Annotated in this window: 53 protein-coding genes and 2 tRNA genes (1 of these 55 cut by a window edge); 25 read left to right on the top strand and 30 right to left on the bottom strand. The window is 65.1% G+C overall.

Features of this window, described 5'->3' with window-relative positions:
- The first annotated feature begins 49 nt into the window (after positions 1-49).
- The 3 genes from ACUYV6_RS05610 to cysE all read left to right on the top strand — a co-directional run bounded on the left by ACUYV6_RS05610 (position 50) and on the right by cysE (position 3,190).
- Positions 50-1,432 carry an MFS transporter gene (locus tag ACUYV6_RS05610; RefSeq protein ID WP_449277672.1) on the top strand — a complete coding sequence of 461 codons (1,383 nt, stop codon included), beginning with the start codon at positions 50-52 and terminating at the stop codon, positions 1,430-1,432.
- A 123-nt stretch (positions 1,433-1,555) separates the two neighbouring features.
- Positions 1,556-2,491, top strand: coding sequence for a cysteine synthase A (gene cysK / locus ACUYV6_RS05605; protein ID WP_449277671.1), 936 nt, complete (start codon positions 1,556-1,558; stop codon positions 2,489-2,491).
- A gap of 120 nt (positions 2,492-2,611) precedes the next feature.
- Positions 2,612-3,190: a serine O-acetyltransferase gene (gene cysE / locus ACUYV6_RS05600; protein WP_449277670.1), complete on the top strand. Its 579-nt coding sequence runs from the start codon at positions 2,612-2,614 to the stop codon at positions 3,188-3,190.
- Between the two features lie 40 nt (positions 3,191-3,230).
- Here the strand turns inward: cysE and ACUYV6_RS05595 are convergent, their stop codons facing one another.
- The 10 genes from ACUYV6_RS05595 to ACUYV6_RS05550 form a co-directional block, all read right to left on the bottom strand.
- Positions 3,231-4,640: an MFS transporter gene (locus tag ACUYV6_RS05595; protein WP_449277669.1), complete on the bottom strand. Its 1,410-nt coding sequence runs from the start codon at positions 4,638-4,640 to the stop codon at positions 3,231-3,233.
- A gap of 51 nt (positions 4,641-4,691) precedes the next feature.
- Positions 4,692-5,765: a peptide chain release factor 1 gene (gene prfA / locus ACUYV6_RS05590; RefSeq protein WP_449277668.1), complete on the bottom strand. Its 1,074-nt coding sequence runs from the start codon at positions 5,763-5,765 to the stop codon at positions 4,692-4,694.
- Positions 5,765-7,966: a transcription termination factor Rho gene (gene rho / locus ACUYV6_RS05585; protein ID WP_449277667.1), complete on the bottom strand. Its 2,202-nt coding sequence runs from the start codon at positions 7,964-7,966 to the stop codon at positions 5,765-5,767. Before rho ends, prfA begins: the two co-directional genes overlap by 1 nt.
- Before the next feature lie 213 nt (positions 7,967-8,179).
- Positions 8,180-9,124 (bottom strand): homoserine kinase, encoded by a 945-nt coding sequence (thrB, locus tag ACUYV6_RS05580; protein ID WP_449277666.1) that lies wholly within the window; start codon positions 9,122-9,124, stop codon positions 8,180-8,182.
- A complete protein-coding gene (locus ACUYV6_RS05575; RefSeq protein WP_449277665.1) occupies positions 9,121-10,431 on the bottom strand; it encodes a homoserine dehydrogenase in 1,311 nt (436 codons plus the stop codon). Before ACUYV6_RS05575 ends, thrB begins: the two co-directional genes overlap by 4 nt.
- A 34-nt stretch (positions 10,432-10,465) precedes the next feature.
- On the bottom strand, positions 10,466-11,965 hold the full coding sequence (locus tag ACUYV6_RS05570; protein WP_449277664.1) for a diaminopimelate decarboxylase family protein: 1,500 nt from the start codon (positions 11,963-11,965) through the stop codon (positions 10,466-10,468).
- A gap of 214 nt (positions 11,966-12,179) precedes the next feature.
- Entirely contained in the window at positions 12,180-12,980 is an 801-nt protein-coding gene (locus tag ACUYV6_RS05565) for an LmeA family phospholipid-binding protein (RefSeq protein ID WP_449277916.1), read from the bottom strand.
- Between the two features lie 11 nt (positions 12,981-12,991).
- A complete protein-coding gene (gene argS / locus ACUYV6_RS05560; RefSeq protein ID WP_449277663.1) occupies positions 12,992-14,662 on the bottom strand; it encodes an arginine--tRNA ligase in 1,671 nt (556 codons plus the stop codon).
- 74 nt (positions 14,663-14,736) lie between these two features.
- Complete coding sequence (locus ACUYV6_RS05555) at positions 14,737-16,119, bottom strand: APC family permease (protein WP_449277662.1); 1,383 nt, start codon at positions 16,117-16,119, stop codon at positions 14,737-14,739.
- Between the two features lie 51 nt (positions 16,120-16,170).
- On the bottom strand, positions 16,171-17,076 hold the full coding sequence (locus tag ACUYV6_RS05550; protein ID WP_449277661.1) for a proline iminopeptidase-family hydrolase: 906 nt from the start codon (positions 17,074-17,076) through the stop codon (positions 16,171-16,173).
- Between the two features lie 139 nt (positions 17,077-17,215).
- On the opposite strand from ACUYV6_RS05550, the gene ACUYV6_RS05545 reads away from it, so the two are divergent.
- Positions 17,216-18,025: a FadR/GntR family transcriptional regulator gene (locus ACUYV6_RS05545; RefSeq protein ID WP_449277660.1), complete on the top strand. Its 810-nt coding sequence runs from the start codon at positions 17,216-17,218 to the stop codon at positions 18,023-18,025.
- Positions 18,026-18,049: 24 nt separating this feature from the next.
- A tRNA-Arg gene (locus ACUYV6_RS05540) sits at positions 18,050-18,122 on the top strand.
- Positions 18,123-18,296: 174 nt separating this feature from the next.
- Here ACUYV6_RS05540 and ACUYV6_RS05535 read toward each other — a convergent pair.
- Complete coding sequence (locus ACUYV6_RS05535; RefSeq protein ID WP_449277659.1) at positions 18,297-18,566, bottom strand: hypothetical protein; 270 nt, start codon at positions 18,564-18,566, stop codon at positions 18,297-18,299.
- A gap of 12 nt (positions 18,567-18,578) precedes the next feature.
- On the bottom strand, positions 18,579-19,073 hold the full coding sequence (locus ACUYV6_RS05530) for a hypothetical protein (protein ID WP_449277658.1): 495 nt from the start codon (positions 19,071-19,073) through the stop codon (positions 18,579-18,581).
- A 196-nt stretch (positions 19,074-19,269) separates the two neighbouring features.
- Between ACUYV6_RS05530 and ACUYV6_RS05525 the strand changes: the two genes are divergently transcribed.
- Positions 19,270-20,415 carry a sensor histidine kinase gene (locus ACUYV6_RS05525; RefSeq protein WP_449277657.1) on the top strand — a complete coding sequence of 382 codons (1,146 nt, stop codon included), beginning with the start codon at positions 19,270-19,272 and terminating at the stop codon, positions 20,413-20,415.
- Positions 20,412-21,083: a response regulator transcription factor gene (locus tag ACUYV6_RS05520; RefSeq protein ID WP_449277656.1), complete on the top strand. Its 672-nt coding sequence runs from the start codon at positions 20,412-20,414 to the stop codon at positions 21,081-21,083. Before ACUYV6_RS05525 ends, ACUYV6_RS05520 begins: the two co-directional genes overlap by 4 nt.
- 644 nt (positions 21,084-21,727) lie before the next feature.
- On the opposite strand, the gene trmB is transcribed toward ACUYV6_RS05520, so the two are convergent.
- Positions 21,728-22,477, bottom strand: a complete 750-nt coding sequence (gene trmB, locus ACUYV6_RS05515; protein WP_449277655.1) for a tRNA (guanosine(46)-N7)-methyltransferase TrmB — start codon at positions 22,475-22,477, stop codon at positions 21,728-21,730.
- A 262-nt stretch (positions 22,478-22,739) separates the two neighbouring features.
- On the opposite strand from trmB, the gene aroQ reads away from it, so the two are divergent.
- Together aroQ and ACUYV6_RS05505 are read left to right on the top strand one after the other, a co-directional pair.
- Positions 22,740-23,186: a type II 3-dehydroquinate dehydratase gene (aroQ, locus tag ACUYV6_RS05510; RefSeq protein WP_449277654.1), complete on the top strand. Its 447-nt coding sequence runs from the start codon at positions 22,740-22,742 to the stop codon at positions 23,184-23,186.
- 72 nt (positions 23,187-23,258) lie between these two features.
- Positions 23,259-23,567, top strand: a complete 309-nt coding sequence (locus ACUYV6_RS05505; RefSeq protein WP_449277653.1) for an antibiotic biosynthesis monooxygenase family protein — start codon at positions 23,259-23,261, stop codon at positions 23,565-23,567.
- A 21-nt stretch (positions 23,568-23,588) separates the two neighbouring features.
- Here ACUYV6_RS05505 and ACUYV6_RS05500 read toward each other — a convergent pair whose 3' ends face one another.
- Positions 23,589-24,518, bottom strand: a complete 930-nt coding sequence (locus ACUYV6_RS05500) for a CPBP family intramembrane glutamic endopeptidase (RefSeq protein ID WP_449277652.1) — start codon at positions 24,516-24,518, stop codon at positions 23,589-23,591.
- A 102-nt stretch (positions 24,519-24,620) separates the two neighbouring features.
- Here ACUYV6_RS05500 and ACUYV6_RS05495 point away from each other — a divergent pair, with 102 nt between their 5' ends.
- The 3 genes from ACUYV6_RS05495 to dld all read left to right on the top strand — a co-directional run bounded on the left by ACUYV6_RS05495 (position 24,621) and on the right by dld (position 29,949).
- A complete protein-coding gene (locus tag ACUYV6_RS05495) occupies positions 24,621-27,074 on the top strand; it encodes an ATP-binding cassette domain-containing protein (protein ID WP_449277651.1) in 2,454 nt (817 codons plus the stop codon).
- A 22-nt stretch (positions 27,075-27,096) separates the two neighbouring features.
- Positions 27,097-28,023, top strand: a complete 927-nt coding sequence (locus ACUYV6_RS05490; protein WP_449277650.1) for a DMT family transporter — start codon at positions 27,097-27,099, stop codon at positions 28,021-28,023.
- Positions 28,024-28,239: 216 nt separating this feature from the next.
- Entirely contained in the window at positions 28,240-29,949 is a 1,710-nt protein-coding gene (gene dld / locus ACUYV6_RS05485; protein WP_449277649.1) for a D-lactate dehydrogenase, read from the top strand.
- 71 nt (positions 29,950-30,020) lie between these two features.
- Here the strand turns inward: dld and ACUYV6_RS05480 are convergent, their stop codons facing one another.
- Positions 30,021-30,695, bottom strand: coding sequence for a GntR family transcriptional regulator (locus ACUYV6_RS05480; protein ID WP_449277648.1), 675 nt, complete (start codon positions 30,693-30,695; stop codon positions 30,021-30,023).
- A gap of 214 nt (positions 30,696-30,909) precedes the next feature.
- Here ACUYV6_RS05480 and ACUYV6_RS05475 point away from each other — a divergent pair, with 214 nt between their 5' ends.
- The 3 genes from ACUYV6_RS05475 to amaB all read left to right on the top strand — a co-directional run bounded on the left by ACUYV6_RS05475 (position 30,910) and on the right by amaB (position 35,144).
- Positions 30,910-32,103, top strand: a complete 1,194-nt coding sequence (locus ACUYV6_RS05475; RefSeq protein WP_449277647.1) for an NAD(P)/FAD-dependent oxidoreductase — start codon at positions 30,910-30,912, stop codon at positions 32,101-32,103.
- A gap of 36 nt (positions 32,104-32,139) precedes the next feature.
- On the top strand, positions 32,140-33,528 hold the full coding sequence (gene hglS / locus ACUYV6_RS05470) for a 2-oxoadipate dioxygenase/decarboxylase (RefSeq protein WP_449277646.1): 1,389 nt from the start codon (positions 32,140-32,142) through the stop codon (positions 33,526-33,528).
- A gap of 101 nt (positions 33,529-33,629) precedes the next feature.
- Positions 33,630-35,144 (top strand): L-piperidine-6-carboxylate dehydrogenase, encoded by a 1,515-nt coding sequence (amaB, locus tag ACUYV6_RS05465; protein WP_449277645.1) that lies wholly within the window; start codon positions 33,630-33,632, stop codon positions 35,142-35,144.
- A gap of 198 nt (positions 35,145-35,342) precedes the next feature.
- Here amaB and ACUYV6_RS05460 read toward each other — a convergent pair whose 3' ends face one another.
- Positions 35,343-36,476, bottom strand: a complete 1,134-nt coding sequence (locus ACUYV6_RS05460) for an LOG family protein (RefSeq protein WP_449277644.1) — start codon at positions 36,474-36,476, stop codon at positions 35,343-35,345.
- A gap of 87 nt (positions 36,477-36,563) precedes the next feature.
- Between ACUYV6_RS05460 and ACUYV6_RS05455 the strand changes: the two genes are divergently transcribed.
- The gene (locus tag ACUYV6_RS05455) at positions 36,564-37,295 is read left to right on the top strand and encodes a hypothetical protein (protein WP_449277643.1); all 732 of its coding nucleotides are present in this window, start codon (positions 36,564-36,566) and stop codon (positions 37,293-37,295) included.
- On the opposite strand, the gene ACUYV6_RS05450 is transcribed toward ACUYV6_RS05455, so the two are convergent.
- The gene (locus tag ACUYV6_RS05450; protein WP_449277642.1) at positions 37,259-37,741 is read right to left on the bottom strand and encodes an SRPBCC domain-containing protein; all 483 of its coding nucleotides are present in this window, start codon (positions 37,739-37,741) and stop codon (positions 37,259-37,261) included. The genes ACUYV6_RS05455 and ACUYV6_RS05450 overlap by 37 nt on opposite strands.
- 36 nt (positions 37,742-37,777) lie before the next feature.
- Complete coding sequence (gene ispG, locus ACUYV6_RS05445; RefSeq protein ID WP_449277915.1) at positions 37,778-38,908, bottom strand: flavodoxin-dependent (E)-4-hydroxy-3-methylbut-2-enyl-diphosphate synthase; 1,131 nt, start codon at positions 38,906-38,908, stop codon at positions 37,778-37,780.
- 122 nt (positions 38,909-39,030) lie between these two features.
- Between ispG and ACUYV6_RS05440 the strand changes: the two genes are divergently transcribed.
- Complete coding sequence (locus ACUYV6_RS05440; RefSeq protein ID WP_449277641.1) at positions 39,031-39,957, top strand: M15 family metallopeptidase; 927 nt, start codon at positions 39,031-39,033, stop codon at positions 39,955-39,957.
- 18 nt (positions 39,958-39,975) lie between these two features.
- On the opposite strand, the gene ACUYV6_RS05435 is transcribed toward ACUYV6_RS05440, so the two are convergent.
- The 5 genes from ACUYV6_RS05435 to rsmI form a co-directional block, all read right to left on the bottom strand.
- The gene (locus ACUYV6_RS05435; RefSeq protein ID WP_449277640.1) at positions 39,976-41,418 is read right to left on the bottom strand and encodes a M50 family metallopeptidase; all 1,443 of its coding nucleotides are present in this window, start codon (positions 41,416-41,418) and stop codon (positions 39,976-39,978) included.
- 68 nt (positions 41,419-41,486) lie between these two features.
- The gene (dxr, locus tag ACUYV6_RS05430) at positions 41,487-42,575 is read right to left on the bottom strand and encodes a 1-deoxy-D-xylulose-5-phosphate reductoisomerase (protein WP_449277639.1); all 1,089 of its coding nucleotides are present in this window, start codon (positions 42,573-42,575) and stop codon (positions 41,487-41,489) included.
- 71 nt (positions 42,576-42,646) lie between these two features.
- On the bottom strand, positions 42,647-43,624 hold the full coding sequence (locus ACUYV6_RS05425) for an FKBP-type peptidyl-prolyl cis-trans isomerase (protein WP_449277638.1): 978 nt from the start codon (positions 43,622-43,624) through the stop codon (positions 42,647-42,649).
- Between the two features lie 113 nt (positions 43,625-43,737).
- Positions 43,738-44,235: a hypothetical protein gene (locus ACUYV6_RS05420; RefSeq protein WP_449277637.1), complete on the bottom strand. Its 498-nt coding sequence runs from the start codon at positions 44,233-44,235 to the stop codon at positions 43,738-43,740.
- Positions 44,232-45,089, bottom strand: a complete 858-nt coding sequence (gene rsmI, locus ACUYV6_RS05415) for a 16S rRNA (cytidine(1402)-2'-O)-methyltransferase (protein WP_449277636.1) — start codon at positions 45,087-45,089, stop codon at positions 44,232-44,234. The genes ACUYV6_RS05420 and rsmI overlap by 4 nt, the downstream gene beginning before the upstream one ends.
- Positions 45,090-45,154: 65 nt before the next feature.
- Between rsmI and ACUYV6_RS05410 the strand changes: the two genes are divergently transcribed.
- Together ACUYV6_RS05410 and ACUYV6_RS05405 are read left to right on the top strand one after the other, a co-directional pair.
- On the top strand, positions 45,155-46,060 hold the full coding sequence (locus ACUYV6_RS05410; RefSeq protein WP_449277635.1) for a thioredoxin domain-containing protein: 906 nt from the start codon (positions 45,155-45,157) through the stop codon (positions 46,058-46,060).
- Between the two features lie 12 nt (positions 46,061-46,072).
- Positions 46,073-47,371, top strand: coding sequence for an MFS transporter (locus ACUYV6_RS05405; protein ID WP_449277634.1), 1,299 nt, complete (start codon positions 46,073-46,075; stop codon positions 47,369-47,371).
- A gap of 5 nt (positions 47,372-47,376) precedes the next feature.
- Here the strand turns inward: ACUYV6_RS05405 and ACUYV6_RS05400 are convergent, their stop codons facing one another.
- Both ACUYV6_RS05400 and ACUYV6_RS05395 read right to left on the bottom strand, forming a co-directional pair.
- Entirely contained in the window at positions 47,377-48,030 is a 654-nt protein-coding gene (locus ACUYV6_RS05400; RefSeq protein ID WP_449277633.1) for a trimeric intracellular cation channel family protein, read from the bottom strand.
- A gap of 145 nt (positions 48,031-48,175) precedes the next feature.
- Positions 48,176-48,538 (bottom strand): VOC family protein, encoded by a 363-nt coding sequence (locus tag ACUYV6_RS05395; protein ID WP_449277632.1) that lies wholly within the window; start codon positions 48,536-48,538, stop codon positions 48,176-48,178.
- A gap of 132 nt (positions 48,539-48,670) precedes the next feature.
- Here ACUYV6_RS05395 and ACUYV6_RS05390 point away from each other — a divergent pair, with 132 nt between their 5' ends.
- Complete coding sequence (locus ACUYV6_RS05390) at positions 48,671-48,802, top strand: hypothetical protein (RefSeq protein WP_449277631.1); 132 nt, start codon at positions 48,671-48,673, stop codon at positions 48,800-48,802.
- Between the two features lie 107 nt (positions 48,803-48,909).
- On the opposite strand, the gene ACUYV6_RS05385 is transcribed toward ACUYV6_RS05390, so the two are convergent.
- A complete protein-coding gene (locus ACUYV6_RS05385) occupies positions 48,910-49,836 on the bottom strand; it encodes an EamA family transporter (protein ID WP_449277630.1) in 927 nt (308 codons plus the stop codon).
- 79 nt (positions 49,837-49,915) lie between these two features.
- On the opposite strand from ACUYV6_RS05385, the gene ACUYV6_RS05380 reads away from it, so the two are divergent.
- Together ACUYV6_RS05380 and ACUYV6_RS05375 are read left to right on the top strand one after the other, a co-directional pair.
- Complete coding sequence (locus tag ACUYV6_RS05380) at positions 49,916-50,797, top strand: LysR family transcriptional regulator (RefSeq protein ID WP_449277629.1); 882 nt, start codon at positions 49,916-49,918, stop codon at positions 50,795-50,797.
- 208 nt (positions 50,798-51,005) lie between these two features.
- Positions 51,006-51,266, top strand: coding sequence for a hypothetical protein (locus ACUYV6_RS05375; protein ID WP_449277628.1), 261 nt, complete (start codon positions 51,006-51,008; stop codon positions 51,264-51,266).
- Between the two features lie 239 nt (positions 51,267-51,505).
- On the opposite strand, the gene ACUYV6_RS05370 is transcribed toward ACUYV6_RS05375, so the two are convergent.
- Positions 51,506-51,581, bottom strand: a tRNA-Lys gene (locus tag ACUYV6_RS05370).
- Between the two features lie 187 nt (positions 51,582-51,768).
- On the opposite strand from ACUYV6_RS05370, the gene ACUYV6_RS05365 reads away from it, so the two are divergent.
- Positions 51,769-52,398 carry a hypothetical protein gene (locus tag ACUYV6_RS05365; protein ID WP_449277627.1) on the top strand — a complete coding sequence of 210 codons (630 nt, stop codon included), beginning with the start codon at positions 51,769-51,771 and terminating at the stop codon, positions 52,396-52,398.
- A gap of 123 nt (positions 52,399-52,521) precedes the next feature.
- Here ACUYV6_RS05365 and ACUYV6_RS05360 read toward each other — a convergent pair whose 3' ends face one another.
- Complete coding sequence (locus tag ACUYV6_RS05360) at positions 52,522-52,956, bottom strand: fluoride efflux transporter FluC (RefSeq protein ID WP_449277626.1); 435 nt, start codon at positions 52,954-52,956, stop codon at positions 52,522-52,524.
- Positions 52,953-53,438 (bottom strand): fluoride efflux transporter FluC, encoded by a 486-nt coding sequence (locus ACUYV6_RS05355; RefSeq protein ID WP_449277625.1) that lies wholly within the window; start codon positions 53,436-53,438, stop codon positions 52,953-52,955. The genes ACUYV6_RS05360 and ACUYV6_RS05355 overlap by 4 nt, the downstream gene beginning before the upstream one ends.
- Before the next feature lie 131 nt (positions 53,439-53,569).
- On the opposite strand from ACUYV6_RS05355, the gene ACUYV6_RS05350 reads away from it, so the two are divergent.
- Entirely contained in the window at positions 53,570-54,742 is a 1,173-nt protein-coding gene (locus tag ACUYV6_RS05350; protein WP_449277624.1) for a glutathione S-transferase C-terminal domain-containing protein, read from the top strand.
- Between the two features lie 131 nt (positions 54,743-54,873).
- On the opposite strand, the gene ACUYV6_RS05345 is transcribed toward ACUYV6_RS05350, so the two are convergent.
- A complete protein-coding gene (locus ACUYV6_RS05345) occupies positions 54,874-55,713 on the bottom strand; it encodes an SDR family NAD(P)-dependent oxidoreductase (protein WP_449277623.1) in 840 nt (279 codons plus the stop codon).
- A gap of 172 nt (positions 55,714-55,885) precedes the next feature.
- On the opposite strand from ACUYV6_RS05345, the gene ACUYV6_RS05340 reads away from it, so the two are divergent.
- A protein-coding gene (locus ACUYV6_RS05340; RefSeq protein WP_449277622.1) for a sensor histidine kinase crosses the window boundary here: on the top strand, positions 55,886-56,177 show its 5' portion. 983 nt of this gene lie beyond the right edge of the window; only the first 292 of its 1,275 coding nucleotides appear in the window; the start codon lies at positions 55,886-55,888; its stop codon lies beyond the right edge, outside the window.

The raw sequence follows: 56,177 nt of genomic DNA, 5'->3' as shown, positions 1-56,177 counted from the left end.
TCTTCCCGCACAAGCGGTACGGCATCGGTCTGAGCGCGCATAATGGACCATGGGCACTCGGACTGCGGGATCTGCGGCGCGTACTCCGCAGGAGCGGATCTTCCTGCACGTCGTGGCCAACACCGCAGTCGCCGGCCTGACGACGAATTTTCTCTGGTTCGCGGTCGTCTTCTGGGTGTATCTCGAGACCCGCAGCATCTTGGCGACCGGTGTGCTCGGCGGGGCCTACATGATCTTGCTCGCCGCCTCCTCGATGTGGTTCGGCTCCATCGTCGACCGCACACCGAAACGGCGGGTCATGCTGCTCTCTGCTTGGTGCTCGCTCACGGCGTTCGCGGTGGGCATGGTGATCTTTGTTCTGGTGCCGCACGACTGGTTGCTCGCACTCGATGGGCCATGGTTCTGGATCTTCACCCTCATCCTGCTCGCAGGCTGCGTCGTGGAGCTCCTGCGCAGCCTCGCGCTCTCAACCACCGTCACTCTGCTCGTTCCGGTCGAACGACACGCCAACGCCAACGGTCTTGTCGGCACCGTGCAGGGCATCGCGTTCATCGCGACGAGTGTCTTCAGCGGGCTCTCGGTTGGTCTGCTCGGCATGGGCGCCACGATGCTGATCGCCACCGTCTTCACTGCTGTGCCCATCGTCCACCTCCTGCTGCTGCGAATCCCCGAACCCGAAATCGTCGCAGACCCGAACCGCTCTGCCGTGGACTTCCGTGGCGGCATGGCAGCGATACTCGCGGTGCCTGGCCTCTTCGCACTCGTACTCTTCACCACCTTCAATAACCTGTCGAGTGGGGTGTTCATGGCGTTGCTCGATCCCTACGGGCTTGAGATGTTCCGGGTCGAGGTGTGGGGCCTCGTCTTCGGACTCGCCTCAACAGGCTTCATCATCGGCGGTCTCCTCGTCGCGAAATTCGGACTCGGCGACCGGCCATTGCGCACGATGCTGACGTTGGTGGGCTGCCTCGGCCTACTCGGAGCAGTCTTCACACTGCGCGAGCATGCCTGGCTCTTCATCGGTGGCATTTGGGCATTCATGGTCATCATGCCCATCGTGGAGGCCGCAGAGCAGACCACGATCCAACGGGTGGTTCCGTACACCTCACAAGGCCGGGTCTTCGGTCTCGCAATGACCTTCGAAGCGTCGGCAGCGCCCGTCACCTCTCTGCTGATCGCCCCGATCGCCGAGTTCTGGATCGTTCCCTATATGAACTCGCCCGCCGGGCAGCAGCGCTGGGAACCACTGCTCGGCACCGGGTCCACCCGTGGGATCGCGCTGATCTTCGTGGTATCCGGCATCGCGATGATCTTGCTCGCTGTCGGGGCCGCCCTCACCCGCTCATACCGAAAGCTCTCCCGCAGCTTCGCCGAGGCGACGCCTGGTGCACCGCCTTCCGCCAACGGCGAAACCGACCGTTACAATGCATAATCCCGCGTGACCCATCGAATAACTGAACGGTATGCTTGAGTCGGTAGAGCCGCCCCGCGGTTCCCCGCACGCACTTCGGTCGCGTAGCAACGAGACACCACGACAGGCAAGGATGGCGCAAGCATGGCACGCACTTTCGACAACATCACCCAGGCGTTCGGCAACACCCCGCTCGTCCGACTCAATCGAGTAACCGACGGCGCCGAAGCCGAGATCTACGCGAAGCTCGAGTTCTACAACCCCGCAGGCAGCGTCAAGGATCGCATCGGCATCGCGATCATCGATGCCGCGGAAGAATCCGGAGCGCTGCAGCCCGGCGGCACCATTGTCGAAGGCACGAGCGGCAATACCGGCATCGCCCTCGCGTTTGTCGGTGCGGCACGCGGGTACCGCGTGATCCTGACCATGCCCGAGACCATGAGCATTGAGCGCCGCAAGCTGCTCGCCGCGTACGGTGCCGAGATCGTGCTGACCGAGGGCCCCCTCGGCATGAAGGGCGCCGTTGCGAAGGCTGAGGAGATCGCCGAGAGCACCGAGGGCGCCGTGCTCGCACGCCAGTTCGACAACCCGGCCAACGTCGCCGTACACCGCGCCACCACCGGCCCCGAGATCTGGAACGACACCGACGGCGAGATCGACATTCTGGTCTCCGGTATCGGCACCGGTGGCACCATCACTGGTGCCGGCGGATACCTCAAGGAGCAGAACCCCGACGTGAAGATCGTGGCCGTCGAGCCCATCGACTCACCGCTGCTCACCGAGGGCAAGGCCGGCCCGCACAAGATCCAGGGCCTCGGAGCAAACTTCGTGCCCTCGATCCTCGACCGTGAGATCTACGACGAGGTTATCGACGTGGCCCTGCCCGATGCCATCGCCAAGGCACGCGCGCTCGGCACCGACGAAGGCATCCTCGCGGGTATCTCGGGAGGCGCAGCCGTGTGGGCCGCGACCGAAGTCGCAAAGCGTCCCGAGAATGCCGGTAAGAAGATCGCCGTCATCGTCCCCGACTTCGGCGAGCGCTACTTCTCGACCGTGCTCTTCGAAGACCTCAACGTCTAAGCTCGTCAGCAGTCGCGGGGTTCGTGGCGGAGAGCACTCCGCTGCGAACCCCGCATTGCTGCACCCGACCCGCTCCGTCGGTCACCATGACCGGCGCCACCCGACAGAAGCTGGAACACTGTGAGCATCATCTCCCGCATTCGCGAAGACATCGGAGCCGCAAAGGCAGGCGACCCCGCCGCGCGCGGTGCCGTCTCCGTCTTCCTGATCTACTCGGGCCTGCACGCGGTGTGGTGGCACCGTCTGTCGCACCGGCTGTGGAAGCGCGGCATGCGTTTCCTGCCGCGCGCAATCTCACAGCTGCTCCGCTTCTTCACCGGCATCGAAATCCACCCCGGAGCGACAATCGGACGACGCCTCTTCATCGACCACGGCATGGGGGTCGTGATCGGCGAGACCGCGGTCGTCGGCGACGACGTACTGATCTACCACGGCGTGACCCTCGGCGGCACCGGTCACAGCCGAGGCAAGCGCCACCCGACCATCGGTAACCGCGTCGTCATCGGAGCTGGTGCACAGGTGCTCGGTGACATCGAGCTCGGCGACGACAGCGCGGTCGGCTCGAACGCTGTGGTCGTTCGCTCCTGCGAGCCCTGGACGACCCTCACCGGCATTCCTGCCCAGGGGCGCCCGCGGCGCGGCGCTCCGACGTCGCGTGAGGCCGAGCGTCCCGACATGGCCGACTTCTACGTCATCTGACGCTCCGGCGCACGCCCGGCCCATCGGCGCGGGCGCCCGACTACCGGAGCTTACGCCCGTGCTTGCGCATCCACGCCCCAGTGCGGCGACGCTCGATGAGCACCATCCCCGCTCCCAACGCCCAAAACGGGAGCTGCACGGCGAACGCCCATTCGAACGCCTCGAGCGAGTAGTGTTCGGGCGATCCGGCACCCTGCAGGTCGAGGACCAGGCCGATCAGCACGATCACGAGCAGGCCCGAGGTAAACCCGCCGGTGTTCACGAGCCCCGTACCGAAGCCGAGGAAGCTGCGGGGAGCGTGCGAACGCACCACGTCGAACGCGATCATCGAGGCGGGCCCACCCATCGGCACGACAATGACGAGTGCAATGAGTAGCCAGGTAGGCGGCACTCCCGGCCAGAGCAGCACCGCCGTCCACGCGCCGGCCATGACCCCGATGATTCCGAGGAACAGCTCGACTCGTCGCTCGACGAAACGGGAGGTCAGAGGTCCGAGCAGCATGCCGAACGTCATCGAGGAGACGACCATGAGGCTCAGCAGTCCGGCCGCGGCCTGCGGCGACATACCGATACCACCGGTGAGGAACGGGGTCCCCCAGAGCAGCAGAAACGCGTTGGGCGCGAACTGCGCGGAGAAGTGCACCCAGTAGGCGAGGCGTACGCCAGGCATGCTCAGCAGGCGGCGGGCACGGTCCCAGAACGAGGCGCCTGGCACGCGAAACCTGCGATCCGAGCGGTACACGGGCAGCATCTCGGTCGCGGGTGGCCCGACGACGGCATCCACCGGAGGTCTGATCTCGTTCTCAGCCGCGAGCTCGCGCTCCGCGCGCTTCGTCGCAGTGCTCACGAACAACGACTGGAAGATCGTGCGAGCCCTCGGGGAGTCGCGCAGCACGAGCACCGCCAGGATTGCCGCAATCGTCGCGACGGCGGCAACACCGAGGAACCCCCTGGCCCATCCGAAGACGCTTACCGCGGTTGCGAGCGGAATCACGGAGATCAGTTGTCCGGCCTGCCCGATGAGACCGGTGACCTGGCCCATCGTCGGCAGCAGTCGCGCGTCGAACCACTCCGGCAAGATGCGCATCACGCTGATGAACGTGCATGCATCACCGGCGCCGACGAAAATACGGGCGAGGATCGCGAGCTCGACGTTGGAGACCGTCGCCATCGCGATCTGCCCCGCGACCATGAGCAATGCGCCGAGCATGATCACGCGGCTCGGTCCGATTCGATCGAGCAGCACGCCGACCGGAATCTGCAGCGCCGCATACACGATGAGCTGGATCATCGGAAACATCGCGAGCGTGGTGGCGTCGATGCCGAAATGACTCTGTGTGGCGGGGCCGAGTGCAGACAGCGAGGACCGGTTGATGATCGCCACCGCATAGGCGAACACCGCGACTCCCCACACGAGCCAGGCGAGGTAGGGCTTGGCGGCGCGCGTCATGACTTCCATCGTATCGCTATACAACGGAGCCATGACCGCGATCCGAGGAGCTTACTGGCCGAGCGCCTTCAGCCGATCCTCTTCATCCATGCGAATGCACGACTCGATGACCGCATCGAGCGCACCGTTCATGACGTGATCAAGGTTGTAGGCCTTGTAGCCCGTGCGATGGTCGGCGATGCGGTTCTCCGGGAAGTTGTAGGTGCGAATGCGCTCGGAGCGATCCATGGTCCGGATCTGGCTGGAGCGGTGCGCCGACGCCTCCGCTGCGGCTTCCTCGGCCTGCTTCGCGAGCAGTCGAGCGCGCAGCACGCGCATCGCGGCTTCACGGTTCTGCAGCTGCGATTTCTCGTTCTGCATCGCGACGACGATGCCGGTGGGCAGGTGCGTGATGCGCACCGCCGAGTCCGTCGTGTTGACCGACTGTCCCCCGGGGCCAGACGAGCGGTACACATCGATCTTGAGGTCGTTCTGATTGATGTCGACCTCTTCGGGTTCGTCGACCTCGGGATATACGAGCACGCCCGTCGTCGAGGTGTGAATGCGACCCTGCGACTCCGTGACCGGCACGCGCTGCACGCGATGCACGCCGCCCTCGTACTTGAGGTGAGCCCACACGCCTTGCGACGGATCGGAAGCGTTGCTCTTGATCGCGACCTGCACATTCTTGTATCCGCCGAGATCGCTCTCGTCGGCTTCAAGCATCTCGGTCTTCCACCCTTTGGATTCCGCGTAGTGCATATACATGCGCAGCAGGTCAGCGCCGAACAGCGCCGACTCAGCGCCGCCCTCGCCGCCCTTGATCTCAAGGATCGCGTCACGAGCGTCATCGGGGTCACGAGGGATCAGCAGTCGACGAACCTTCTCCTGCGCCTCCGCGAGGCCTTCCTCGAGGCCCGGCACCTCCTCGGCGAAGGCTTCGTCTTCCTTCGCGAGTTCGCGCGCGGCCTCAAGGTCGTCTCCAAGCTGCTTCCACTGCTCGTACGCAACCTTGATCTTGCTCAGCTCGGCGTACCGCCGATTGACCTTCTTGGCCCGGGCAGCGTCGGCGTGCAGCTCAGGATCAGCGAGCTGATCCTGCAGATCAGCGTGCTCGCGCAGCAGCCCTTCGACCTGTTCGAACATCAGAACTTCCCGGAGCTGCGCACCTCGGCAAGCAGCGCCGTGTTCGAGGCAGAGCCGGAGAGACGCTTCGTCAGCACCGCTTCGGCATCCTCATCTCCGAGCTCGCTGCGCAGGCTCCGCACTGCGGCGGCTTCCGCTTCGCCGACAAGCAGCTCCGGACGCACCGCGAAGGTGCCCGTCGGATCGACCTCGGGCTGTCCTCCTTCGCCGATGAGGCGGATGCGGCTGTTCGCAGACGCCTGGATCTCGTTCAGGATCGCCTTGTCGAGCTTCGACCCGCTCTTCTCGAGGGCGGTCGCAATGATCGTCAGCGATCCGCCATTCTCGACATTGCGGGCTGCGGCGAGCAGACGCTTGATCGGCTGCAAGGCGGCAAGGTCAATGCCGGCTTCCGCACCGCGCGAGCTCGGCGTGCGCTGCAGGTGCGCCCGACCCAGCACCGTAATCGAGTCGAGCAGTACGACCACGTCATGCCCCAGCTCGACGAGGCGCTTCGCGCGTTCGACGGAGAGCTCTGCGACGGTCAGGTGATCTTCGGCGGTGCCATCGAAGGTCGAGGCCACGACCTCGCCCTTGATCGTGCGCTGCAGCTCGGTGACCTCTTCGGGTCGCTCGTCCACGAGCACCACCATGAGGTGCGCATCGGGATGGCTCGCGGTGACAGCGCTCGCGATGGTACGCAGCACCGCTGACTTGCCAGTGCCTGGACGCCCCACCACCAGACCTCGCTGGCCCAGGCCGAGAGGAGCAAGCAGATCTACGGCTCGAGCCGCGATCGAGGAGTCGGCATTCTCGAGGAGTACTCGCTGCTGCGGGTACACCGGGGTGGAGTCGGCGAACACCGCTCGGCTCTGGCTCTCCTCAGCGGAGCGACCGTTCACCGCATCGACCTTGACGATCGCGTTGTACTTCTGGCGGCCGCCGTCGCCCTCACGGGGCTGACGGATCGCTCCGACGACGGCGTCACCCTTGCGCAAACCGTGCTTCTTGACCTGGCCGAGGGAGACGTAGACGTCGCTGGTGCCAGGCAGGTACCCGCTGGTGCGAACGAACGCGTAGTTGTCGAGAACGTCGAGGATGCCCGCGATGGGCAGCAGCACGTCATCCTCAGTGATCTCCGGCTCGAAGTCATCGCCCTGGCCACGGCGCTTGCGGTCGCGCTGGCGGGTACGGCTCGAACGGTTGCCCGAATCGCCGTCCTGCCGGTCGCCAGAGCGATCGCTACGGTCGTTTCGGCCGCTTTCGTTCTTGTCGGATCCCTTGTCGTTCTGGCGATCCTGGTTCCTATTGCCCCGGCTCTTGCCCTTACGACCGTTGCCGTTGCCGTTCGCGTCATCGGCCTGCCTGTCACCGTTCTCAGACTGCTCCGGAGCGGTGTTCTGCTGCTCGGACTTGTCCGCCTTATCCGCGTTCTTCGAGGCGTTGTCGGATGCGTCGTCGACCGGGGCCTCCGCCTCGGCCTTGCGAGAACGCGAGCGACGGTTGCGCGACGTCGATGGCGCCTCATCGGCAGACTGCGCCTCGGCGGACTGCGCCTCGGCGGACTGCGCACCGGAAGTCTGCGCCGAGGCAGGCGACTCCGAACCGTGTGCATCGTCGGCGCCGGTCTGAGCTGCCGTAACAGCGCCGCCACTGGTGTCGCCGCCCTCGGCGGGTGCTTGCTCAGTCGCCTCTGCGGTCGGCTTCGTCGCCCGTCGGCTGGTGCGACGCTTCGTCGCAGACTTCTCGGCTGCGTTCTCAGCATCGGCATCGGTCGCAGCAGGAGCTGCCTCGGAGTCGCTTGCAGTGGCTGCAGGCGCCTCTTCGACCTTCTTGCGAGTACGAGGCGCACGCTTCTTCGGCGCCGCCTCCTCCGCAGGCGCCTCAGCAGCCGGAGCCTCTGCCGCCGGAGCCTCAGGGGCTGAAGCCTCAGCGCCATTGGCTGCGGTGTTCTCAGCGCCTGCATCGGCGGCCGGGGCATCTTCAGCCTTCTTGCGAGTACGAGGCGCACGCTTCTTCGGCGCTGTCTCCTCCGCAGGCGCCTCAGCAGCGGGAGCCGCTGCCGCCGAAGCCTCGGCAGAAGGCGCCTCAGCAGCCGGAACCTCAGCTGCGGGGGTGGTCACTCGACGGCTGGCGCGGCGCCGGGTGGCGGGTTTCTCCGCCGCCTCGGTGGATTCGGATGCGGCGCTCGCAGCACCCTGGGTCTCGGTGTTCTCTGACACGGTGTTCCTTTCGGAGATTGCGGGGCATCTCGCAGACAGTTCGTCCGCCTTCCCGCCTGATGCACGAGTGTGCTTGGGACTCACCGCGCAGCACGACTCGGGCACTGCACCGGTGAGGAAGATCGACCGACCACGGAAAGACTCGTCCCGGAAGCACGAGGCTCCGGAACCCGACCGCTGATCTCATAGATGAGAAGAGCGAGGTCGTATGCGCTAGAGCGCTTCGACCGCGGAGATCTCTTCCACTGTAGCACCCTTGATGTCAACGGCCAGGATCAGCGCCTGCCAATCGGGCCCCTGCTCGGCGACGAGCTCCGCGGCGGCGAGTCGCTCCCCCGGATCAGCGGCAAGCACGAGTATCGACGGTCCGGCACCGGAGACGACCGCAGCATGGCCGGCCGCTCGCAGTGCTGCGACGAGGTCGCGGGTCTGCGGCATTGCCTCGCCACGATAGTTCTGATGCAGGCGATCTTCAGTCGCGTCGAGCAGGAGCTCCGGACTCTGCGTGAGTGCGGCCACGAGTAGAGCGGATCGGGACACATTGAAGACGGCGTCTTCGTATGGCACCTGCTCCGGCTGCAGGCTGCGCGCGAGTTCGGTCGACATGGTGAAGCTCGGCACGAGCACGAGCGGCGAGACACCACGGTGCACGAGCAGGCGCTTGAAACGGGGGCCATCCTCATTCGTCCAGGCGATCGTGAGACCGCCAAAGAGTGCTGGGGCGACATTGTCTGGGTGGCCCTCGAGGTCAGTCGCATAGCCGAGAAGCTCGTCTTCACTGAGCACCTGCGGATCCTCAGGGTCGCTCTGCAAGAGCCCGGCCGCGATCATGACACCGGCGACGATCGCAGACCCTGACGAGCCCATGCCGCGCCCGTGGGGGATGCGGTTGTGGGCTCGCAGTTCGAGGCCGGGCATCGTGCGGCCGAGACGCGAGTAGACGTGGGCGACAGAGCGGACCACGAGGTTGCTCTCGTCGGTGGCCACCTCACCCTCACCGATGCCCGTGACGCGAACACTCGCACCGGGCTCGTCGCGGGTGACGGCTGTGATCTCGTCGCCGTAGGCGAGGGCGAGCCCGAGCGTGTCGAAGCCCGGGCCGAGGTTCGCGCTGGTCGCAGGTACATGCACCCGGACGGCGCGACGAGCCCCGCTCATTCTCCGCCCTCCAGACGCAGCACGCTCGTGACGGCGGTAACGACGTCGCTGTTGCGCAGCGCCTCGACCATTGCAGCGAGATCCCCTTCTCGCGCACGGTGCGTGCCGATGACGAGTGTCGCCGTGCCATGGGCGTCGGCGGGCACCGATTGCTCGACGCTCGCGGCCGAGACGCCATGCTCGGCGAGAATGCCCGCGATCGTCGCAAGCACGCCCGCCTTATCGCGCACATCGAGCATGACCTGGTAACTGGTGCTCACCTCGCCGACCGGCAGGATCGGAAGCTCAGCGTGCGATGAACCGGGTGTTCCCGGTCCACCGATGACATGGCGACGCGCCGCCGAGACGAGATCTCCGAGCACGGCCGACGCGGTTTCGACTCCGCCCGCACCCGCGCCGTAGAACATAAGCTCGCCCGCGGCCTCGGCCTCGACGAAGACGGCGTTCTTGCCCTCGTGCACGGCAGCCAGCGGATGATTGCGGTCGATGAGCGCGGGGTAGACACGGGCAGAGACACCCTGCGTACCGTCGCTCGCGGTCAGGCGCTCGGCGATCGCGAGCAGCTTGATCACGTGGCCGCTGTGCTTCGCGGCCTCGACCTGGGCTGCGGTGACATTCGAGATGCCCTCGCGGTGCACCTTGTCGACGGGTACCTCGGTGTGGAAGGCGATACTCGCGAGGATCGTCGCCTTCTGCGCGGCGTCGTATCCTTCAACGTCGAGCGTCGGGTCCGCTTCGAGGAACCCGAGGTCGCTCGCGACCTGCATGGCATTCTCGGCGCTGTCGCCGAAACGGTCCATGCGATCCAGAATGTAGTTGGTGGAGCCGTTCACAATGCCGAGCACGCGGGTGACATGGTCGCCTGCGAGACTCTCCCGCAGCGGGCGAATGATCGGGATCGCCCCGGCCACGGCCGCCTCGTACGAGAGCTGCGCTCCGACCTGCTCCGCGGCGTCCGCGAGCTCAGGGCCGTGCGCGGCGATGAGCGCCTTGTTCGCGGTGACGACGTCGGCTCCGGCTTCGAGCGCACGGAGAATCAGACTCCGCGCGGGCTCGATACCCCCCATGAGCTCGACGACGACGTCAGCTCCGAGCACGAGCGTCTCAGCATCAGTCGTGAAGAGATCACGCGGCAACTCGGCGTCGCGCTTCGCTTCCGTATCGCGCACGGCAATGCCTGTGAGCTCGAGGCGCGCGCCGATGCGCGCCGCCAGCTCGTCTCCGTGCTCCAGGATGAGCCTGGCCACCTGGGCTCCGACCGAGCCGCAGCCCAGCAGTGCCACGCGAAGGTTGCGGTAACCGTTCAAGTTGGTTTCTCCGTTCGTCAGTTCTTGATCGCCCTCAGGCGATGCTCTTCGCCAGCAGATCGTCTTCGGTCTCGCCGCGTACGATCACGCGAGAGGTTCCGTCATGCACCGCCACAACGGGGGGTCTCGGTACATAGTTGTAATTGCTCGAGAGCGACCAGCAGTAGGCGCCGGTCGCAGCGACGGCGAGGAGGTCGCCGGGGCGCACATCTCCGGGCAAGAGGTCGCGCTGCACGACGATGTCGCCGGCCTCGCAGTGCTTGCCGACAACGCGCACGAGCGCGGGCTCGGCCTCCGAGCGGCGGTTCGCGAGCGTCACCTGGTAGTCGGCGCCGTAGAGCGCAGGCCGGGCGTTGTCGCTCATCCCGCCATCGACGCTCACGTAGAGCCTGGAGGCGAAGTTTCGCTCCCCCGAATCCTGTGCCGCGCCCTCCGTGCTTGCGGCCTCCGTGCTTGCACTCTCCGTGCCCGCGAGCGCCACTTCCTTGGTCGTCCCGACCGTGTACAGGGTGACACCCGCCTGCCCGATGATCGATCGACCAGGTTCGAAAGCAAGCTTCGGCACCGGTACGCCGAATTCACGTGCGCTTTCGGCGACGATGTCAGCGAGTTCACGCGCGATGTCGTCGATGCGCGGCAACTCGGCTGCCTGTTCGCTCGTGTAGGCGATCCCGAACCCGCCTCCGAGGTTCAGCTCGGGAATCGGCCGCCCGGCGACCGCCGCGAGCTCACCGTACACGCCGAGCAGTCGGCGGGCAGATTCACGGAAGCCATCAGTGGCAAAGATCTGGGACCCGATGTGGCAGTGCAGACCGACAAAGTCGAGTACGTCATGGGCGAGGATCGCGGAAGCCAACCGCACCGCTTCGCCGAGCGGCTGCCCGAACTTTTGATCCTCGTGCGAGGTCGCGAGGAAGTCATGGGTCGAGGCATGCACACCGCTGTTCACCCGCAGCCGCACACGCGGGCGACGATCCGCTTCACGAGCAGCCGCGGCGATGCGCTCGGTTTCGATCTCGCTGTCGATGACGAGGGTGACGCCCGCATCAACAGCCCGACGGATCTCGCGTTCGGACTTGTTGTTGCCGTGGAAACCGATGCGAGCCGGGTCGACTCCTGCGGCGAGCGCGACGGCGAGCTCTCCCCCGCTCGCGACGTCGACGGCGAGACCTTCTTCGGCCATCCACCGAGCGACCTCGATGCAGAGGAATGCCTTGCCCGCGTAGTAGACGGTGGCCTCGGTTCCGATTCGACCGGCTTCCCGCTGCAGTGCTTCACGCACCTCACGGGCGCGGGTGCGAGCCGCTGCCTCATCGACAACGTAGAGCGGTGATCCATGCTGCGCCACGAGTTCAGAAGCGCGGATGCCGCCGATCTTGAGCTCTCCGCAGCCACGTCCGCGACGCGCGGTCGGAGGGAAGACACGCTGGTCGATCTCGTTCAGAGGTGTTTCGGCCGTCACCTCGGCGGTGACGTCGCAGGCGTCGGCCGCGGGCGCGGCGACGGCGGTCGGGCGGTCGGCGTCGTGGCTCATGACTTCGGGTCCTCGGAGGTTCTGATCATCACAGGGTCGGTGTGCGAGATTGCTCGGCTGAGACTGTCCGTCAGCGGGCGCTAGGCCGGCTGAGCAGTCGGAGGCGAGCGGACCCGGATTGGCCCCTGAAGCCGTGCGAACGGAGAACCTGTCTCAGAGCGAACCGTTCCAGCTTAGCGCGCCCTGCATAGCCGATTCGCAATGTTGCAATGGTTCAGGCGCAGCTGCCCGTCGCCTGCTCGCTTGGGTCGGAGAGAATTTTCGGCGAGAGACGTGCATCGATTGCCACGCTGCCGGTGCTCGATAGTGTGATGTCACGCAGTTCGATGCCCTTCGGCAGCTGGTCGCGCACACAGATCGTTTGCGGAGTGAGCACCGGGTCGAGCAATCCACCGGTGGTCTGGCGCAGCTGTTCGGCATCGAGGTCGAGACCGACGGCCCGCACTCCGGCGGGATCAATAACGACGTCTCCGTCTTTCACGGCGACGCGTACGGCGGCTGTGAGTGCAACTTCTTGCCCGAACACGGCGACGGTGCGACTGATCTCGATCGTGTCGCCCCGCACCTGCCCCGAATCAGCGATGCCTTGGGTCAGCATCGTGACAACGGGGTCGATATCGTCGGCCGGTATCGTCAGGCGGGCCTGCCCACCCGCGATCTCCCCGCTCGTCGGGTTGAAGGGAACCGCATCAGCCTGCAGTGTCACGTCGCCGGTGAGCCCATCCATGAGCGGGACGCTGTCGATGCCGACTTCGAGATCGCCGACCTTGCCGGTAAGGGTGTGCAGCAGCACCGATCCGCCGAGGTCGACATCGACATCATGGTCGGCGGTGAGATGCAGCGGGGTGCGGATCGCTGACGCTACCAAGCTCGGAATAATCGCGCGCAGTGCGAGTTCTGCGGCTCCGGCGAGCATCGCGATGACGACGATCACCACGACGAACGGCACCCATCGACGCCTCCGGCGCCGTGAGGTTTCCAGACCCGCAGTGTCTGATTCGGCGGTCTGCTGCACCAATGTCACGCCTACAGTCGCTCGGGTGCTGAGACACCCAGCAGATCCAGACCGTTCCGCAGCACCTGCCCCGCCGCATCGTTGAGCCACAGCCGGGTGCGGTGCAGATCCTGGACCGGAGCATCACCGAGCGGAGTGACCCGGCAGTTGTCGTACCAGCGGTGGTAGGCAGCCGCGAGCTCCTCCAGGAAGCGCGCGATACGGTGCGGTTCGCGCAGTTCTGCGGCTCCCGCAACGATGCCGGGGTACTGCTGCAGCTTGCCGAGCAGTTCCGTCTCGGTGCTGTGGGTCAAGAGCTCCGGGGCGAACGCGCCGCGATCCACCCCGCCTGCTGCGGCGTTGCGGTCGACCGCACACGTGCGGGCGTGTGCGTACTGCACGTAGAAGACGGGGTTGTCATTGGTGCGGCTGCGCACCTTCTCACCGTCGAGAGACAACGGCGAGTCGGCCGGGTAGCGTGCAAGCCAGTAACGGAGCGCGTCCGATCCCAACCACTCCAGCAGGTCATCGAGCTCGATGATGTTGCCGGCTCGTTTCGACAGTCGAGCGCCATTGAGGTTCACCAGCTGGCCGATGAGTACCGTGATATCGGTCTCGACATCGTCGCCGGCGGCGCCTGCGATTGCGGTGAGTCTGCCGATGTACCCGTGATGATCGGCGCCGAGCAGGTAGATCTTTTCGCCGAAGCCTCGGTCCTTCTTGGAGAGGTAGTAGGCGGCATCCGCAGCAAAGTATGTGTAGACCCCGTTGCCGCGTGTGAACACGCGGTCTTTGTCGTCGCCGAAGTCGGTGGTGCGCACCCAGAGCGCGTCGTCTTCCTCGAAGACGTGTCCCTGCTCGCGAAGCCGTTCGATCGCGGCCTCGATGGGGCTCGGCTCTCCCGACTCACCCTTGGCATGCAGGGTGCGCTCCGAGAAGAAGACATCGAAGTGCACGTTGAATCGCTCGAGCGAGTCTTTGATCTCCGCGAGCTGCTGCTGGTACGCGGCTTCCTGCACCTGCTCGAGGGCGGCGTCGCGGTCTTGCGCCGCGAGCTCGGCGAGGCGCGGCATCCTCTCCCGCACTTTGCGGCCGAGCTCCTGGATGTATTCACCGGGATAGGCATCCTCGGGGGCGTCTTCACCCAGGGCGGCGGCCAGCACCGAACGGCCGAACTTGTTCATCTGCGAGCCGGCATCGTTGATGTAGTACTCGCTCACGACCTCGGCCCCAGCGGCACGCAGCACACGAGCGGTCGAGTCGCCGAGCGCGGCCCAGCGGGTGTGCCCCATGTGGAGCGGACCGGTCGGGTTCGCGCTGACGAACTCGAGGTTGATCCGCTGTCCCGTGAGCGCATTGCCGCGCCCGTAGGCGTCGCCTTGCTCGACAACCCGTCGAGCAGTCTCCCCGGCACTCGCGGTGTCGAGGGTGATGTTGATGAACCCGGGCCCCGCGATCTCAGCATTCGCGACGCCGTCGATCTCGGCAGCCTGCCCGACGATGCGCTGAGCGAGCTCGCGCGGGTTCGTGCCCAGCCGCTTCGCGAACTTCATGGCGGCATTCGACGCCCAGTCGCCGTGCTCGCGATTCTTGGGCCGCTCCACCTGCGTGTCCTGCTCGGTCACGGAGATATCGGCACCGTACTCGGCGACGAGGTCCGTGAGAATGCGGGAGAGGGCGAGGGAGAGTTCCTGAGGCGTCACAAGGATCCAGTCTAGTCCGCTGTCAGCTGGCGAACTGAGCGCGGGGTCGACGGCCCCGACCCCGCGCTCGACCGCTATTCGGCGGCCACCTGTGACCGCTTGACTCGGTTCCACTGCACGGCCGCAACGACCGCACCGATGATCAACCAGCCGACACCGATGATCTTGGTCAGCGGACCGGTGCTCCACAGCGCGTAGGCCAGCACCGCGGTGCCGATGATCGGCGAGATCAGGTGGATGAAGAAGCTTCGGCTGCGCTGCGCGATCGCGAAGTGGCCGATCACTGCGATGTTGAGCAGGATGTACGCGGTCAACGCTCCGAAGGTGACGAGGGTCGTGAGCAGCTCCTGCTCCGCCGTGCCCACGACGCCGATGACGAGCGAGAGTCCCGCGATCAGCAGCATGGCATTGCGAGGCACCTGTCGTCCGCTCACGTATGACAGGAACTTCGGCAGCTGGCGGTCACGCGCCATGCTGAATACCAGGCGACTCGACGTCGCCTGCGACGCGATCGAGTTCGCGAAGATTGCGATGAGCGCCGACGTGAGGGTGATGAGCACCTGGAACCAACCGCCGACAACGTCTCCGGCGATGTAGTAGAACGCGTTGTTCGTGGCGTCGCCCTCGGCGAACTCGGTACCGACCGGCACGAAGATCGAGGCGAGGTAGACCTGGATCACAAATAGGAGGGTGACCGCGACCAGCACGATCATGGTCGCCTTCGAAACCGTCGGGCCGCCACCCTTCGCCTCTTCGTTGAGCGTCGAGATCGCATCGAATCCGATGAAGCTCAGAGCTGCGATCGGAATCGCGCCGAAGACGATCGCCCACGAGAACTCATCGGTTTGGAAGAATGGAGCGAACGAGAGCTCGGCCCGGCCCTGAGCGACGGCGACGAGCGCACCGACGACGAAGATCGCGAGCACGACCAGCTGGATGAGCAGGAAGATCTTGTTCATGCCTGCCGTCAGCGTGATGCCCCGCAGGTTCACGGTTGCGGCGAGCACGACGAAGACGATGACCCAGACGAACTCGGGGATGCCCGGCACGAGGCTCGTCATCGCGGCAGCGGCGAAGACCGAAAGCAGCGCGGGTAGCAAGAGATAGTCGAGCAGGATCGCCCACCCTGCGATGAACCCGACAAAGCGATTCAGCCCGAGTCGCACATAGGAATAGACGGATCCGGCGATCGGGAACCGCTTGGCCATCTCCTTATAGCTGATTGCGCTGAAGACCATGGCGAACGCCGCCACGACGTAGACGAGGGCGGGCGTGCCGCCCGAGAAGTTGTAGATGATGCCGAATACCGCGAGCGGGGCCATCGGCACCATGTAGATCAGGCCGTAGACCACGACGTCGGTCAACGACATCGAGCGTTTGAGCTCCTGCGTATAGCCGAGTTCTTCGAGCTGAGCCGAAGCTGCGTCGTTGCCGGGCTCGGGCGAGGGGTGGGTCATGACTGTGCTGTCTTTCTCATAGTGCTGGACATGTTGTGAAGTGAAGCGTCGCTAGTGTGCTGCTGGTTCGGGTCGATCCGCGCTGCTGAGGAACGCGCGGAGCGCACCGAGGTAGGGTTCGGGCTGCTCGAGGTGCACACAGTGGGTGCCGGGCAGCACCACGAGCTCGGACGTGTCGTTCATGTCGGCGAACTCACGCAGGGTCTCGGGTCGCGCCTCATCGTTGTCTCCGGTGATCCAGAGGTTCGGGATCCGCAATCCTGCAACGACGCCGACCTTGCTCTGCCCGGAGAGCGAACCGGTGTTCGTGAACTCGTTCGGTCCCCACATCGCCTGATACGACGCCGCATCCTGCCCATCGGCAGCACGTTGCAGCGGTTCCGGCCAGGGTTCGATGCTGCAGAAATGCCGGCGGTAGAACTCGGCCTCTGCGGCGGCATATCCGGGATCCTCAGCCCCGTTCGCAATGGCGTCACGGTGTTCCTCGGGAAGTCGAGCAATCAAGTCCCGGGCGTCGTCGACCCATCGCGGTACATCGACGAGCGGGCTGGAGAGCACGAGTGAGGCTACCCGTTCGGGGTGCGCTTCGGTGTAGGCCAGCGCGAGAAAACCTCCCCACGACTGGCCCAGCACGTGGAAGCGATCGAGGCCGAGTGCACGGCGCACAAGTTCCACATGCTCGACGTATGCGTTCGGGGTCCAGGCCGACGCATTGCTCGGCGGATCCGAACGGCCGGCACCGATCTGATCGAAGAACACCAATTTGCGGTCGGCAGCGAGCGGTGCCAACGGTTCGAGGTAGTCACTCGGGTACCCGGGTCCTCCGTGCAACAGCACGAGAGGCGGTCCCGCTTCGACCGTCGGGGTCAGCGTTCGAGTCCAAAGTCGTCCGTGCGGTGTGTCGACGAAGACCTCCTCGTCAACGATCTCCGCGGCTGAGTGGCTATCCAGCGTCATTGCTCCTCCTCAGGCTTGCTGGTCATATGTGCGCACCGTGTCTCGTATCTCGCCGAGACCTGGCCCGAACATCATCACACAAAAGGTATCTATATCAAACCTTTTATAGAAGCTCGGCAGAGTATGAGTTAATTGATGCATGGCTACCGGCTCGAGAACCTCGGGAAGCGTGCTCGCGAAGCCGCTCGCCGAGGGCGGCCCGAACCTGACGCTGCGCACCGAGGTCGCGAACCGCCTCATCACCGCGGTGGCACTCGGCGATTACATACCAGGGCAGCGATTCCCGCCCGAGCGGGACTTGGCCGTGATGCTCGGCGTCGCTCGCGTGACCGTGCGCGCAGCGATATCTGACCTGGTCGAGCGCGGGCTGCTCCGCAGACAGCAAGGTCGCAGCGGCGGCACCTTCGTAATCGAACCCGATACCCCCGAAGCCGGAGCTGCCGTAAAACAGGCCCTCTCCATAGCTTGGGACAAGCTCATCGACCAGCACGAGGCGGAATGCTGGATGCACGGAATGATCGCGGCCGCAGCCGCCGAACGCCGCAGTGACGACGACGTCGCGATCCTGCAAGAAAAGCTCGAGACGTACCGCCAGGCGGGGTCAGGCGCCCCGGCCCAGAAAGCCGATGAACAACTGCATCTCGCTATTGCAGACGCGGCCCACAGCCCCACCCTGCGGGAGTCGCTGCTCTCTCTTGAACGACAGATGCATCTCTCGGCGCCAGCCCACCCCTGGGGTGCGGAATCCAGCTGGAAAGAACTCGAACTACGAGCCCTCCGCGATCACGAGAAGCTGGTCGCGGCGATCACCGACGGCGACGTACTGGCGGCTCACGAGATCGGCCGCACACACGCCCGCATCAACCTCGAGATGCTCGAGGAAACGATGCTGCATGCAGAGCGCGCCTCAGAGCGAGCGGCGCGCGAAGACCCGCCGGAAGTGCGCTAGGCTGGTCGCTGTTGCACGATGCTCGCCTCCGTAGCTCAGGGGATAGAGCGCCGGTTTCCGGTACCGTAGGTCGGGGGTTCGAATCCCTCCGGGGGCACTGCAGCCAGGCGGGGTTTATCAGCTAGAAACATCTGATCAGCCCCGCTTTTTCACGACCGCAGCGCACCCGCCGCTCATCTGCGGGAGCGGCATCGTAGGCATGCAAGCGAACTCGTGTGAAACGATCTCGGAACCGTGGGCCAGGTTCAGGCAGCTTGACCGGCCGCACAGCTCAGTCATCATGTGAGTTCTTGTCCGTCCGGCGCAAGGCGACCCTTCGGTCGATGATGACCGCCGCCACCGCGGTCACGATGGAAATAATCGGGAACAGGTAATCGAAGACGACTGCAGGCATGGAAGGGACGCTTCCTAACCTGACGAGCGCGACCGCGAGGAAGTCTTGGACGAATAGCGCGAGCAGCACGCCGCCAACGAGACCGAGAGCGCCGACACCCAGCATGCGCATGACGCGAGGACGATGCAGGTGAGGTGATTCGTTCATCGCCGCGATCCTTCAACGGAGCTGCCGGGAACGAGGAATGAGAACGCTGAGTCCCCATGCAACGAGGCCGGCGATCGCACCGACGATGGCCCCGGTTACAAGACTCGACAGAACGGCGAAGGAGCGCAGAATGGCGGCTTGGATGGCCGGATCGATTCCCGCAAGGCTGCCTCCGAGCTGGGGCGAGTTGTCAGCGAAGGCGATCCCCCACATCAATTGATGCCCCAGTGCGAGGAAGATCCCGTAGCAGACGCCGATCACCAGGATGGTGACGAACGGGTTTGGCACCCTCGAAACGAGAGCGACGAAGACCCACACTGCCGGAGGAAGGAACACCAACAGCGCATTGAACACGGTTCCTTCGTGGATGATGTCGAGGTCATGGAGGACGACGCGAGGCACCGCGAGCAGCGCGAGCCCGATGATCGCTACGAGCGGCAGCCCGAGGCGTCGTCGCTTCGGCAGAGAGTCGGGAGCAGGCGGAAGTAACGGGTTGTGGTCGGTCATGCTTCGACACTATGAGCCGCCCCGAGGCTCCGACATCGGCCCCTGCTCTCGACCTGGATCGCTTCTCGACGTAGTCGCGATACGTCAGAGAGCGACCTCGATACGCGCAGAGCGGAGGATGTACCGCGGCTGATCCACCTCCTATCCTGGGAACACTCCGAACCTGGGAGTACGGACGATCAATAGGAGAACACCCATGAAACCCTGGGCCGTCGACGCGTTGCTCGCAGCGACCGTCACGGTCGTGCTTTCGAGCATCGTCGCGCTGTCGCAGGCCACGGCGGACGAGTTCCCGAACATCCTGGCCTACGTATTCACCTCGGGGTTCGGTGCCGTGCTCTTGCTCAGGCGGAGCATGCCGATCCCTGTGCTTCTGCTCAGCGTTCTGGGAACTTTCGGCTATTACATCCTTGACCTGCCACCCATCGGGGTCGCACTCCCGGTCGTCGCAGCACTGTTCTCAGCAGCAGAGGTCGGACTCACCCGCTGGGCTGTATGTGCAGGAGCCATGGTTTTCACGGTCTCCCTGTACTTCCGCCTCCGCGACGAACCGCCACCGCTCGGGTATCTACTCGGCTACGACACCGTATCCAACCTCGCACTCATCGCGGCCGGTATCGCACTCGGATACGGTGTGCGCATCCGCCGTATCCAAGCGGCTCAGCGTGCCGAGATCGCCCGACTCACCGAAGCGCAACTGGCGCGCGAGGCGGACTCGCGGATGCAGCACGAACGCGAGCGCATCTCCCGAGAGCTGCATGACACGGTCGGGCACACGATGTCCGTCATCTCCTTGCAAGCAAGCGTCGGAACCGAAGCACTCGGACGCGACGACCGCGCCGTGAATGACGCGCTCTCTCGCATTCGAACCGCCAGCACACGGTCGCTGCAAGAGCTCCGCTCCATGGTGCGCATCCTGCGCTCCGCATCCGCCCCAGACGAAGCGCGGAGCATCCTGTCGCTTTCGACGGTTCAGGAGCTGGTACACGCTGCGAAAGGCGCAGGTGTCGAGGTCACCACCCATATCACTGCCGCACCCGCCGACTTGTCCGCTCCGGTCGACGCGGCAGCGTATCGGGTGATCCAAGAGTCGATCACCAACATCGTCCGTCACGCCAGTGCGTCACATGCACGGATCACGGTCGGCATCCGGGACGAACAGCTCCACATCAGCGTCACCGACGACGGACACGGCGCAGCGCTCAAGAGCGACACGAAAGGCGGATATGGCATGGCTGGAATGAACGAACGGGTCAAGCTGCTTGGCGGCTCACTGACGACTCGATCTTCCGCAGGAGACGGATTCACCGTCGAGGCCACGATCCCCGCGAGGCTCTCATGATCCGGGTGGTACTGGTCGATGACCAGGAGCTGGTGCGAACGGGCCTGCGCACCCTCGCTGAACACGACGGCGACATCGACGTCGTCGCCGAAGCGAGCAATGGCCACGCGGGCATCGATGCGGTACGCGAACACCGGCCCGATGTCGTCCTCATGGACATTCGCATGCCCCAATTGGACGGCATCGCCGCGACGCAAGCGATCCTGGCCGATCAGGCACTCGCGAATGCCCGAGTCGTCATGATGACGACCTTCGATGAGGACGACAACGTACTGGCCGCAATTCGGGCGGGATCGGCCGGCTATCTCCTCAAAGACATCGCTCCCGCCGAATTGCGAAGTGCGATCCGCACCGTGGCTTCTGGTAATGCTCTGCTGTCGCCTACGATCACGCGAAAGGTGATGAACACGCTCGCCGGAGGCCAGACCTCCGCCGCGCGCCCGGCGCTGCTCGACGCGCTCACCGACCGCGAACGCGAAGTCCTCACTCGGATCGGCTTGGGTGAATCGAACGACGAGATCGGAGCGAGCCTCCGCATCAGCCCTGCCACCGCCCGCACCTACGTCAGCCGTCTCCTATCCAAGCTTCATGCCCGAGACCGGGCGCAACTGGTGATCCTCGGCTACGAATCGGGTCTCATCACGCCCGGAGACAGCACCCTGCCGTGACCTTCGGGCCGCAGGCTCCTCGATGACTCGATCGGCGTATCGAGGTCGTTGGCTGCTTGACGTAGTAGCACATCGCGCCTCCGAATCGAACGGCACCCCAACGGCGGGCGTCAGCGACCTCTGGGGTCCAAGGATTCCTCAGCGCCGTTTTGCGCAGTTCCGTTGGACGCGGTGCCATTTGACGTGGAGAGGCTTCAGAGCCAGGATGTACACGGCAGCCGCACTCCCCGTGTCATGACGCATGCAGTGTGGCCGGCTCAGCGAGCGGCCCCGAACCACCAACACTGCCCGAGGAGGACACCATGTGCCAGCGAGTCACCTGCAACCACTGCGGGAAACCCACCTGGGTCGGCTGCGGAGAGCATATCGAGGAGGCCCTGGCCGGCGTGCCGAAGCCCGATCGCTGCCACTGCGCGGCATAGGTCCTTGCGGTACGGCCACCTGAGCCAACACTGCGGCGCACACGGGCTGGCCCGTTGCACTCCCCTGCTCGCGCCTCCGCACTTTCTCTCGTCCGGCCTATCGAGGGAAGAATAATCGTTGCTCGATCAGAGTTCAGCAGCAGTTTTTCTTCCCTCGGCAGGGGTGAGCACTCATGCGCGACCATTCTGGGCTCACCTGCGTTCATCTGCGCGCACCTGCGCCTAGTCTGCGACCCGCCGGTAGCTCAGGTCGCGGATCGCGCGCCCCTTGTCAGCACCCTTCTTCTCGAATGCGGTGAGGATCCGTCCCTCGAATCGATCCGCCCACGCCCCCGAGAAGTCCCGTTCGAAGCCCTCCGCCCCATCGAGCACGTCACGCATATGCTCGGCGTACTCTTCCCAGTCGGTGGCGAGACGCAGCACTCCGCCCGGTCGCAACGCCCGATGCACGAGCTGCGCGAATTCGGCGCTCACAAGTCGGCGCTTGTGGTGGCGCGCCTTGGCCCACGGGTCGGGGAAGAACACCCAGATCTCATCGACCGACCCCGCCGGCAGATACTTCTCGAGAAGTTCAGGAGCGTTGACCTCTGCGAGGCGAAGATTCTCCAGGCCCGCGAATTCCGCCCGAATTATGGTGCGGGCGAGGCCCGCCCGGAACACTTCGACGGCGAGGAAGTTGGTATCGCGATCGGTCTCAGCGGCATGCAGGATCGCGTGTCCCTGCCCGGATCCGACTTCGACGACGAGCGGCGCCTTCCGTCCGAAGATCTGCTCAGGATCCCCCGTCACACCCTCGGCGACGCTCGTCGCAGCCGGCCCGTTCGGGATATCGAGCACATAGGTCTCGCGGTGATCTGCCCAGGCGCGCTCTTGCGATGGGGTCATACGTCCGCCCCTGCGCACGAAGGAGACTGGCTTCTCGCGGTATGTGGTGTTCTCGGGTCGGGGCTTTGCGGAGTGCTGCTCGGTCACTCGACAACGGTAATCGTCGCAGGGGTGTGTCGGCAAAGCGGGCGTGGACTCCTCAGCAGCAGGTAGATATGGGATCAGCGCTTCAATATGCCGTAATCGCACAGAATCCACATATCTACGTGCTGATCCGATATCTATGTGCTGGCCTCATACCCCTCTGCTGGCGCCACAGACACGCGCTGATCCCACAGTTCAGGCTGATCCCACAGTTCTGTGCTGATCCGCTTCCGGAGTCGCACGGCCGATCCTCTACTCTGGGTGCATGAGCACCGTGAAGCGCATCCTGCTGGTGAACGGCCCCAATCTCAACCTGCTGGGTACCCGAGAGCCCGAGATCTACGGCAGCGAGACTCTCGCAGACATCGAACGACTCGTAACTGAGACCGCCGGGGGTTTCGGCCTGTCCGTGCGGGCCGTGCAATCGAACCACGAGGGCGAACTCATCGATGCCATTCACACGGCCCGCGGCGATTGTGACGCGATCCTCATCAACCCCGCAGCCTTCACCCACACGTCGGTTGCGTTGCGCGATGCCCTCACCGGAGTCTCCCTCCCGGTGGCCGAGGTGCACATCTCCAATGTGCATGCACGCGAGCCGTTCCGGCATCACTCCTACGTTTCACCGGTCGCCGAGTTCGTGATCGCGGGCTGCGGTGTGCAGGGCTACGAGTTCGCGGTGCGCCGGATCGCTGCCCTTCTCGAGGGCTGAGGCAGTAAGGCCTGAGTCCCTCGGCTAGCATGGATCCGAGTATTCATCAGATGTGATCCGGAGGAGTTCTCCATGTCGGTTGTGAAGATCAATGCCCTGTCGGTTCCCGAGGGAGCCGGGTCGGAGCTCGAGGCACGGTTTGCTGCGCGCAAGCACGCCGTCGATGCCTCGCCCGGGTTCCAGGGGTTCCAGTTGCTGCGTCCCACCGCGGGCGGCGATCGCTACTTCGTCGTCACCACGTGGGAGAGCGAAGAGCACTTCGCCGCCTGGCGTGACGGTCGTTCCCAGGAGGCCCATGCCGGCGCTCCCGGCGAGGCGCCCCGTAAGCCCGTCGCCACCGGCGCTGAGCTCCTCGAGTTCGAGGTTGTCGAGCTCGACTGATCGAGCCGGGCGTTCAAGGGGTCATGGCGCCGTCGGAAAGATGTCGAAGAGCGTCGGATTGTGCGCGTGCACGAGCACTGCGAACACGACGGCGTCGAAAAGTAGGTGCACCGTCACAACGTATGAGAGTGATCGCGTGCGCAGATAGATGAATCCCTGCACGAGTGCGAAGGGGACCGTGAGCAGCGGTCCCCACGCCCGGTACCCGAGCTCCCAGAGAAACGACACGAATACGACCGCTTGCAACACATTCGCGATCCAGACCGGGAAGTGGCGTAACAGCACCGCGAATACGATGCAGATGAAGAAGAGTTCGTCCCAGATGCCCACTGCCCCGACACCGAGGAAGAGGCGCGCGATGAGATTCGGATCATCGACGACAGGCCAGTTGCGATATACCCCCGACGAGATGAAGTAGTAGGGCAGGATGATCCAGCCAAGCACGAGCACCCCCGCGAGCCAGCTCCAGTGCAGCAGTCCCCACCTGCCTCCCCCGCCACCCCGCGCTTCGCTCTGTGGGCTGCTGCCGTGGGCAGCATCGCGGGCGGCGTCAACGCTGCGCGTCGCCGCTGATCGCCCGCGCCATGGAAACTCGATCGCCCGATCCCGGTAGATGAACCGGGAGACGAGGTATGGGACGGCGACTGCTCCGCCGAGCGCGAGCGCGAAACGGATCATGGCCCAGTCGTCGAGTTTCGCCGCGAGTGGTATGAGTCGCACAATGACGAGGCCGATCGCGATGAGCGAGAGATCCCGGAGCAACGATGGCGAGCCCGCCTCTGATGAGGTTCGCGAAGCAGTCCAGGCGAGTGCGAGACCCACCAGAAGCAGGATTGCGCCGACCAGGATGCTCTCCGCGACGAAGAATGCGGGCGCAGCGAGCACCGTCAGCAGGGCCGCGACGGTTGGCCACAACCGTACGCTACTGATCGGAGTCGCTTGGAGTCGCACTCTCCCAGCGTAAAGGGGGAATCGAGCCGGGAAGGGAGTGCCCGTCAATTCCGATCAGGTTTGGAGAAGTGCGGCACAGCCTGCAGGCACTAGCCTGTCCCCATGAGCATCCATTCCAGCGCCGCAAGCTCGTCGGTCCACCCCGCAGATTCGCACGACCGCATCGTCGTCACCGGCGCTCGTGAACACAATCTGAAAGACATCAGCGTCGAGATCCCGAAGCGCCGCCTCACGGTGTTCACCGGTGTCTCGGGTTCGGGCAAGAGCTCACTCGTCTTCGGCACGATCGCCGCAGAGTCGCAACGACTCATCAACGAGACCTACAGCGCCTTCGTGCAGGGCTTCATGCCTTCGCAGTCGCGGCCCGATGTCGATGTGCTCGAGGGGTTGACGACCGCGATCATCGTGGATCAGGAGCGTATGGGCGCGAATCCCCGCTCGACGGTTGGCACCGCGACAGACGTGAACGCGATGCTGCGCATCGTCTTTTCGCGCCTCGGATCGCCGCGCATCGGCTCCCCCAACGCGTTCTCCTTCAATGTTGCCTCGATCAGCGGTGCAGGGGCGGTCACCTTCGAGAAGGACGGCAAGCAGGTCAAGGAGCGTCGCAGTTTCGAAGTGCTCGGGGGCATGTGCCCGAAGTGCGAAGGTCGCGGCAGTGTTTCAGATTTCGACCTCGATGAACTCTACGACGCTGACAAATCACTGAGCGAGGGCGCTCTGAAGGTGCCGGGCTTCAGCATGGACGGATGGTACGGGCGGATCTTCGGGTCCTTGCTTCCGATGGACGTACCAATCCGAGAGTTCAACGATGAACAGCTTCACGACCTCCTCTACAAGGATGCGATGAAGGTGAAAGTCGACGGCTCGAACCTGACGTACGAGGGTTTGATCCCCCGCATCCAGAAGTCAATGCTCTCGAAGGACCGCGAGGCGATGCAGTCTCACGTGCGCGCCTTCGTGGATCGGGCGATCGTGTTCCGCCCCTGCCCGGAGTGCGAGGGCACACGCCTCAACGAGAGTGCCCGCTCCTCGAAGATCGATGGCAAGAGCATCGCCGACGTCTGCGCGATGCAGATCAGTGATGTTGCCGAGTGGGTGCGCGGCATCACCGACCCCGGTATCGCCCCGCTGATCGGCAAGCTCAGCGACGCGCTCGACTCATTTGTGCAGATCGGGCTCGGATATCTCTCTCTCGACCGACCGACGGGCACGCTTTCGGGCGGCGAATCTCAGCGCACCAAGATGATTCGCCACCTCGGTTCGAGCATCACCGACGCGACCTACGTGTTTGACGAGCCCTCGATCGGTCTCCATCCTCACGACATCCGCAATATGAATGGGCTGCTGCAGCGGCTGCGCGACAAGGGCAACACGGTGCTCGTGGTCGAGCACAAGCCCGAGATGATCGGTATCGCCGACCATGTCATCGATATCGGGCCCGGTGCCGGCGTGAACGGCGGCGAGATCTGCTTCGAGGGAACCGTCGATGGTCTGCGCAACAGCGACACCGTCACCGGCCGCCACCTCGACGATCGCGCGCGTCTGAAAGACGAGGTCCGCGTACCGAACGGTGTGATCGAGATCCGTGGCGCCACGAAGCACAACCTCACAGACGTCGACGTGAATATTCCGCTTGGAGTATTGACTGTCGTCACGGGTGTCGCAGGTTCAGGCAAGAGCTCGCTCATCCACGGGCACGTCTCGCCGAAGCCAGAAGTCGTCGCCATCGACCAGGGAGCGATCAAGGGATCCCGTCGCTCGAACCCCGCCACCTACACCGGCCTGCTCGACCCGGTGCGCACCGCGTTCGCCAAGAAGAACGGGGTCAAGCCGGCGCTCTTCAGCGCGAACTCGGCAGGTGCCTGCCCCGAGTGCAAGGGCGCCGGTGTGATCTACACCGACCTCGCCATGATGGCGACCGTCGAATCAGTGTGCGAGGTCTGCGGCGGCAAGCGTTTCCAGGCCGAGGTGCTCGACTATCGGCTCGGCGGTCTCAACATCGCCGAGGTGCTTGATCTCAGCATGGCCGAGGCGCTCGAGTTCTTCTCCGGCAGACCGCTCCGACGGAAAGAGTCTCCTCTGCCCGATGAAGGCGTTGACGCCACGTCGGTATCCGCCGTGGGCGGAGCCGAGTCGAAGGTGCCGAAGGCAGCGAAGATCCTCACCCAACTCGTCGACGTCGGACTCGGATACATCACACTCGGCCAGCCGCTCTCGACACTCTCCGGCGGCGAGCGCCAGCGTTTGAAGCTCGCGATCAGCATGCTCGAAGACGCAGAGGTCTACGTACTCGATGAACCGACCACCGGCCTGCATCTCGCCGATGTCGAGAATCTGCTCGGCATGCTCGACCGACTCGTCGATGCCGGCAAGAGCGTCATCGTGATCGAGCATCACCAGGCCGTCATGGCGCACGCCGATCACATCATCGATATCGGCCCGGGTGCGGGTCAGTCGGGTGGCAAGATCGTCTTCGAGGGCACTCCTCGGCAACTCGTCGCCGACCGTTCGACGCTTACCGGAACCCATCTCGCAGAATACATAGCCACATGAGCAGAGGGGCGGGCCACCTGGCATGAATGCGGTTTTCGCAGGTCCGTCCAGATTCGGATCGTCCGCGAGTTACGTCTCGCTCATCTTGATCTGGGGATCCCTCTTCCTCTTCACTTCATGGGCGGCCGACACGGTCACTCCGCTGCAGGTCTCGCTGCTGCGCGTCGGCTTCGGCCTCATACCAGTGGCGCTCTTCGCGCTCTTCACGCGTTCGTTCCGGCTTGCTCATCTGCGGTATCTGCCGCACTTCTTCGTGATGTCGGTGCTGTCGAACAGCTTCTACTACTGGACACTCTCATCCGGGGTGTTCAGGCTCGATTCCGGGGTGGCCGGCGCCTTCACCGGGTCGATCCCGATTTTCACGTTCCTTGCTTCGCTGGTCTTTCTCCGCTCCGAATCGGGCAGTTGGTTGAAGCTGGTCGGCGTGCTGCTCGGAGCAGCCGGCGTCGCACTGCTCGCACGTCCGTGGGACGCCGGGGCAATCGACCCCATCGGCGTCATGTTCATGCTTCTCTGTGCATCGAGCTACGGGCTCTCGTTCGCGTACGCGCGCAGGTTCATCGCTCCGCTCGGTATCCCGGCCGCAGCAGGGGCGAGCTACCAGATGGTGCTCGCGTTCCTCACGCTGCTGGTGGTGACCCCACTCGACGGCATCGACGCGATCTTCGGGGACCCTCGCGCACTGTGGGGCGTCGTCCTCGGCCTCGGTCTCTTCGGCACCGGAATCTCAACGGTGCTCTACTACATGCTGGTGCGCGGCGTGGGCGCTGTCACTGCCGCGACGACGACCTACTTCACCCCGTTCACCGCGCTCACGATTGGCGTGCTGATTGCCGGAGAGTCCTTCCATATCACCGTGCTACCGGCAGTGATCCTGCTCCTCGCAGCGGCCATCATGACCCGCACCGCACCGCGTCGCCCGAACATTCCGCCGCCCGCCGCAGTGTGACGCGGCTTCTCCACAGTGAACGGGAAGATCCCTGCATACACTGGAGACGAGTGCGGTCGATCGAATCCCCATCCGCATCAGCGAAATATCGGGGTCGACTTGACTGGTGGCACTTGCACGATGCAAGGTTGTCGATAATGGATAACCAGGGATCACCCACGGCGCGGCGAGGCGCGAGGCCTTCGCCCGATAACGATGGAAGGCAGCTGATCGCAGATGAGTAATGGCAGGTTCCGAGGTTCGGAAGACGCGCTGCAGGCGTTCGTCGACATCCTGGGGAAAGGTCATGTGCTGACCTCTGCTCGGGCGACGGGTCCGTACGTGCGCGGAAACCGTTTCGGATCCGGGCAGGTACTCGCGGTGCTGCGTCCAGGAACGCTGATCGATATGTGGCGCGCGCTGCAGGTGTGCGTCGATAAGAACATCATCGTCATCCCGCAGTCTGCGAACACCGGCCTGACTGGCGGCTCCGGCCCCGGAGACCAAGACTACGATCGCGACGTCGTCATCATCTCGACGATGCGGATCGACCAGATCCATCTCATCAACGATGCCCGTGAGGCGGTCTGCCTGGCCGGATCACGCCTGTACGAGCTCGAGGATGCGCTCGCGCCGCACGGTCGTGAACCGCATTCCGTGATCGGTTCCACGTCGATCGGAGCTTCCGTGGTCGGCGGGATCGCCAACAACTCCGGCGGCAGCCAGGTGCGCAAGGGGCCCGCGTTCACCGAACAGGCGATCTATGCGCGTGTGAACGAGAACAACAGGGTCGAACTCGTCAACCACCTGGGTATCGAGTTGGGCGACGACCCTGCGCAGGTACTCGATAGGCTGCAGCGCGGCGACTGGGACGCCGCCGACGTCACGCCGCCTCCCGCGGATGCGATCGGCACCGATTACATGGACCATGTACGTGAGATCGCCGACTCCCCCGCCCGCTACAACGCCGACCCGAAGTTCCTGTACGAGGCATCCGGCTGCGCCGGGAAGCTCATGGTCTTCGCGGTTCGCACACGCACCTTCCCGAAAGACGAGCACACGACGACCTTCTACATCGGAACGAATGACCCGGCCGAGCTCGAAGATCTGCGGCGGGCGGTTCTCGGCTCTGATCGGCAGTTGCCCATCTCGGGCGAGTACTTCGACCGGTCCACGTTCAACCTCGCGGAGAAGTACGGCAAGGACACGTTCGTCGGCCTGAAATACGCCGGCAGTCGACAGCTCCGACGCATGTTCGCACTCAAGAGCTGGGCCAACGGAGTGTTCGCGAAACTGCCGTTCTTCGGCCAGACATTCGCCGATACCATCGCGCAGAAGGCGTTCGGACTGCTGCCCCAGCAGCTGCCGAAGCGGATGCTCGCGTACCGCGATCGATTCGAGCACCATCTCATCATGGAGGTCGGAGACACGCAGCGGAAGGAGACCGAGGACTTCCTCACCGCATTCTTCGCCGAGCCGAGCCGGGGCGGCGCATTCTTCGCCTGCACCGACAACGAGGCGCAAAGCGCGATGCTGCAGCGCTTCGGCGCAGCCAGCGCGATCGCACGCTATTTCAACCTGTACCGCAAGAACGTCGGCGGAATGGTCACATTCGACGTCGCGCTGCGTCGTAACGACGACGACTGGCTCGAGGTGCTCCCGCCCGAGATCGCCGATCAGCTCGAGGTGAGCGCCTATTACGGCCACTTCTTCTGCCATGTGCTCCATCAGAACCACGTCGCGAAGAAGGGCGTCGACACGGTCGAGCTCAAGAAGCAGATGACGAAGCTGCTGACCGATCGCGGGGCCGCGATCCCTGCCGAGCACAACTACGGTCGGCTCTACGAGGCGCCTCCCGCGCTCGAGAAGCACTACCAGCAGCTCGACCCGCGCAACGTCTTCAACGCGGGGGTCGGCAACACGTCACCGCGCCAGGATTGGAAATAGGCCGGATCGGCCCTCACGGGTGATCGCGTCGCGTGCGCCGCGGTCACCCGTGTGCACGCGCAGCAATCGCGCTACTTTCCGTCGGGGCAGGCGTAGTCGAGATGGCGCTGCATGAGCTCCTTCGCGAGCTCAGCATCACCCGCGATCACCGCCTCCGTGATGGCACGGTGCTCGAGCACGCTCTTATCAATGAGGTCGCTCTCGTCGTATCCGCCGTTGATGCGCGACTGGTCTCGAAGGTTCTCGACGATGGAGGTCAGCCGGCTGTTGCCGAGCAACGACACGAGACCGACGTGGAAGTTCTGATCGGCCTCGAGGTACTCGACGGAATCGCGCGATTCACCGACCGTGACGATCGCTTCGCACGCGTCTCGCAGATCCTGCGCCTGCTGCTCATCGACCCCATGAGCCGCGACCTTGCGCACCGCGTCGACCTCGATGAGCATGCGCAGATCGTAGACCTCGCGCCGATCGTGGTCGCTCATCTCGATGACGCGGAACCCTCGGTTGCGCACGAGTTCGAGCAGACCCTTGTCTACGAGCGTGACCATCGCCTCGCGGGCAGGGCTGTTCGAGATGCCCAGCTGAGCGGCGAGCGCGTTCGCAGAATAGATCTCACCCGGCTGCATGGTGCCATCGAGCAACGCTCGGCGAATGATCGCCTCGGTCGAGTCTTTGAGCGTCTCTCGCGGCAACCTTCGGTCGGCAACGTTGAACGCAGGCATGGCGGGGGGCGGGTTCGTCATGTCACTTCCGTAGGTGTCGATGCTGATGCGAGGCGGTTCCGTCGATTGTATGGCACCGCTCTGCTCGGTCTTCGCCGTCCGTTCCTGGATGTCTGCTCCGTGTCGACGAATACTTGCGCGCCGACTTGACGGATGGCATCCTCATGCTACAGGGTTATCGATAACGGATAACCCGCAATCGTCCGCAACGATCTGAACTCGAGAGGAGGGTCGGATGGCCGAGCACATCCTGGACCTCACCACCCCATACGACACGTCCAGCGTTCCCGCAGCCGCCGACGTCGTCATCATCGGCGGCGGAGTCATGGGCATCAGCACTGCCTGGCATCTGGCCGAATCCGGAGTGAAGAACATCGTGGTCGTCGAGAAGGGCGAACTCGGTGAAGGATCCTCCGCGAAGCCGCTCGGCGGACTCCGCGCCAACTTCTCCGACCCGGGCAACATCATCCTCGGCCAGCGGTCGCTCGAGGCTTACAAGCGGATTCCCAATGTCTTCCGGCGAGGCATCGGCCTGCACGAAGTCGGCTACCTCTTCCTCGCCCGCAACGAGGGAAGCCTTGCAGCCCTCGACCAGGCCACGGCCACCCAGAACGACCTCGGCGTCAACAGCCGCATGGTCACCGCCTCCGATGCCCAGCAGCTCAACCCATTCCTCGACCCGCAGGCACTGACCGGCGCCGCATTCTCGCCGGCCGACGGCTACGCCGAGCCCGCACTCGCGATCAAGGCCTACGCAGACGCCGCGGCCGAACTGGGCGTGACGATCCTCACACAGACTCAGGTGCAGCACATCGAGCGCACTGGCAGCACCATCGAAGCCGTCGTCACGCACCGCGGTCGCATCCGCACCAGCGCCGTGGTGTGCGCGGCAGGAGCCTGGAGCGCCGAGATCGGCCGCATGGTCGACGTCGATCTCCCGGTCGTGCCCGTTCGTCGACAGATCGGTTTCACCCGCCAGCAGCCGCAAGCGCACCCGATCGTCCCGTTCACACTCGATCTCGAGACGACGCTCTACTTCCACAATTACCGCAACGCGCTGCTCGTCGGCATCTCGCACACCCAAGAGCCCGGATTCGACCGCAACTTCGACTACTCCTGGCTGCCCGAGTTCAACGCCGCAGCTCACGTCTGCGTACCGTCGATAGAGAACCCTGATCTCGTCGGCGGCTGGGCAGGCCTCTACGAGAACACGCCCGACCACAACGCGATCATCGGCGAAGCCGACGAACTGCCCGGCTTCTTCTACGCGACCGGCTTCTCCGGTCACGGCTTCCTCCAGGGCCCGGCCGTCGGCGAGCTCGTCACAGACCTCTACCTCGGTCGCCCATCGTTCATGGATCACACCCAGTTCTCGGTCAACCGCTTCTCCACGGCTCAGCTCGTCATGCGAGAAGTCCACATCATCTAGTCGTTCCACCCACCACTCATCCAGTAAGGAAGGGTCATGTCAACAGTCAAGCAATGGGAACTCCGCGCCCGCTTCGCGATCGCTCTCTCGGAAATGTACGGCGAGGAGGTGCCCGCATACACCACGCTCGTAGACGTCTCGAACGAGGTCAACCAGCGCTACCTCGACCGCCTCGGCTCCGAAGCTGAACGCCTCGGCACGATCGACCGCATCACCGCCGAACGCCACGGCGCGATCCGTGTCGGCTCGCCGAAGGAGATCGGCCAAGTCGCCCGCGTGTTCGCCGCGTTCGGCATGTACCCCGTCGGCTTCTACGACCTCCGCGACGCCGCAAAGGCTTCGGTCCCGGTCGTGTCGACCGCGTTCCGCCCGATCGACGCCGACGAGCTCGCGAAGAACCCGTTCCGCGTGTTCACCTCGATGCTCGCCACCGACGACCCCCGCTTCTTCGATGCCGAACTGCAGCAGCAACTTCGGGACTTCATCGACCAGCGCACGCTCTTCCCCGAAGAACTCCTCGAACTCGCCGACAAGGCCGCAGCGGATGGCGGCCTCGACGATGCTGAAGCCGATCGTCTCCTGGAACTCGCAGCCCTCTCGTTCAAGTTGTCCGACGACCCCGTCGATCACGCCTGGTACCGCCGACTCGAGAAGATCTCAGCCGTGGCCGCTGATATCGGGGGCGTCACGACCACGCACATCAACCACCTCACCCCTCGCGTGCTCGATATCGACGACCTCTACCACAGCATGGAGGCCCGCGGCATCACGATGATCGACGAGGTCCAGGGACCGCCGGCGTGGGAAGGCCCGGACGTGCTGCTGCGCCAGACCTCGTTCCGTGCACTCGCGGAAGACCGCATGTTCCTCTACGAAGACGGACGTATCGCTCCCGGTGAGCTGCGCGTGCGCTTCGGTGAGGTCGAGCAGCGCGGTATCGCGCTCACCCCGAAAGGCCGCGACCTGTACGACGAACTCGTCGCAGAGGTCGATCGTCGCCTCAAGGCAGGCGAGGGCGACGGAGTACGTGTGAACGTGGCCCGTACCGTGTGGGAAGAGCGTCTGCCCCGCACCGAGCGCGAGCTCGCCCTGCAGGGCCTCGCGTACTTCGAGTACACCCTCAATGAGGGTGCCGCAGTCACCGCTGCGGATGCGGACAAGAGCATCGAGGAACTCGTCGAGGCGAACATCGCCGTCCCGAACCCGATCGTGTACGAAGACTTCCTGCCCCGCTCAGCGGCCGGGATCTTCCAGTCGAACCTGACTGACGAGGGAACCCGTGATGACGAGCAGACCGGCACGGTCTACGATCTCGAAGCGATGAGTCGCTTCGTCGGAGGCCGCGTCGCTGACCCCTACGAGCTCTACCAGGCACAGCAAGACCACTCGATCAACACGCTACGCGCACAGATCACAGCCGCATAGACTCGAGAACTGAATAGATTCCAGAAACCGCGGGGCCGGCCGCTCCCGAGCAGCCGGCCCCTCCTTCCCAGCACAGCTACCTCAGGGAGATTCGAAAGAACATGACTGAAACCGCACTCACCACCGCCGTTCGCGACGCACTCGTCGCCTGCGGTGTCGACGTCTCGACCCTCTCGGGCGAGGGCACCACCCGCAGCCCGCTCACGGGCGAGACGCTCTTCAGCGTTCCGAAGCACGACAAGGCGTACGTCGACGAGGCGATCGCCAAGGCCGACGACGCGTTCAAGTCGTGGCGCAACGAGCCCGCCCCGGTGCGCGGCAACCTCGTGAAGCGCTGGGGCGAGCTCCTCACCCAGCACAAGGAAGACCTCGCGGTCATCGTGCAGGCCGAGGCCGGCAAGATCACCTCCGAGGCTCTCGGCGAGGTGCAGGAGATGATCGATATCTGCGACTTCGCCGTCGGTCAGTCGCGCATGCTCTACGGCAAGACCATGCCGTCGGAGCGCCCGGGTCACTCGCTGCGCGAGACCTGGCACCCGGTCGGCGTTGTCGGCATCATCAGCGCCTACAACTTCCCGGTCGCCGTGTACTCCTGGAACACCGCGCTCGCGCTGGTGACCGGTTGCACGGTCGTCTGGAAGCCCTCGGGCATGGTTCAGCTGTCGGCCCTCGCGACCGACGCGCTGCTCGCTCGCGCAGTCGCCGAGGTCGGCGCCCCTGAAGACGTCCACCAGCTCGTGCTCGCGGATCGTCACGCCGGCGCTTCGCTCATCGAGGATTCCCGCGTCGCTCTCGTGTCGGCCACCGGCTCGACCCGTATGGGCCGCGAGATCGCTCCGACCATCGCCGCCCGCTTCGGCCGCAGCCTGCTCGAGCTCGGCGGAAACAACGCCGCGATCGTCGCCCCCAGCGCCGATCTCGACCTCGCGCTCCGCGGTATCGTCTTCGCTGCCGCCGGCACCGCCGGTCAGCGCTGCACGACCATGCGCCGCCTGATCGTGCACGAGTCGATCGCCGATCAGCTCGTAGACAAGATCGTCGCCGCCTACGGCACGCTGACGATCGGTGATCCGCGCGACGAGAAGAACCTCGTCGGGCCGCTCATCACCGAGAACGCCTTCAACGACATGCAGCAGGCACTCGCCGACGCCAAGGAGCAGGGCGGCACCGTCCTGACCGGTGGCAACCGCGTGCTCGCTGACGAACTGCCCGACGCCTTCTACGTCGAGCCGGCCGTCGTGCGCATGCCCGCGCAGTCCGAGGTCATGCAGCACGAGACGTTCGCACCGATCCTCTACGTGCTGACCTACTCGGACTTCGACGAGGCGCTCCACCTGCAGAACAACGTTCCGCAGGGGCTCTCCTCGGCGATCTTCACCCAGGATCAGGCCGAGGCCGAGATCTTCCTCTCCTCGCGCGGCTCCGACTGCGGTATCGCGAACGTCAACATCGGCACCTCCGGTGCTGAGATCGGCGGCGCGTTCGGTGGCGAGAAGGAGACCGGCGGCGGCCGCGAGTCGGGTTCCGACGCATGGCAGTCGTACATGCGCCGTGCAACGAACACGGTGAACTACTCGGGCGAGCTGCCGCTCGCCCAGGGCGTCGAGTTCATCTAAGACTCGGCTCACCCGACGCACGAACTGAGGGAGGCATCCGCAAGTCGGATGCCTCCCTCAGCGCATTGCGGCACAATATGCGCTAATTCGGCGCGCATAGCAGCAGATCGCGCCGCATTGCTTGTGAACCTTGCGGGCGCGCCTACGCGACAGTACTCACGCGACGGCGCCTATTCGACGGAGCCCACTCGGCGGAGCTCACTCGACGGCGGCGTTCAGCGCCCGGATGAGCCGGTGCAGCTCGCCGACTCGTCGCGGACGCGGCGTGAACACGAGACGGTGCAGGTCGAGACTGTCGTCATCTTTCACCTCAGGGCGCAGCGGCTCCGTTCGTTCGATCGTGCCGGAGTCGACAAGATCGGCGAAGTCACGGTTGATCTGCTCGAGTGCCGCATCGGAGAGAGCGGTGCGCATCCTCAAGACGAGTCGGCTGCCGACCCACCTCAGCGAGTCGTAGTTGCTCCAGAACCCCGCGACCTCGGCGACGGCCTCTTCCACAGAATCGGTGATGAGCACCCGGTCGAGATCACCCGGCGTCACCACACCCGCCCCTTCGAGCTCGTCGATCACGAAGCGCTCGAAGCCCCGCCAGAACGTGCCTCCGGGGCGATCGAGCAGCACGATCGGCACGGGCACCATCTTCCCGGTCTGCTGCAGCGTGAGCAGCTCGAACGTCTCGTCCATCGTGCCGAACCCTCCCGGCAGACAGACGAAGCCACTCGACTCCTTCACCAGCATGAGCTTGCGCGTGAAGAAGTACTTCATCGCGACGCTGCGCCCGTCGTTCTCGTCCACCATCTGATTCGGTGTCTCTTCGAACGGCAACCTGATCGATACCCCGAGAGACCGTTCGGACCCAGCTCCGACGGCTGCGGCCTCCATGATGCCCGGGCCAGCCCCGGTCACGACCATCCAGCCTTGATCGGCCAGGCCGCGCGCAGCCGATTCGGCGCGCTTCCAGAGCGGATCATGGCCCTGCGTTCGGGCCGACCCGAAAATGGTCACCTTCGGTGTCCCCCGGTACGGCTCGAACACCTTGAAGGCCGCGCGCATCTCTTCGACCGCGGCGGTCACAATCTTCAGGTTGAGCAGATCGGCTTGATCCTGACCCATGCCAATGCCCGCGGACACGATTCGCTCGATCAGTGAATGGTGCTGCGTGACCCCCGACGTCTCGGCCAGTTCGCGCACCGCGGCACGCAATCGAGTCTCGGCTTCTGACTCGGCGTTCACCTCCGCCTCGAAGTCGGCGCTCGCTTCGGCTACTGCCAAGGCTTCCAGTTCAACGTCGACGACCCGGTCCGCGGTACGGCTCTGATCAGGAGTACTCATATGTCCACCATAGCCAGAGGCTCGAAGCGATTCGCCCGCGTTCACTCGCCCGTCACTCGTTCCTCGCGATCTCGTAGGATCGAAGGCGTGACCGTATCCGAGTTCCAGCAGCCCGTGTCGCGACCGTCGGCGCCTGAGGTGCCGCGCCGTTCGTCGTGGAGTCTGAAACTCGCGGCTTGGAGTTGGGGGCTTTCCGGTGTGCTGCTCGTACTGGTGCCCGTTGCTGCGGTGCTGATGCTGCGGGCGCAGTATCTGGGCCTGCTCAGGAATGCAGAACGGACCAGCGACCTCCTCGACTTCGTGAACGGCAGCGGCTTGCTCGACACCACCGATGTCATTACCGCTGAGCAGCTCCGCGAGACGCTCATGACGATCGATCAGGCATTTTCAGTGACCCCGGTCTGGGTTGTTGTGGTGCTGGCCCTTCTCTACGCGCTGGTCGCCGCGATCACGCTTGTGCTCTACCTGCTCATCGCCAGGTGCACCGCCCGGGCCCAGCAATGGGCGCGCATCACGGGAACGATACTGGCCGTACTGTCAGCGCTCGCCATTCTCCAGCTGTGGGCGTTCTTCGCGGCCCTCGCCTGGTTGCCGATCAACGCGCTCCTCACGAACCATGTCGGTCTCGTGGTCATCGGATTGCAGATTGCAGGGATCGTGTTCGTCTGGCTTCCCGCTTCGAACCGCGCCGTGCGCGCCCGCGCGCAGGATCTCCGGGCACAGGCGATCCACTTCAGGACGGTCGCCGCGCAGCAGGTTCAGCAGCCGTACCCGCCCTCGTATCAGGGCCCTCCTGCTGGGCCGCCCTCCCCGAGGTGAGCGGCGAGGTTCGCCAGAGATGATGCCAGCCCGATAGCGTGCTCGGCGGCAGAGATGCCCGACGGCACATTCTCGGCCCGGATCTCGACCCGGCTGCCCCTGTCGCTCGGCATCACCCGCCAGGTCATGCGCATCGTGCCTCTGAACGCGGAGTCGTCCGATACGAAGTCGACCTCTTGCACGACTCGTTCGCCTGCGACGATCTCGACGAAGCGCGCCTCCACGAGGTCTGATGCTTCATCCGTTTTCCCCCGGTGCGCAGTGCCCGGCCCGTAGCTCAAGCGCATGCGGTACCCACCGCCCGGAGTCGGGTCGAAATGCTCGAACGCGCCGGTCATCCCTTCTGGCGGAAGCCAGGCGATCAGAGCTTCCTCGTCGACGAACGCGGCGTAGACCCGATCCGGTGCTACGGCGATCTCGCGCACGGCGGTGTCCGTCCTCGGCATACGGCCACGGTAGCACGCGCGGCTCGCGCCCGGTCGTCAGCCGGTGACGACCTCGGGCGCGCCGAGACTGGCGTCGTGTCCCATCTCGGCCGCGATACGGTTGGCCTCAGTGATCAAGGTCTCCACGATCTCGCTCTCGGGAACGGTCTTGATGACCTCTCCCTTGACGAAGATCTGGCCTTTACCGTTGCCCGAGGCAACACCGAGATCGGCCTCACGCGCCTCGCCCGGCCCGTTCACGACGCAGCCCATGACGGCGACTCGAAGCGGCACCGTCATGCCTTCGAGACCCTTCGTCACCTCTTCGGCAAGGGTGTACACGTCGACCTGGGCGCGACCGCACGAGGGGCACGACACGATCTCGAGCCGACGCTCGCGCAGATTGAGGGACTGCAGAATCTGGAGACCGACCTTGATCTCTTCAACAGGCGGGGCCGACAGCGATACCCGGATCGTGTCGCCGATGCCCTCGGACAGCAGGATCCCGAACGCCGTCGCGCTCTTGATCGTGCCCTGAAAAGCAGGGCCGGCCTCGGTGACGCCGAGATGCAACGGCCAGTCACCGCGCTCGGCAAGCAGGCGGTAGGCCTTCACCATCACGATCGGGTCATTGTGCTTCACCGAGATCTTGAAATCGTGGAAGTCGTGCTCTTCGAAGAGCGAGGCCTCCCACACGGCGCTCTCGACGAGTGCTTCGGGCGTCGCCTTGCCGTATTTCTCGAGCAGTCGACGGTCGAGCGATCCGGCATTCACTCCGATGCGGAGCGACGTACCCGCGGCCTTCGCGCGCTGTGCGATCTCAGCGACCTGATCGTCGAACTTGCGGATATTGCCCGGGTTCACCCGCACTGCAGCGCAGCCGGCATCGATTGCGGCATACACATAGTTCGGCTGGAAGTGGATGTCGGCGATGACGGGGATCTGGCTCTTCTGCGCAATGATCGGCAACGCCTCAGCGTCATCCCGGCTCGGGCAGGCGACACGCACGATATCGCAGCCCGCCGCAGTGAGTTCGGCGATCTGCTGCAGGGTCGCGTTGATGTCAGTCGTCGGGGTGGTCGTCATCGACTGCACCGAGACCGGAGCATTGCCGCCGACCTTCACCTTGCCGACGTTGATCTCGCGAGACCGACGCCGAGGTGCGAGCACCTCGGGCACAGTCGGCATTCCCAGATTGATTGCTGCCACGAAGCAGCAGTCTACCCGCGTCGTCTGAATATCGCGGCGCGACGACTACCAGCGGCTAGACTCGACCGCGACCGATATTCCCGAGCAGCAGTCGAGATACGATGCCCCCTCAGCCCTCCGCACGCCAGCAAGCCCAGGATACGATTCCGGTGCTGCCTCCGCTGCCCGGCACCGGACTGCGTCGACGGCCCTCCCATCAGGTGCTCCGCCGTCGACGGCTGGCACTGTTCGCGGGTGCTGCTGCGGCACTGCTGTTGCTCACGGGTGGTGGAATCGCAGTCGCACAGGTACTCGCGCCCGATGCTTCCCCGGCGGCCGCACCGACTCCCGCTCCGGTCGCAACGCCGACACCGACGCCCACTCCGGAACCGACACCCACTCCGACACCCACTCCCACCCCCGAGCCAGAACCGGAGCAGCCGGACTACGATGTGGACTCGCCGTCATCGATCACGGTGGTCGTGAACAAGATGCGACCGTTCGACCCGATCGGTTGGGCGCCCGACGATCTCGTCATGCCCGAGGGCATCGAGAACACGAACGGTCAGCCGCTGCGCGCCGAGGCCGCAACCGCCCTGCAGAACATGCATGCTGAGGCAGTGGCAGCCGGCGTCCCCTTCTTCATCACCAGCGCATACCGGCCCTACGACATGCAGGTGGGTCTATTCGACAGCTACGTTGCCCGCGACGGGCTTGAGGCAGCAGAGACTTACTCCGCGCGGGCTGGCCATTCAGAGCACCAGACCGGGCTCGCGGTCGACCTCGATGACGGAGCCGGCTGCGCCTTCCAGAGCTGCTTCGGAGAGACGGCTTCGGGAATCTGGCTGCGCGACAACGCGTACCGATTCGGGTACATCCTTCGCTACAACGATGGCGAGGAACCCGTCGTCGGCTACATCTACGAACCGTGGCACTTCAGGTACGTCGGAGTCGATATCGCCACCGATATGCATGAGTCGGGCGAGAAGAACCTGGAAACATATCTTGGGCTCGATGCGGCGCCCGACTACCCCGAGGGACTGTACTAGACACTCCCCGTCCCGGAGTCAGCCGAACAGCGACACGGGCTTGACGAGGTCTGCGTAGGCGAGCAGAAGCGACATCGCGCCGAGCACGATCACGACGGCGAAAGTCACCGGGACCATCTTCGCGGTGTCGATGGGCCCGGGATCGGGACGCTTCCGCAGCCGTGCGAAGCCGCGCTTGAGCCACTCATAGATCGCACCCGCGATGTGGCCGCCATCGAGCGGCATCAGGGGAATCAGGTTGAACACGAACAGGGCGAGGTTGAGCGAACCGAGCAGACCGAACATGCTCTGCACCCGCGCCGCGACCGGGGCCTCATCCATACTCGCGATCTCGCCGGCGATACGCCCGACGCCAACGGGGCCGATCGGGCCATTGGGGTCGCGTTCATCGGATCCGAATGCCGCGTTCCACACGTCGACCATGCGTTCCGGAAGGCGAATCACCACGCCGACGACCTCGCCGGTGCGCTGAGCGACGAACCCCGGTATCTCGGTGATCGGTTCCCGCTGCAGTTCAGAGGTCGGCGTTGCACCGATCATGCCGACGGTCTCGACGACGGGATCACCTGATGCATCGGTGAGCGGGTTGCCCGCCTCATCGAACACCTGACGCGGGTTCTCTGCAGGGACGAGCTTTACTTCCTGCTCCGCCGCCGTGCCGTCGACGGTGCGTTCAACGACGACCGACAGTGTCTGCTCCGGCGAATCGGAGACGATGGATCGGAACTGCTCCCAATCAGTGATCGCAGTGCCGTCGACGGAGACGATCCGATCTCCGGGTTCGAGCCCGGCCGCGGCCGCAGGAGCGACCGGGTCGTCGTCCGAGCAGCTCGTCGCCGTACTCGTCGCGGGCACGAGGCACTCGCTGAGCGACCCCAGCGTGGTGGTGCTCTGCGGCATGCCGAAGCCCGAGATCACGATGCCGAAGAAGAGCACCGCGAGGATCAGGTTCATGACCGGGCCGCCCAGCATGACGACGATCTTCTTCCACGCGGGAAGTCGGTAGAAGGTCCGGTGATCCTCACCATCCAGGATCGTCTCAGCACTCGCCTGCCTGGCCTCGCCGACCATTCCCGAAAGGCCCCGCCCCGAAGCACCTGCGTCTGCAGCGTCTCCCGCAGAAACATCAGCGCTCGTGTCAGTCTTCTCAGGTACACCCTCCTGAACGACGGTGTTGAGGAACCCGGTCGTCGAGGGGCGCGGCGCAGCACCCGCCTTCGCGGGCGGGTACATGCCGGTCATCGCGACATAGCCGCCCAGCGGCACCGCCTTGATCCCGTACTCCGTCTCGCCGCGCTTCGTCGACCAGATGGTGCGGCCGAAGCCCACCATGTACTGCGTGACCCGCACTCCGAAGAGCTTCGCGGGCAGAAGATGACCGACCTCGTGCAGGCCGATGGAAACGGCAAGGCCCACCAGAATGATGAGGATCCCGAGGACATAGAGCAAGATGTCGAGCACCCGTTCAGGCTACTGCGCCGCCCTTGAGGGATCCTGCGATGCACACGGGCCCAGGCGTTCCTTCAGGATCAGCCGCCAGAGGCAGAGATGAACTCCTGCGCGAGGGCGCGTGCTGCGGTCTCCGCCTCGGCGAGCGACTCCAGCGTGAGCTGCTCCGGAGCTTCGTGCTTCTCGAGTACGCGACTCACCGTGTCCACGATGTCGAGGAACCCGATGCGCCCCTCGTGAAACGCAGCGACGGCCTCCTCGTTTGCCGCGTTATAGACGGCAGGATAGGTTCTCTGCGCCCGTCCGACCTCTTTCGCGAGAGCGACAGCGGGAAATGTCGCCTCATCGAGGGGCTCGAAGTCCCAGCTTTTCGCCGTCGACCAGTCGAGCGGAGCTCCGACGCCCGAGATACGCTCGGGCCAGGATAGGCCGAGCGCGATCGGCAGACGCATGTCGGGCGGTGATGCCTGGGCGATCGTGGATCCATCGATGAACTCGACCATGGAGTGGACGATGGACTGCGGGTGGACGACGACCTCGATGTCGCCGTATGAGACGCCGAAGAGCAGATGGGCTTCGATCACCTCGAGCCCCTTGTTCACGAGCGTGGCCGAATTGGTCGTGACGACGCGACCCATGTTCCAGGTCGGATGCGCGAGGGTCTCCTCCGGGGTGACGTTATGCAGCGACTTCCGCTTGCGTCCGCGGAACGGGCCGCCCGAAGCCGTGATGATGAGGCGACGAACCTCAGACGGAACTCCTGAACGGAGCGCCTGCGCAATGGCGGAATGCTCGGAGTCGACGGGCACGATCTGCCCCGGCTTCGCGCGTTGGGTCACCAGGTCACCACCGACGATGAGCGATTCTTTGTTCGCGAGTGCTAGCGTGCGGCCCGCGTCGAGAGCTGCGAGCGTCGGCCCGAGCCCGACAGACCCCGTGATGCCGTTCAGTACGACGTCAGCGGGCACGTCCCGTACGAGCGCCGACGCCTCATCGGATCCGAAGGCGATGTGCTCGACGTTGAACTCATCGGCCTGATTCGCGACGACCTCGCGTTGCGAGCCCGCAGCGAGCCCGACGACCTGAAACTGCGACGGGTTCTTCCGAACCACATCGAGAGCCTGCTCGCCGATCGAACCCGTGGACCCCAGAATGACGACGCGCCTCATGCATCCAGTGTGTCATGAGGCGCGTCGCCGTCGCAGCCGGTGCGCGGGGCCGGGCTAACGTTCGCTCAGGATCACTCCGCGCTGCTCGTATCGACGATATCCAGTACGAAGACCATCACGTCGTCGGGCTCGTGTCCCTGCGACTGCAATCCTTCCGCACCGTATCCGCCGTCCTCTGCCGGCACGATCGACATGATGGTCGAGCCGACCTTCTGCCCTTCGAGAGCCTTCTGGAACCCGCCGATCACGCCGTCCGTCGTGAACTTGGCGGGCTCGCCGCGGCTCCAGCTCGAATCGAATTCTTGACCCGTGCGCCAGATAACACCTCGGTAGTTCACCGTGACCTCGTCACCCGGCTGCACCTCAGCGCCGTCACCTTCCTGCAGCACATCGACTTCGAGCTTCTCCGGTGCCTCCATGCACGAGGGAATCTCGATCTCGGGTGCCTTGTCTTCGAAGGTTTCGACGTCGGGGTACTTCTCATCGCGCGGCGTCATGGTCTCGCACGTCTCGATCTCGGCGAAGTCCATGACGATGACGAAGGAGTCGTCAGCGGTCATGTCGGGCACGCCGGCCTCCTCCGGGCTGGCGCCGCCGAGCACGTCGGCCGCGGGAACCACAAGTGCGACGCGCTGGTCGGGCTGAGCACAGCGCATCGCCTCGTAGGCCCAACTGTTCAGCGAGTCCTTCGTCAACTCGAGCTCGCTCGCGGGAACATGCTGGATGACGTCGCCGCTCGCACCGTTGAAGGTCGTCATGGAGGCACTGATGGTGTCGCCCTCCTCCAACGCCTTACCTGCGCCTTCGGTCATGACCGTGCGCTCGAGCTCCTTCGATGAGACGGGAGTCTCGGAGGTGAGCTCGAGCTCTTCGCCGAAGTCGCCCGAGACGGTGACGGCCTCACTCGAAGTGCCACCGGTGGTGCATGCGACGCCGGCTGCGTCTTCGGAGAGGCCGGATTCGGATGAGCTGCCGCTACAGGCGGTTAAGAGAAGGGTGGTCGCTGCTGCGATCGCCAGCAGGGCACGCGTGCGCTTCACTGAATTCATTTCCTCACACTGAACGTTGGGGCCGTCGCAGGTTCGCAACTTCTCGATCCTGCCCCACCCACCTGTTCGCCACCTGAAGGTGAACTGCGATCAGGAAAGCAGGGCTCGCGTGCTCAGGGCTCGACAGAGCGAAGGATCGCCCGACCCGTTCCTGCAGCGATGATCACGAGCAGCACCAGGGTAGCGAGGTCGCAGGCGATGTAGACGTAGTGCCAGGGCGACTGCCCCGGGTCGGCTCCGGCCAGCACCAGATCGGTACGCGCGTTGAGCGGCGGTCTGACGGCGAGCACCTTGATGAGGAACACGACCGCGAGTGCCGCGAGCCAGGTCAGTCGGGCCCGGGTAAGCCGGGCCGCATTCGGGAGAAACGCGAGAACGGCAAGCGCTATGAGCAGCGCTCCTTCGACCGCGTTCAGAGCCGTGAACACGAGCCGGCCGATCCCGAGACCGAGCGGAATCGTGATGCCCGGCGCCTGGAACTTGAGGGGTGCCTCGATGAAGGAGATCGCAGCGACCAGGCCGATCCAGAGCACGACGAGCGCGATCCTCCACAGCTCGACGCTCACGATCGCGCGTTCGGCCCCGGCTCCTGTGGTCCGCTGCTCACTCATGACTTGACCCCTCTCTGCGGGACCGCGTCCGCCTTCGTCTCCCGCGCGGCGAGCGCGGCCTGGTACAGCTGTCTGCTGGAGAGCCTGGACGCTTCGGCGACGTCTCGCGCCGCATCTTTGAGCCGCTCACCCGATGCGACTCGGCGTTGCACCTCGGTGAGTGCCGCCTCCGGAGAAACCGACGCCGCCGCCGCACCGCCGACCACCACGACGATCTCGCCACGTACGCCCTCTGCGGCCCATTCCGCGAGTTCGCCGAGCGGCCCCCTTCGCACTTCTTCGTGCAGTTTGGTGAGTTCACGGCAGACGGCGGCCGGGCGATCGGCGCCGAACGATTCTGCGAGTGCTTCCAGGGATGACGCGAGACGGGTTGGAGCCTCGAAGAACACGAGGGTACGGCGCTCGCCCGAGAGCTCTGCCAGAGCGCGGGCCCGCTCCCCCTGCTTCCGCGGCAGAAACCCTTCGAAGGCGAACCGGTCGGTCGGAAGGCCAGCCACCGCGAGCGCCGTGATCACGGCGCTCGGGCCGGGGATCGCGCTCACTTCGACGCCGCGCTCAGCAGCGAGTTGCACCACCCGGAATCCGGGATCGGAGACGGTCGGCATGCCGGCATCGCTGACCAGGACGATGTCCTCCTGCGCAGCACGAGCGACGAGAGCTTCGGCGAGCTGCTGCTCGTTGTGATCGTGCAGCGCCACGAGTTCCGGCCGATTCTCGATCTCGAGCAGGCGCAGCAGCTGCGCGGTCCGTCTCGTGTCCTCAGCCGCCACGACGCGCGCTTCACTCAGTGTCTGACGGAGCCTGATCGAGGCATCGCCCAGGTTTCCGATGGGCGTGGCTGCGAGCAGGAGCATGCCTCAATCGTACTCTCGCAGGGCTCCCACCGTCCGCCCCACCGCGGCCTGACAGAATTGCACGTATGACCTCTGCGCCCTCTCCTCAACCGTCTCCACCGAACCGCGAGAGGAACTCTTCGAAGCGTCGCATCTGGTTCATCGCGGCGGTCGTTGCGGCGGCCTTCACCATCCTGGTCGTGGCGGTCGTGGCACTCCGCACCGGGGCGACGGATCTCAGCACCGGAGCAGCTGAGGAGCCTCGCGCCACGGATGAGAATGGCGCACTCGAGTATCCAGACGTCGTCTGGCCGCAGAACATGGTGAGCGGCGGAATCCTCTTCGAAGAGCGGGGTGGGGCACTCCTCCCCCGGGCCTCGGAAGCTCTCGACGATAACGAGCTGCCTCGCCCGTACGACGTCGACCGCGGCACCGGATCCTCCGACATCGTGCTCTACGTCGACTACCGCTGCCCCGTGTGCTCGCAGTTCGAGATGGTGAACGGCGACACCCTGGAAGAGGCAGTCGCATCCGGATCTGCGACGCTCGAAGTGCGCACCCTGACCTTCCTTGATCGCGTCGATGAGACCGACTACTACTCGTCGCGGGTCTCCTCAGCAATGGCGTGCCTCGCCGACAGCCGACCCGAACTCACCTGGGATGCGCATCGCGCCCTACTCGACCCCGAATTCATGCCGACCGAGAGCGCCCGTGGGTATACGAACGAGGAGATCGCAGACGAGATCGATGGGATCGCGGATGGTCTCGACGACGAGACGCGATCCTGCATCACGAACGAAACCTTCGTCCCCTTTGCCGCCGCAATCAATCAGTGGAGCTTCGCCACCCCGGTGCCGAACGCCGTCGACGACGAACTGAGCATTGAAGGAACGCCGCTCGCGGTCGTGAGCGGCGAACCCTATGAGGGCTCCCCCGCAGACGCCGAAGAGTTCAAGGCCTTCCTCGAACAGCAGGGTGTCGCAGTCGGCTAGAGTAGATCGGCTATGCCCCAGACACCTCCGCAGCCCGACGATCCGCTGCATTCCCAGCCCGACGCGAGCGACTCGTCACCCACTCTGTTCGGACTGACCGGATTCGCCTACTTTCCCCTCGCCCTCATCGCGCGGCTGCCCTTCGCGATGATGGTCGTCGGTGTGCTGACGCTCATCGTCTCGGCCCGCGATTCCGTCGGCCTCGGCGGTCTCGGTTCGGCGATGGTCGGCGTGGGGTCGGCGTTCATCGGCCCGCTCGTGGGTGCGGCGGCTGACCGCTTCGGCCAGCGCCCCGCCCTGCTTGTCACCGCGATCGTCAACAGCATCGCACTCGGCGCCCTTGCCTGGGTCGCCTATAGCCCGCTCCCATCGCTCGCACTCTTCGCGATCGCGTTCATCGTCGGCGCTTCGGGGCCGCAGATCTCGCCGATGTCGCGCGCGCGCCTCGTGACCACGATTCAGGCGAATCTGTCGCACGAGCGCCGACCCCGCACGATCAGCACGGTGCTTGCCTACGAGTCCGCCGCCGATGAGGTGGTATTCGTCTTCGGTCCCGTAGTCGTCGGACTGCTCGCCGTGCTGTTCGGAGCCTGGGCCCCCATCGCGGGCGCCGCGGCGCTCACGCTCATCTTCGTCATCGCGTTTGCGATGCACCGCACGAGCACGAGCGGAGTCTCGCAAGCAGAGCGGGCTGCCACGCTCGCGCCCGCTGCCGAGCTCGTGCTGCCACGTCTGCTCATCGTCGTCCTCGGAATCTTCGGGGTCGGCCTGGTCTTCGGTACAACGCTCACCGCGCTCACCGCGTTCATGCAGCGCGAAGGGTCTGCCGAAAGCGCCGGCCTGCTGTACGGGATCATGGGCGTCGGGTCAGCGATCCTCGCCATCTGCGTCGCCTTCTTCTCGCCCCGCTTCACGCTGCGGTACCGGTGGCTCGTATTCGTCGCGTTCGTGCTCAGCGGCGAACTGATCATCGCGGGCGCCGACGATACGATCACGGTCGCAATCGGACTCGCGGTCACGGGGCTCGGGATCGGCCCGTTGCTCGTGACCCTCTACAGTTTCGGCACCGCCCGCAGCCCGGAGGGCCGATCGGCGACCGTCATGACGATGCTCGGTTCGGGGATCGTACTGGGCCAATCGACGGCGTCCGCACTGACCGGGATGATCGCCGAGCACGCGGGTGTCGAGGCCGCACTGCAGTTGCCAGCGTGCGCAGCTGGAGTCGCCGTCGTCGCGGGTCTCGTCAACTGGGTGTTGACTCCCTCCGGACGGGAGCCGAAGGCGCGTACGGGTCCGATCCGGATCGCCTGACGTCGTCAGTCCTCCCGCTCGGAGAGGCGCGGGCGGGGCAGGTGCCATCCGTAGGCCACGGAGAGCAAACGCAGTGTGACGGCGACTGCTCCCCCGAGCAGCGAGGCTGCGATGGCAGCGCCTCCGCTCAGCATGACGATCACAACGATCAGCGAGCCCGCGAGCGCGGAGACGGCGTAGAGCTCGCGCGTCAGCACGGCGGGCACGTGGTTGACCAAGACGTCGCGGATGACGCCGCCGCCGACCGCGGTGAGCACGCCGACGATCACCGCGGTGAGTGGGCCCTGCTCATTGTCCATCGCCGCCGCCGAAACACTTGCCGAGAAGAGTCCCAGGCCGAAAGCGTCGAACATGATCTCGAATCGGCGGATTCGAGAGAGCGTCGGGTGGAAGAGGAACACGGCAAGCGATCCTGCCGCAGCAACCGCGAAGTTCGGCCAGTGCACGAATGACACGGGCGGGTGCACTCCGAGGAGCATGTCACGGATGATGCCGCCGCCCAGCCCTGTGGCGAGCCCGACCACGATCACCCCGAGCAGATCGAGGTTACGTCGCACCCCGACGAGAGCCCCGGAGATAGCGAACGCGAGGATACCTGCGAGCTGCATCACCTCGTAGACGATGTCGCCCCACACGATTCCGTGTCCCTCTCCGCTCAACTGTATGCGCCGATCACAAGATATCAGCATGCTCGACGCCGGACCCGACCTCGCCCATGCCCAGCGCGGCATCCAGAATCGGAGCGAGCATCGTGAGGTCGCTGGAAACGCGTGCGACTCGAGCGTGATGCGGGGTGGCGCGTTGCTAGATGTGGCTGGCGATGTTGATCGTGCGCCCTGACGGATCGCGTACGAAGAAGCGGCGGATGCCCCAGGTCTCGTCCCGCAACTCACGAACGATCTCGAGCCCCTCTGCCAGCGCCTCCGCGTGAGCAGCGTCGACATCGGCAACCTCGATCGAGACGTCGACGTCGAGCACTTCTGGGTCGACCGCGGTTGCACTCGGCCAGGTGACGATCAGCTGCGTGGTCGGAGTACTGGTCGACGCGAGCATGAGCATTCCGTCTTGGTCCATGGCGACGCGAAAGCCGAGGAACCCCTCGTAGAAGGCTCGGGCCCTCGTCGGCTCGGTCGTCTTGATGACGGGCATAGCGCGGCGGATCTCCATGCAGGAAGGATATCCGGTGGTGCTCAGCAAGATCGGGGCCTGTTCGTTACCGAAGGAGCTCAGTACATGCCCCTCAAACTCGAGGAGTGGGGCATCGCGTATTAGTCGGACGGCACCGTCCGAGGCATCGACTTGGTCGACGTGCTCGCATTCGACGAGAACGGCCTCCCGGAGATCTTCGCCGGCCGAGTTCGAATCGAAGCTACGAAGCAGGGCAATGGAGCGGAAGTGTTCTCGCCCTCGACCGGCCCGACCATGAACTGACCGAGTACATACTCGTCGGCCACCCTCATGTCAGAAGAAGACGAGCGACAAGGCGATCCCGGTGATCTCGAAGAGGCCGAAGCCTGTGGCACCGCATACGGCGAGTCTCATGATGGAGTCTGTGCCTGCTGTGCCGGGGACGGGAGTTGACCGGCGACCATCGCGGTCAGAGCGACGGCGAAGCCGAGGAGCTGCACCACGGTGAGGGCTTCACCGGCCACAGCGGCGCCGAGGATCGCGGCCACCAGCGGGGAGATCAGCCCGAGCAACGCGGTCGCCGTGACTGGCAGGCGACGAATGCCGGAGAACCAGACCGTGTACGTCAGGAATGCCCCGATCAGGCCCAGCCAGGCGTAGCCGAGCAAGGCCGTGCCGTCGATACCGAGCGGAACACCGTCGATGAGGAACGCAGGGAGCAGGAGTACGAGCCCCGCAGCGGTGAGTTGCCACCCGGCCAGGGTCACCGCGGAGACTCCCTCGGGGCGACCCCACTTCTTGGTGAGCACGACGCCCACCCCCATCGAAGCGGCCCCGGCGAGGCCCGCGCAGACCCCGGTAGGTGACATGGCCGCATCCGGACCGAGGACGACGAGCGCGACGCCGCCCATCCCGAGCACGCCCCAGCAGACACGCCAGACCGACAGTTTCTCGTGCAAGATCGCCACCGCCAGGAACGCGATGACGATCGGCTGCGCCGCACCCAACGTGGCTGCGACGCCACCGGGGAGTTCCTGTGCGGCGACGAACAGCAGTGGGAAGAACGCGCCCATGTTCAAGATGCCGAGCACAAAGCTCTTCCACCACCACGACCCGCGCGGCAGTTGCCAGGCGATGAGCAGCGCGATGAGACCCGCGGGGAGCGATCGCATCATCGCCGCAAACAACGGGTGGCCCTCGGGCAGCATGTGGGTGGTGACGATGTAGGTCGTGCCCCACACCATCGGCGCGATTGCGGTCAACGCCGTCCACCCCACACGGTTCGCAGTGATTCTCGGGGTGCTCGCAGGCACAGGTTGGGGCGTCGTGGTGTTCATGACTCCATCGTCGGACTGGGCTCATCTATGAGGCCAACAGATTATTGTCATACCAAGAATGAACTGAAACCATAGATGTATGGAATTGCAACAGCTGCGGTACGTCGTCGCTATCGCCGAGGAGAAGAACTTCACCCGCGCGGCGGAGCGGTGCTTCGTGGTGCAGTCTTCGCTCAGTCACCAGATCAAAGCGCTCGAACACGAGCTCGGGGTCACGCTGTTCGCCCGCAGCAGTCGACGCGTCGAACTCACCGCCGCCGGTGAAGCGTTCCTGGTACACGCGCGTGCGAGCCTCGACGCCGCCGAACTCGCTGTCTCGGAGGCAGCAGCGGCGAACGGTCAAATTCGCGGCTCCCTGACTGTCGGCGTGATCCCGACCGTGACCACGATCGACATCCCTGCCGCGCTCGGACGATTCCACCGCTCGCACCCTGCGGTGAAAATCAGGCTCAGGGGCGGCGGAAGCGACGAGTTCATCGCCGCGATCGGCGCGGGCAGCATGGATGTCGCCGTGCTCGGTCTACCCGAGAGCACATCACCAACGGGAGTGAGCACGCGAGCCTTGGCAAAAGAGCGGCTCGTCGCCGTCATCTCCGTCGATCACCCGCTCGCCGCTCGCCGTAGATTGCGGTTGGAGGATTTGGCCAGTGAGGCGTTCGTGGACTTCCCCGAGGGCACACCGGGCCGCATCCCCTCAGACCTCGCGTTCCAGTCCGCCGGTGTCCATCGCGAAGTCGCCTTCGAGGCCATGAGCACCAACCTCATCCTCGATCTGGTCGGGCAGGGCCTCGTCGTCGCCCTGCTCTCACCAGCCGTCATCCCCAGCGGCAGCGAAAACCTACGAACGATCCCGGTCACGGCGGGCCCCACCCGCATCGAGTACCTCGCATGGAGCAACTTCAACCCCACACCGGCAGCCAAAGCGTTCCTCGACAGTCTGCCTCGACCTCTGCACCGATGACGCGCGCCGCCCAAACGACACGAGACACCACACCCCTGCAGCAGACCCTGAGGGAGGTTCCAATCTATGCCGCAACATGCGCGACTGCAAAACAGGTCGAGCAGGATCAGGGTGCTCATGCTGCTCTGTCCAACAGGTGGTAATGGACATGCGCCTGTGCTGCCAATAGCGTGGAAAAGTCGACCGTATCCAACGAGAGGAACGCCCCATGTCGATCCGTAGAAAGCTCGCCGCCACTGGAGCCACCGCCGCGCTCGTACTCGGCGGGGTGTTTGCCGCGACCCCAGCGCATGCTGCCTCGTGGAGCCAGCTCTACGACACGAGGAATGGTTGTCTCTCGGGCACGGATAAGAAGCTGCACACGCTTAAGCTGCAGGGTGCCAAGAACATCAAGATCCGTTACAAGTGCAAGCAACAGAAGGCGCAGTCGGGTAGGTACATCTACGGGTCTGCGATGTCCTGGAAGTAACGCTGAAGATTCGTTCAGCATGCGTCTCTCTCGTCCTTCGGGCCGAGGGAGGCGTTTCCTTTTGGTCGCGCTCATGCCACACCGCCCTCTCGGGCTTCCGCAGCTTGCTCGTCCGAATGGCGTCCGTGGGTGCCCCAGAATTGCCCCACACCGACCCGCGGACTTCTTGATCCCACCCCTGAAACACGAAAGCGCCCGGCCAGAAATACTTTCTGACCGGGCGCTTTGCCGTTGGTCTGTGGTGGGCCCGGCGGGGCTCGAACCCGCGACCCGCGGATTAAAAGTCCGATGCTCTGCCAACTGAGCTACAGGCCCGCGACAAGTCTAGTGCCATGCAAGAGTGCTCCGTGCACCGGGGCATACCGCGGACTCGATGGACACGAGTGCCCGCTGAGACACCGGTGCACACAAGCGCGCTGCGGTGCTGTCGCGCGCCCGAGGTGCCGCAGCTCGGCTATGCGGCGTATACTCGCCGAGTCGTCCGAGTCACGAGAGGAGTCGCATGGCCCGCGAGCATCAGCGTCCTTTGCTGCAGCCGAGCTCCGATTTCGACTGGATCATCGGCTCCGACGAACCGGGTGCCGCCAGCCGTATCGCTCGTGACACGTCATGGGCGTTGCTCGACCGCGTGCGCAGCCAGTCGGATCCTGACATTGTCGAGCGCGTCGTCGGTCTCGCGGCGAGCGAGGGCATCGACGATATTGCGGAGCTCTGGGCAAGTGCCGACGCTCACTCTCTGGCCGGTGCGTTATGGCGCCTCTACCTGTTGCGTCGCGTGGCAGCGGTCGATCCCGCAGGCACCGCCGATCTTTTCGCCCGCGGCGTCGACACCGCGGTGACCATCGATCCGATTGTGGCCGGGGCCGGCGACCCGGTCTCTCCGGCGTCGATCGTGCGCTTGTGCGACACGATCCTGCGCGGTGTCTTCCAAGGCGACCTTGCCGGGGCGCTGGAGCGCTCCGCCTCATACTGCCGTGTCATGTTGCTCGGCGCTGCGGCACTCGCCGACGACCGCGATGCGCACGACGATGAGCATGCTCGTGAGCTCACGACGCGGGCACTGCGCTACTCTGCGTTCGCCCATGAACTCGCGGCAGCCGCCCGCAGGTGGCGCGAGGGGAGTCTCGAGTAGCGGTACACTGGGTGCCGCCGGGCCGCAGTAACCCCGGGCTCCAAAACTCGCCGCTTCGAGCGGCCTTCCGCCGAGAGGCGTTCTGCGGTCCGGTTCTTTCATGTTCCGGCCGCTGTTCCCGGACTACGGGAAGAGGCCGGTGCCTGCCCAGATCCCGAGCCCGGCCGCGGCCGTACCGACGACCACCACTCCAAAGCCATTGACCAGGGCCGCGAACCCAGCGACCCCGCCCTGTTGCAGCAGGCGGACGGTCTCGTAACTCGCAGTGGAGAATGTCGTATAGCCTCCGAGGAACCCGGTTCCGGCGATGAGAACGGCCCGTTCGTCGAGCAACTGCGCACTCGCGAGTCCGACGAAGAGCCCGAGCATCAGGGACCCACTGCTATTGATCAGGATCGTGCCCCACGGCAGCGCCCACCGCACCCCGTCGGCGGCCGATAGTCCGCGTGCGCGGCGCATCCGCCCCGTGCGGGTAGAGATTGCCCCATCAAGCACGAGTCGTGCGGCGGCACCGAGGCCTCCTGCGACGGCGACGAGCGCGAAGAGAATGGGCGTCACGACCGCTCCCCCGTCTTGCCACGTCGGATCGCCGCAGCGGTTGCGATCCCGCCCCAACTGGCGATGCCGCCGATGACCACGGTGCCGAGCGCGTAGAGGATCCCGGCCAGAGGCCCACCGACCGCTTCACCGCCACCGGCACCAGAACCACCACCGAGGAGCAACGCCGAGTCAGTCGCGAGCGCGCTGTACGTCGTGAATCCGCCGAGGAATCCCGTGCCGGCCAGCATGCGCACATTGCGGTGCCGTATCTCCTCCCCGCCGGCGCGCACGAGTGATTCGAGCAGCAGGCCGAGCAGGAACGCGCCGCAGACGTTGATGGTGAGGATCGCGAACGGGACGCCGTTGACCGGCGGGAAGGCCAGTGTCAGGGCCTCGCGCGCGGCAGTGCCGAGTGTGCCTCCGAGAATCACGAGACCGATGCTGCGCAGGTGCAGATGCGGGGGCCTGGCGGCAACCCCAGGCTGACGGGGACGGTTCACCCTCGCGATCCTACGCCGATGGATCGGCCCCCGCGAAGTAAGATTGTAGCCGCAGCGAACACGACGCAGAAGTCAGGCCGAGATTCAATCGCACACCCCGATCTCGGCGCTCCCGGAGTATCGTCGGGGGTATGAGCGAGCAGACCGAAAACGACCAGCAGGACGATCAGTATTCGACCCGCGGCGCGTACGTGCAGAGCGGTGCCGAGTTCAGCCGTGATACGAACTACATCGAGGATCGCATTGTGGCCGATCCAGCAGCCGTGCGTGGCCTCCCGGCGCCGCCGGCTTCCAAGGTCGGTTCGATCGGCTATGGCCTCAGCGAGGGCGCGGAGGCTTGGCCGGTCGAGGCCGGGCGTTACCGATTGGTCGCGGCTCCGGCCTGCCCGTGGGCAAACCGGACGATGATCGTGCGACGCCTGCTCGGGCTCGAGGAGGTCATCTCGTTGGGTCGCCCGGGCCCAGTGCACGATGTACGTTCCTGGACGTTCGACCGCGACGGCTCTCCCGACAACGCGGGCGACCGCGATCCGGTACTCGGCACCGAACGACTGCAGCAGAACTATTTCACCCGCTTCCCCGACTATCCGCGCGGCATCACGGTCCCGGCACTCGTCGATATTCCTTCGGGCGGTGTCGTGACGAACGACTACCCGCAGATCACACTCGACTTCTCGACCGAGTGGCGTGAGTTCCATCGACCGGGCGCCCCCGACCTCCTGGCAGGCTTCGGGGCCGAGAGCCAGGTGGCGGGTTTCGCAGAGATGCGCTCGGTCATCGAGCGGATCTTCACCGAGGTCAACAACGGCGTGTACCGTTGCGGCTTCGCGGGCAGTCAGGAGGCCTACGATTCCGCGTACGACAGACTCTGGGAGGCCATGGACTGGCTCGAGGATCGCCTCGCGACCCGTCGCTTCCTGTTCGGCGGCACGATCTCCGAGGCAGATGTGCGCCTCTTCACGACGCTCGTGCGCTTCGATCCGGTGTACCACGGACATTTCAAGACCAACCGCAACCGTCTCACGCAGATGCCGAACCTCTGGGGCTACGCTCGCGAGCTCTTCCAGACGCCCGGCTTCGGCGACACGGTCGACTTCTGGCAGATCAAGCAGCACTACTACGTCACGCACTCAGATATCAATCCGACGGGGATCGTGCCCGACGGCCCAGATCTCTCGGACTGGCTCGAACCGCACGACCGCGACCGACTCGGCGGCGATCCGTTCGGCGATGGCACCCCTCCGGGGCCGGCACCCGAGCACGAGCGTGTCGTGCCCGGGCACAGTCCGCTCGCCTCCTCCTAGCGACCTCAGGAAGCAATGTGTCGCGATGTGCTGCTATTCCAGTGGAATAGCAGCACATCGCGACACATCGCGACACATTGCTCGCGGGAGCGGCCGAGCAGCCGAGCGGCCGAGCGGCCGAAGCGCCCCGCTCAGCCGGCGTCGTTCACCATCGATACACGCTCCATCCAGCGGTCCGGCAACACCCGGATGAACGGCATGAGCATTCGGTAGCGCCAGTCCGAGACCACGACGCTGCGTCCGCGGTAGAGGCCGCGGAGGCCTTCGCGGGCTACACCCGTGGTATCCGCCCAGACGATGCGCGGCAGAGCGGGCAGGTGATCCTCACCCATGCGTTCGTGGAACTCGGTGTCGAGCAACCCGGGGCAGAGTGCGCTCACCCGCACACCGCGCCCGCGATAGCGCGCATTCAATGAGCGTGAGAGCGAGACGATCGCCGCTTTGGCCGAACCGTAACTGCCGGTCGGCGTGAACGCTGCGACACTCGCAACGTTCATGATCCAGCCGCGTCGGCGTGCGAGCATCCCGGGAATCGCCGCGTGTGCGAGCCGCAACGGCGCCCACGAGAGGAGCTCGTGCATTCGCCGCTCATCGTCGAGTGCGCTGCGCTCGAAGCCCTCGTATACGCCGAATCCAGCGTTGTTGATGAGGATGTCGACGGGCGCGATATCAACAGCATCTGCGCGGTCAGCAACAACACCGCCACCGTCAGCAGCAACACCGCCACCATCGCGGGGGCCACCAGCGCTCAGCCGACCGGCCACCTGTCCCGACGCCACCGGATCCGTGAGATCGGCCACAAGAACCTCGATCCGTACCCCGTGCTGCGCCTCCAGCTCTGCGGCGAGCGCTGACAGTCGTGCTTCGTCACGCGCCACGAGCACGAGGTCGACACGCATCGCAGCGAGCTGCCTGGCGAATTCGGCTCCGAGTCCGGTCGATGCTCCGGTGATCAGCGCGGTGTACCCCATGCGCCCAGTCTGACACCGGCCTCGCTTCCAGCGCATTCGCAGCACATCGCAGCGCGCCGCGTCGCACCGGCGCCGCATCGCATCGCATCGAGCACGAGCATTCCGGAAAACCCGAACGTTCTCTCCGGATTCCTGCCTGCCGCTTCTCGCGCGTCGCACCTAGCGTAGAGGCATGACCTCTCAGAAACCTCGTCTCAGGTTGTTGCAGTCGATCCTGCATCTCGCCCTGCTCGGCACACTCGGCAGTACCGTCCTCGGGCTGACCGTCGGGCTCATCGGCACCGGCCTCGGGCTGCTGTTCGCCTTCGGTGTCGGGGTGGTGCTGCTGGTCGGAGCGGTCTACGTGCTGTACGGGCTCGGCTGGTTCGAGACGGCGCGCGTCAGCGGCCTCTACGACCTCGATGTGCTGCCGCCGAGGTTACAACGCGGCGAACAGTCGGGCTTTGTCGGGTGGCTTCGATCTC

Source organism: Leucobacter sp. GX24907 (genome assembly GCF_053567335.1).
The sequence above is the reverse complement of the archived record's forward strand: the minus strand, read 5'-3'. Positions and strand labels throughout refer to the sequence as shown.

Bases quoted from the DNA above. Each gene is read 5' to 3' on its own strand.
- ACUYV6_RS05610 (WP_449277672.1), top strand. From the start codon at position 50: ATGGGCACTCGGACTGCGGGATCTGCGGCGCGTACTCCGCAGGAGCGG.
- cysK (WP_449277671.1), top strand. From the start codon at position 1,556: ATGGCACGCACTTTCGACAACATCACCCAGGCGTTCGGCAACACCCCG.
- ACUYV6_RS05595 (WP_449277669.1), bottom strand. From the start codon at position 4,640: ATGACGCGCGCCGCCAAGCCCTACCTCGCCTGGCTCGTGTGGGGAGTC.
- prfA (WP_449277668.1), bottom strand. From the start codon at position 5,765: ATGTTCGAACAGGTCGAAGGGCTGCTGCGCGAGCACGCTGATCTGCAG.
- thrB (WP_449277666.1), bottom strand. From the start codon at position 9,124: ATGAGCGGGGCTCGTCGCGCCGTCCGGGTGCATGTACCTGCGACCAGC.
- ACUYV6_RS05570 (WP_449277664.1), bottom strand. From the start codon at position 11,965: ATGAGCCACGACGCCGACCGCCCGACCGCCGTCGCCGCGCCCGCGGCC.
- ACUYV6_RS05555 (WP_449277662.1), bottom strand. From the start codon at position 16,119: ATGACCCACCCCTCGCCCGAGCCCGGCAACGACGCAGCTTCGGCTCAG.
- ACUYV6_RS05550 (WP_449277661.1), bottom strand. From the start codon at position 17,076: ATGACGCTGGATAGCCACTCAGCCGCGGAGATCGTTGACGAGGAGGTC.
- ACUYV6_RS05545 (WP_449277660.1), top strand. From the start codon at position 17,216: ATGGCTACCGGCTCGAGAACCTCGGGAAGCGTGCTCGCGAAGCCGCTC.
- ACUYV6_RS05535 (WP_449277659.1), bottom strand. From the start codon at position 18,566: ATGAACGAATCACCTCACCTGCATCGTCCTCGCGTCATGCGCATGCTG.
- ACUYV6_RS05530 (WP_449277658.1), bottom strand. From the start codon at position 19,073: ATGACCGACCACAACCCGTTACTTCCGCCTGCTCCCGACTCTCTGCCG.
- ACUYV6_RS05525 (WP_449277657.1), top strand. From the start codon at position 19,270: ATGAAACCCTGGGCCGTCGACGCGTTGCTCGCAGCGACCGTCACGGTC.
- ACUYV6_RS05520 (WP_449277656.1), top strand. From the start codon at position 20,412: ATGATCCGGGTGGTACTGGTCGATGACCAGGAGCTGGTGCGAACGGGC.
- aroQ (WP_449277654.1), top strand. From the start codon at position 22,740: ATGAGCACCGTGAAGCGCATCCTGCTGGTGAACGGCCCCAATCTCAAC.
- ACUYV6_RS05505 (WP_449277653.1), top strand. From the start codon at position 23,259: ATGTCGGTTGTGAAGATCAATGCCCTGTCGGTTCCCGAGGGAGCCGGG.
- ACUYV6_RS05495 (WP_449277651.1), top strand. From the start codon at position 24,621: ATGAGCATCCATTCCAGCGCCGCAAGCTCGTCGGTCCACCCCGCAGAT.
- ACUYV6_RS05490 (WP_449277650.1), top strand. From the start codon at position 27,097: ATGAATGCGGTTTTCGCAGGTCCGTCCAGATTCGGATCGTCCGCGAGT.
- dld (WP_449277649.1), top strand. From the start codon at position 28,240: ATGAGTAATGGCAGGTTCCGAGGTTCGGAAGACGCGCTGCAGGCGTTC.
- ACUYV6_RS05480 (WP_449277648.1), bottom strand. From the start codon at position 30,695: ATGACGAACCCGCCCCCCGCCATGCCTGCGTTCAACGTTGCCGACCGA.
- ACUYV6_RS05475 (WP_449277647.1), top strand. From the start codon at position 30,910: ATGGCCGAGCACATCCTGGACCTCACCACCCCATACGACACGTCCAGC.
- hglS (WP_449277646.1), top strand. From the start codon at position 32,140: ATGTCAACAGTCAAGCAATGGGAACTCCGCGCCCGCTTCGCGATCGCT.
- amaB (WP_449277645.1), top strand. From the start codon at position 33,630: ATGACTGAAACCGCACTCACCACCGCCGTTCGCGACGCACTCGTCGCC.
- ACUYV6_RS05460 (WP_449277644.1), bottom strand. From the start codon at position 36,476: ATGAGTACTCCTGATCAGAGCCGTACCGCGGACCGGGTCGTCGACGTT.
- ACUYV6_RS05450 (WP_449277642.1), bottom strand. From the start codon at position 37,741: ATGCCGAGGACGGACACCGCCGTGCGCGAGATCGCCGTAGCACCGGAT.
- ispG (WP_449277915.1), bottom strand. From the start codon at position 38,908: ATGCCGACTGTGCCCGAGGTGCTCGCACCTCGGCGTCGGTCTCGCGAG.
- ACUYV6_RS05440 (WP_449277641.1), top strand. From the start codon at position 39,031: ATGCCCCCTCAGCCCTCCGCACGCCAGCAAGCCCAGGATACGATTCCG.
- dxr (WP_449277639.1), bottom strand. From the start codon at position 42,575: ATGAGGCGCGTCGTCATTCTGGGGTCCACGGGTTCGATCGGCGAGCAG.
- ACUYV6_RS05425 (WP_449277638.1), bottom strand. From the start codon at position 43,624: ATGAATTCAGTGAAGCGCACGCGTGCCCTGCTGGCGATCGCAGCAGCG.
- ACUYV6_RS05420 (WP_449277637.1), bottom strand. From the start codon at position 44,235: ATGAGTGAGCAGCGGACCACAGGAGCCGGGGCCGAACGCGCGATCGTG.
- rsmI (WP_449277636.1), bottom strand. From the start codon at position 45,089: ATGCTCCTGCTCGCAGCCACGCCCATCGGAAACCTGGGCGATGCCTCG.
- ACUYV6_RS05410 (WP_449277635.1), top strand. From the start codon at position 45,155: ATGACCTCTGCGCCCTCTCCTCAACCGTCTCCACCGAACCGCGAGAGG.
- ACUYV6_RS05405 (WP_449277634.1), top strand. From the start codon at position 46,073: ATGCCCCAGACACCTCCGCAGCCCGACGATCCGCTGCATTCCCAGCCC.
- ACUYV6_RS05395 (WP_449277632.1), bottom strand. From the start codon at position 48,538: ATGGAGATCCGCCGCGCTATGCCCGTCATCAAGACGACCGAGCCGACG.
- ACUYV6_RS05385 (WP_449277630.1), bottom strand. From the start codon at position 49,836: ATGAACACCACGACGCCCCAACCTGTGCCTGCGAGCACCCCGAGAATC.
- ACUYV6_RS05380 (WP_449277629.1), top strand. From the start codon at position 49,916: ATGGAATTGCAACAGCTGCGGTACGTCGTCGCTATCGCCGAGGAGAAG.
- ACUYV6_RS05375 (WP_449277628.1), top strand. From the start codon at position 51,006: ATGTCGATCCGTAGAAAGCTCGCCGCCACTGGAGCCACCGCCGCGCTC.
- ACUYV6_RS05365 (WP_449277627.1), top strand. From the start codon at position 51,769: ATGGCCCGCGAGCATCAGCGTCCTTTGCTGCAGCCGAGCTCCGATTTC.
- ACUYV6_RS05350 (WP_449277624.1), top strand. From the start codon at position 53,570: ATGAGCGAGCAGACCGAAAACGACCAGCAGGACGATCAGTATTCGACC.
- ACUYV6_RS05345 (WP_449277623.1), bottom strand. From the start codon at position 55,713: ATGGGGTACACCGCGCTGATCACCGGAGCATCGACCGGACTCGGAGCC.